The 55980-nt window shown below is 74.1% G+C and carries 52 protein-coding genes and 3 riboswitches (2 of these 55 cut by a window edge); of the genes, 33 read left to right on the forward strand and 19 right to left on the reverse strand.

Features of this window, described 5'->3' with window-relative positions; translation table 11 throughout:
* Positions 1–926: the 3' portion of a hypothetical protein gene (locus FXF65_RS07865; RefSeq protein ID WP_148349063.1), read on the forward strand. 400 nt of this gene lie to the left of the window's left edge; the window shows 926 of its 1326 coding nt (coding positions 401–1326); the start codon falls outside the window, past its left edge; it ends in the stop codon at positions 924–926.
* A gap of 98 nt (positions 927–1024) precedes the next feature.
* Positions 1025–2143, forward strand: coding sequence for a carbohydrate kinase family protein (locus FXF65_RS07870; RefSeq protein ID WP_246198412.1), 1119 nt, complete (start codon positions 1025–1027; stop codon positions 2141–2143).
* Between the two features lie 3 nt (positions 2144–2146).
* On the opposite strand, the gene FXF65_RS07875 is transcribed toward FXF65_RS07870, so the two are convergent.
* The gene (locus FXF65_RS07875; protein WP_148349064.1) at positions 2147–3088 is read right to left on the reverse strand and encodes an AraC family transcriptional regulator; all 942 of its coding nucleotides are present in this window, start codon (positions 3086–3088) and stop codon (positions 2147–2149) included.
* Between the two features lie 81 nt (positions 3089–3169).
* Here FXF65_RS07875 and FXF65_RS07880 point away from each other — a divergent pair, with 81 nt between their 5' ends.
* Positions 3170–4021, forward strand: coding sequence for an NAD(P)H-binding protein (locus FXF65_RS07880; protein ID WP_148349065.1), 852 nt, complete (start codon positions 3170–3172; stop codon positions 4019–4021).
* A 33-nt stretch (positions 4022–4054) separates the two neighbouring features.
* Positions 4055–4558 (forward strand): anthrone oxygenase family protein, encoded by a 504-nt coding sequence (locus FXF65_RS07885; RefSeq protein ID WP_148349066.1) that lies wholly within the window; start codon positions 4055–4057, stop codon positions 4556–4558.
* Between the two features lie 64 nt (positions 4559–4622).
* Here the strand turns inward: FXF65_RS07885 and FXF65_RS07890 are convergent, their stop codons facing one another.
* A complete protein-coding gene (locus tag FXF65_RS07890; RefSeq protein WP_148349067.1) occupies positions 4623–6065 on the reverse strand; it encodes an alpha/beta hydrolase family protein in 1443 nt (480 codons plus the stop codon).
* 79 nt (positions 6066–6144) lie between these two features.
* On the opposite strand from FXF65_RS07890, the gene FXF65_RS07895 reads away from it, so the two are divergent.
* Both FXF65_RS07895 and FXF65_RS07900 read left to right on the forward strand, forming a co-directional pair.
* Complete coding sequence (locus FXF65_RS07895; RefSeq protein ID WP_148349068.1) at positions 6145–6711, forward strand: winged helix-turn-helix domain-containing protein; 567 nt, start codon at positions 6145–6147, stop codon at positions 6709–6711.
* Between the two features lie 30 nt (positions 6712–6741).
* Positions 6742–7581: a metallophosphoesterase family protein gene (locus FXF65_RS07900; protein ID WP_148349069.1), complete on the forward strand. Its 840-nt coding sequence runs from the start codon at positions 6742–6744 to the stop codon at positions 7579–7581.
* Between the two features lie 38 nt (positions 7582–7619).
* On the opposite strand, the gene FXF65_RS07905 is transcribed toward FXF65_RS07900, so the two are convergent.
* The 3 genes from FXF65_RS07905 to FXF65_RS07915 all read right to left on the reverse strand — a co-directional run bounded on the left by FXF65_RS07905 (position 7620) and on the right by FXF65_RS07915 (position 11239).
* Entirely contained in the window at positions 7620–8210 is a 591-nt protein-coding gene (locus FXF65_RS07905; protein WP_246198413.1) for a TetR/AcrR family transcriptional regulator, read from the reverse strand.
* Positions 8211–8301: 91 nt separating this feature from the next.
* A complete protein-coding gene (gene thiC / locus FXF65_RS07910; protein ID WP_148349070.1) occupies positions 8302–10050 on the reverse strand; it encodes a phosphomethylpyrimidine synthase ThiC in 1749 nt (582 codons plus the stop codon).
* Positions 10046–10159, reverse strand: a riboswitch (TPP riboswitch). Its footprint overlaps the gene before it by 5 nt.
* Positions 10160–10222: 63 nt before the next feature.
* Positions 10223–11239, reverse strand: a complete 1017-nt coding sequence (locus tag FXF65_RS07915; RefSeq protein WP_148349071.1) for a hypothetical protein — start codon at positions 11237–11239, stop codon at positions 10223–10225.
* A gap of 177 nt (positions 11240–11416) precedes the next feature.
* Here FXF65_RS07915 and FXF65_RS07920 point away from each other — a divergent pair, with 177 nt between their 5' ends.
* From FXF65_RS07920 to FXF65_RS07930, 3 genes are all read left to right on the forward strand, one after another.
* The gene (locus tag FXF65_RS07920; protein WP_148349072.1) at positions 11417–12577 is read left to right on the forward strand and encodes a sensor histidine kinase; all 1161 of its coding nucleotides are present in this window, start codon (positions 11417–11419) and stop codon (positions 12575–12577) included.
* A gap of 124 nt (positions 12578–12701) precedes the next feature.
* Positions 12702–13361: a cardiolipin synthase ClsA gene (clsA, locus tag FXF65_RS07925; protein WP_148349073.1), complete on the forward strand. Its 660-nt coding sequence runs from the start codon at positions 12702–12704 to the stop codon at positions 13359–13361.
* Positions 13358–15856 (forward strand): mannose-1-phosphate guanyltransferase, encoded by a 2499-nt coding sequence (locus FXF65_RS07930; RefSeq protein ID WP_148349074.1) that lies wholly within the window; start codon positions 13358–13360, stop codon positions 15854–15856. Before clsA ends, FXF65_RS07930 begins: the two co-directional genes overlap by 4 nt.
* A 7-nt stretch (positions 15857–15863) precedes the next feature.
* Here FXF65_RS07930 and FXF65_RS07935 read toward each other — a convergent pair whose 3' ends face one another.
* A complete protein-coding gene (locus tag FXF65_RS07935; RefSeq protein WP_148349075.1) occupies positions 15864–17288 on the reverse strand; it encodes an aminotransferase class V-fold PLP-dependent enzyme in 1425 nt (474 codons plus the stop codon).
* A 126-nt stretch (positions 17289–17414) separates the two neighbouring features.
* Positions 17415–19016: an ABC transporter ATP-binding protein/permease gene (locus FXF65_RS07940; protein WP_148349076.1), complete on the reverse strand. Its 1602-nt coding sequence runs from the start codon at positions 19014–19016 to the stop codon at positions 17415–17417.
* 195 nt (positions 19017–19211) lie between these two features.
* Between FXF65_RS07940 and FXF65_RS07945 the strand changes: the two genes are divergently transcribed.
* From FXF65_RS07945 to FXF65_RS07975, 7 genes are all read left to right on the forward strand, one after another.
* A complete protein-coding gene (locus tag FXF65_RS07945) occupies positions 19212–20108 on the forward strand; it encodes a DUF881 domain-containing protein (protein WP_148349077.1) in 897 nt (298 codons plus the stop codon).
* Between the two features lie 22 nt (positions 20109–20130).
* Positions 20131–20463: a small basic family protein gene (locus FXF65_RS07950; RefSeq protein WP_148349078.1), complete on the forward strand. Its 333-nt coding sequence runs from the start codon at positions 20131–20133 to the stop codon at positions 20461–20463.
* Positions 20464–20570: 107 nt separating this feature from the next.
* On the forward strand, positions 20571–21203 hold the full coding sequence (locus tag FXF65_RS07955; RefSeq protein ID WP_187412171.1) for a DUF881 domain-containing protein: 633 nt from the start codon (positions 20571–20573) through the stop codon (positions 21201–21203).
* A gap of 307 nt (positions 21204–21510) precedes the next feature.
* The gene (locus FXF65_RS07960; protein ID WP_148349080.1) at positions 21511–22041 is read left to right on the forward strand and encodes an FHA domain-containing protein; all 531 of its coding nucleotides are present in this window, start codon (positions 21511–21513) and stop codon (positions 22039–22041) included.
* Between the two features lie 52 nt (positions 22042–22093).
* Positions 22094–22819, forward strand: coding sequence for a transcriptional regulator FtsR (gene ftsR / locus FXF65_RS07965; RefSeq protein WP_148349081.1), 726 nt, complete (start codon positions 22094–22096; stop codon positions 22817–22819).
* A gap of 142 nt (positions 22820–22961) precedes the next feature.
* On the forward strand, positions 22962–23432 hold the full coding sequence (locus FXF65_RS07970; protein ID WP_067886188.1) for a bifunctional nuclease family protein: 471 nt from the start codon (positions 22962–22964) through the stop codon (positions 23430–23432).
* Positions 23433–23909: 477 nt separating this feature from the next.
* Positions 23910–24515: a MerR family transcriptional regulator gene (locus FXF65_RS07975; protein ID WP_148349082.1), complete on the forward strand. Its 606-nt coding sequence runs from the start codon at positions 23910–23912 to the stop codon at positions 24513–24515.
* 326 nt (positions 24516–24841) lie between these two features.
* On the opposite strand, the gene FXF65_RS07980 is transcribed toward FXF65_RS07975, so the two are convergent.
* Positions 24842–27271, reverse strand: coding sequence for a lysylphosphatidylglycerol synthase transmembrane domain-containing protein (locus tag FXF65_RS07980; RefSeq protein WP_222868431.1), 2430 nt, complete (start codon positions 27269–27271; stop codon positions 24842–24844).
* Positions 27272–27520: 249 nt separating this feature from the next.
* A riboswitch (glycine riboswitch) is annotated at positions 27521–27615 on the forward strand.
* A riboswitch (glycine riboswitch) is annotated at positions 27616–27727 on the forward strand. It begins immediately after the preceding riboswitch.
* Between the two features lie 68 nt (positions 27728–27795).
* On the opposite strand from FXF65_RS07980, the gene gcvP reads away from it, so the two are divergent.
* A complete protein-coding gene (gene gcvP / locus FXF65_RS07985; RefSeq protein WP_148349084.1) occupies positions 27796–30744 on the forward strand; it encodes an aminomethyl-transferring glycine dehydrogenase in 2949 nt (982 codons plus the stop codon).
* Positions 30745–30864: 120 nt separating this feature from the next.
* A complete protein-coding gene (locus tag FXF65_RS07990; RefSeq protein WP_148349085.1) occupies positions 30865–31992 on the forward strand; it encodes a tetratricopeptide repeat protein in 1128 nt (375 codons plus the stop codon).
* A gap of 34 nt (positions 31993–32026) precedes the next feature.
* Here FXF65_RS07990 and FXF65_RS07995 read toward each other — a convergent pair whose 3' ends face one another.
* Positions 32027–32452, reverse strand: a complete 426-nt coding sequence (locus tag FXF65_RS07995) for a PPOX class F420-dependent oxidoreductase (RefSeq protein ID WP_148349086.1) — start codon at positions 32450–32452, stop codon at positions 32027–32029.
* A 50-nt stretch (positions 32453–32502) separates the two neighbouring features.
* Between FXF65_RS07995 and FXF65_RS08000 the strand changes: the two genes are divergently transcribed.
* On the forward strand, positions 32503–33156 hold the full coding sequence (locus FXF65_RS08000) for an alpha/beta hydrolase family protein (RefSeq protein WP_148349087.1): 654 nt from the start codon (positions 32503–32505) through the stop codon (positions 33154–33156).
* A gap of 114 nt (positions 33157–33270) precedes the next feature.
* Here FXF65_RS08000 and FXF65_RS08005 read toward each other — a convergent pair whose 3' ends face one another.
* Complete coding sequence (locus FXF65_RS08005; RefSeq protein WP_148349088.1) at positions 33271–33474, reverse strand: DUF5999 family protein; 204 nt, start codon at positions 33472–33474, stop codon at positions 33271–33273.
* Positions 33475–33752: 278 nt separating this feature from the next.
* Here FXF65_RS08005 and FXF65_RS08010 point away from each other — a divergent pair, with 278 nt between their 5' ends.
* The 3 genes from FXF65_RS08010 to FXF65_RS08020 are packed head-to-tail and all read left to right on the forward strand — an operon-like array spanning position 33753 to position 36647.
* Positions 33753–34481: a (Fe-S)-binding protein gene (locus tag FXF65_RS08010; protein WP_148349089.1), complete on the forward strand. Its 729-nt coding sequence runs from the start codon at positions 33753–33755 to the stop codon at positions 34479–34481.
* Entirely contained in the window at positions 34478–35959 is a 1482-nt protein-coding gene (locus FXF65_RS08015) for a lactate utilization protein B (RefSeq protein ID WP_378233465.1), read from the forward strand. Before FXF65_RS08010 ends, FXF65_RS08015 begins: the two co-directional genes overlap by 4 nt.
* 37 nt (positions 35960–35996) lie before the next feature.
* On the forward strand, positions 35997–36647 hold the full coding sequence (locus FXF65_RS08020; RefSeq protein WP_148349090.1) for a LutC/YkgG family protein: 651 nt from the start codon (positions 35997–35999) through the stop codon (positions 36645–36647).
* A gap of 9 nt (positions 36648–36656) precedes the next feature.
* On the opposite strand, the gene FXF65_RS08025 is transcribed toward FXF65_RS08020, so the two are convergent.
* The gene (locus FXF65_RS08025) at positions 36657–37232 is read right to left on the reverse strand and encodes a TetR/AcrR family transcriptional regulator C-terminal domain-containing protein (RefSeq protein WP_148349091.1); all 576 of its coding nucleotides are present in this window, start codon (positions 37230–37232) and stop codon (positions 36657–36659) included.
* A 150-nt stretch (positions 37233–37382) separates the two neighbouring features.
* On the opposite strand from FXF65_RS08025, the gene FXF65_RS08030 reads away from it, so the two are divergent.
* From FXF65_RS08030 to FXF65_RS08040, 3 genes are all read left to right on the forward strand, one after another.
* Positions 37383–37799 (forward strand): plectin, encoded by a 417-nt coding sequence (locus FXF65_RS08030; RefSeq protein WP_148349092.1) that lies wholly within the window; start codon positions 37383–37385, stop codon positions 37797–37799.
* Between the two features lie 281 nt (positions 37800–38080).
* Entirely contained in the window at positions 38081–38803 is a 723-nt protein-coding gene (locus FXF65_RS08035) for a maleylpyruvate isomerase N-terminal domain-containing protein (RefSeq protein ID WP_148349093.1), read from the forward strand.
* Between the two features lie 69 nt (positions 38804–38872).
* Entirely contained in the window at positions 38873–39121 is a 249-nt protein-coding gene (locus FXF65_RS08040) for a hypothetical protein (RefSeq protein ID WP_067886218.1), read from the forward strand.
* 80 nt (positions 39122–39201) lie between these two features.
* Here the strand turns inward: FXF65_RS08040 and FXF65_RS08045 are convergent, their stop codons facing one another.
* Positions 39202–39723: an NUDIX domain-containing protein gene (locus tag FXF65_RS08045; protein ID WP_148349094.1), complete on the reverse strand. Its 522-nt coding sequence runs from the start codon at positions 39721–39723 to the stop codon at positions 39202–39204.
* A 248-nt stretch (positions 39724–39971) separates the two neighbouring features.
* The gene (locus FXF65_RS08050; RefSeq protein ID WP_148349095.1) at positions 39972–40487 is read right to left on the reverse strand and encodes a MarR family winged helix-turn-helix transcriptional regulator; all 516 of its coding nucleotides are present in this window, start codon (positions 40485–40487) and stop codon (positions 39972–39974) included.
* A gap of 117 nt (positions 40488–40604) precedes the next feature.
* Here FXF65_RS08050 and FXF65_RS08055 point away from each other — a divergent pair, with 117 nt between their 5' ends.
* From FXF65_RS08055 to FXF65_RS08065, 3 genes are all read left to right on the forward strand, one after another.
* Positions 40605–41588 (forward strand): ATP-binding cassette domain-containing protein, encoded by a 984-nt coding sequence (locus FXF65_RS08055; RefSeq protein WP_148349096.1) that lies wholly within the window; start codon positions 40605–40607, stop codon positions 41586–41588.
* Positions 41589–41626: 38 nt separating this feature from the next.
* The gene (locus tag FXF65_RS08060) at positions 41627–42517 is read left to right on the forward strand and encodes an ABC transporter permease (protein ID WP_148349097.1); all 891 of its coding nucleotides are present in this window, start codon (positions 41627–41629) and stop codon (positions 42515–42517) included.
* 95 nt (positions 42518–42612) lie between these two features.
* A complete protein-coding gene (locus FXF65_RS08065; protein WP_246198414.1) occupies positions 42613–43812 on the forward strand; it encodes an esterase-like activity of phytase family protein in 1200 nt (399 codons plus the stop codon).
* A gap of 91 nt (positions 43813–43903) precedes the next feature.
* Here the strand turns inward: FXF65_RS08065 and FXF65_RS08070 are convergent, their stop codons facing one another.
* The 3 genes from FXF65_RS08070 to FXF65_RS08080 all read right to left on the reverse strand — a co-directional run bounded on the left by FXF65_RS08070 (position 43904) and on the right by FXF65_RS08080 (position 47787).
* A complete protein-coding gene (locus tag FXF65_RS08070) occupies positions 43904–45274 on the reverse strand; it encodes an RNA polymerase sigma factor (RefSeq protein WP_148349098.1) in 1371 nt (456 codons plus the stop codon).
* 265 nt (positions 45275–45539) lie between these two features.
* On the reverse strand, positions 45540–46553 hold the full coding sequence (locus FXF65_RS08075; RefSeq protein ID WP_148349099.1) for a cation diffusion facilitator family transporter: 1014 nt from the start codon (positions 46551–46553) through the stop codon (positions 45540–45542).
* A 67-nt stretch (positions 46554–46620) separates the two neighbouring features.
* Positions 46621–47787, reverse strand: a complete 1167-nt coding sequence (locus FXF65_RS08080) for an AMP-binding protein (RefSeq protein ID WP_148349100.1) — start codon at positions 47785–47787, stop codon at positions 46621–46623.
* A gap of 126 nt (positions 47788–47913) precedes the next feature.
* Between FXF65_RS08080 and FXF65_RS08085 the strand changes: the two genes are divergently transcribed.
* The 3 genes from FXF65_RS08085 to menD all read left to right on the forward strand — a co-directional run bounded on the left by FXF65_RS08085 (position 47914) and on the right by menD (position 51595).
* Positions 47914–48813 (forward strand): 1,4-dihydroxy-2-naphthoyl-CoA synthase, encoded by a 900-nt coding sequence (locus FXF65_RS08085; RefSeq protein ID WP_148349101.1) that lies wholly within the window; start codon positions 47914–47916, stop codon positions 48811–48813.
* Between the two features lie 87 nt (positions 48814–48900).
* Positions 48901–49854, forward strand: coding sequence for an o-succinylbenzoate synthase (locus FXF65_RS08090; protein WP_148349102.1), 954 nt, complete (start codon positions 48901–48903; stop codon positions 49852–49854).
* 73 nt (positions 49855–49927) lie between these two features.
* Complete coding sequence (gene menD / locus FXF65_RS08095) at positions 49928–51595, forward strand: 2-succinyl-5-enolpyruvyl-6-hydroxy-3-cyclohexene-1-carboxylic-acid synthase (protein ID WP_148349103.1); 1668 nt, start codon at positions 49928–49930, stop codon at positions 51593–51595.
* 104 nt (positions 51596–51699) lie between these two features.
* Here menD and FXF65_RS08100 read toward each other — a convergent pair whose 3' ends face one another.
* Positions 51700–52524, reverse strand: coding sequence for a tyrosine-protein phosphatase (locus tag FXF65_RS08100; RefSeq protein ID WP_148349104.1), 825 nt, complete (start codon positions 52522–52524; stop codon positions 51700–51702).
* Positions 52525–52774: 250 nt separating this feature from the next.
* Between FXF65_RS08100 and FXF65_RS08105 the strand changes: the two genes are divergently transcribed.
* Entirely contained in the window at positions 52775–53821 is a 1047-nt protein-coding gene (locus FXF65_RS08105) for a fatty acid desaturase family protein (protein ID WP_148349105.1), read from the forward strand.
* A gap of 38 nt (positions 53822–53859) precedes the next feature.
* Positions 53860–54675, forward strand: a complete 816-nt coding sequence (locus FXF65_RS08110) for an Fpg/Nei family DNA glycosylase (RefSeq protein WP_148349106.1) — start codon at positions 53860–53862, stop codon at positions 54673–54675.
* Between the two features lie 23 nt (positions 54676–54698).
* Here FXF65_RS08110 and FXF65_RS08115 read toward each other — a convergent pair whose 3' ends face one another.
* The gene (locus FXF65_RS08115; protein WP_148349107.1) at positions 54699–55973 is read right to left on the reverse strand and encodes a cation:proton antiporter; all 1275 of its coding nucleotides are present in this window, start codon (positions 55971–55973) and stop codon (positions 54699–54701) included.
* Positions 55974–55979: 6 nt separating this feature from the next.
* A protein-coding gene (locus tag FXF65_RS08120) for a cation:proton antiporter regulatory subunit (RefSeq protein ID WP_148349108.1) crosses the window boundary here: on the reverse strand, position 55980 shows a 1-nt sliver of it. Its footprint extends 482 nt past the window's final position; a 1-nt sliver of its 483-nt coding sequence is all that appears in the window; its start codon lies off the right edge, out of view — the gene reads right to left on this strand; its stop codon straddles the right edge of the window (only 1 of its three bases is visible, at position 55980).

Here is a 55980-nt window from a genome sequence, read left to right on the forward strand (position 1 = left end):
ACGGCGTCGCGCGCCTGGACGAGCCCGCCCACCAGGCGGGCGTCGTGATCCGCTCGACCCGCGACCTGCCCGCCGAGTACCGGGTCGAGATGACGCTGCGCGGCCTCGACTTCGGCGGGCGGCGCGACGGCTCCTGGGACTACCCGGACGGCCGGATCAACGGTTACTCGCCGAAGGGCTGCAAGACGAACTTCCCGTGGGCGTCCGGCGGCGACTTCGCACGCCCGGAGTGCGAGTGGGCGGACGTCCGCACCGACTCCAACGGCTTCTACTACATGTCGATCATGGACTACCGGCAGGTCGCGCCCCACAACAACGTCTTCGTCCACGGCCACCGGAAAGTGGCCATGGACGGTTACAACCGTTACAAGTACGCCGGTTCGGGTCTGCTCTACTGCAACCCGGTCACCAAGCAGTACGAGCCGTACTCCGCCGGGACGGGCAACGGCGTCAACGCGATCTTCATGACCGACGACCGCCGGTATCCGGCGATGCCCGGCACCGAGTACCTGATGCAGAGCGAGTGCGGGTACCGCAAGGGCGGCGCGATCGTCTCGACCGTCGACCTCAAGCCCGAGCTCCTGCCCGACGAGCCCTACACGTTCGCGGTGGAGCGGCGCGGCGGCGCCTACACGATGGAGATGTCCGGCGTGTTCGCGCACGCGGGGCGCGCCACGTTCCGGTACACGCGGTCGTTCGTCCAGGACGGCGAGCCCATCTGGCACTACAACCAGCGCCCGGACGAGTACGACGGCCGCTTCGACGCCGACTGGACCTGGACGGGCCCGGGCGGCACGCTCGTCGACCGCGACACGTGGCCCGCCGGGTCCGCCTACCCCGACAGGTTCATGATCGGTGACCCGCACATGAACTTCTACGAAGGGACCGCGCGGGTGGACGACATCCGCATGTACGTTCCGGAGTAGATGTCGGTGGCGCGGTCTAGTGTCCGTTAGAACGTGCCAACGAACGTTCCCGAGCCTCCCCACGGGGTCTGGGGGTCCCAGAAAGGCAGGGCCGCCTCGTGACCGAGCAGACCGTCCCGGGCCGGCCGCCGGAGCCGTCCCTCGCCGACCCCTGCGCCGAGCGGCGGCCGGCGGGGGAGCGGCTGCGCGGCGACTGGGCGGAGCCGTCGCCCGCCCTCGACGTGTTCCTGTCCGGCCGCGTCTTCATGGACATGATCTTCACCGGGCTGCCCGGGCTGCCGCCGCCCGGCACCGAGATCGTCACCGACGGGCTCGGCTCCGCGCCCGGCGGCGTCGCCAACATCGCCGTCGCGATGAGCAGGCTCGGCCTGCGGGTCGGTCTGGCGGCGGCGTTCGGCGACGACATGTTCGGCGCCTACCTGTGGCGGACGCTCGCCGAGCAGGAGGGCGTCGACCTCGGGGCGTCCCGCCGGGTCCCCGGCTGGCCGACGCCGGTGACGGTGTCGATGGCCTACGACTCCGACCGCAGCATGGTCACCTACGCGCGTCCCGCGCCGGACCCGGTCGGCGACCTGGCGGGCGCGGAGCCGCCGTCCGCGCGGGCCTGCTTCGTCGACGTCGACCGCCCGGTCCCGGCGTGGGCGGCGGCGATGCGGCGGCGCGGCGCGCTGGTCTTCGGCGACCTCGGCTGGGACCAGACCGGCGCCTGGTCCGCCGAGGTCCTCGACCGGCTGGAGCACGTGGACGCGTTCCTCCCGAACGCCGCCGAGGCGATGGCCTACACCCGCACCCGCACGCCCGAGGACGCCGCCGAGGCGCTGGCCGGGCGCGTCCCGGTCGTCGTCGTCAAGCGCGGCGGCGACGGCGCGATCGCGATCGACTCCGCGACGGGGGAGCGGGCCGAGGTCAGCGCGCTGCCGGTGGAGGCGCTCGACCCGACCGGCGCGGGCGACGTGTTCGCCGCCGGGTTCGTGTTCGCCACGCTCGCCGGGCTCCCGCTCACCGAGCGGCTGCGGTTCGCCAACCTGTGCGCCGGGCTGTCGGTCCGGCACCGCAGCGGCTCGCTCGGCTCGCCCTGCTGGGGCGAGATCGCTGCGTTCGGCGAGTCCGGCGAAGTCCCCGAGCGGATCCTCGCCGACTACGCGTTCGTGATCCCCTTCATCCCCGACGCCGCCGAAGACGAGGTCATACGCGCCGAACCCACCCTGCGCGGGTGAGCGCTAGGCGGTGGCGAGGGTGGTGCGGTACTCCTGGGGGCTTACGCCGTGTTCGCGTTTGAAGGCGGTGCTCAGCGCGAACGCGTTGCCGTAGCCGACCTGGCGGGCTACCGCGTCCAGTGTGGCGTCGCTCTCCCGCAGCAGGTCGGCGGCCTGCGCCAGCCGGGCGCCCGTCAGGTACGACATGGGCGGCTCGCCGATCAGCTTCGTGAACCGCTGCGCGAGGGCCGCGCGGGACGCGCCGACCTCGGCGGCCAGGGCGGCGACCGTCCAGGGATGGGACAGGTCGTCGTGCAGCAGCCGCAGCGCCGGGCCGACGACCGGGTCGCCGTGCGCGCGGTACCAGCCGGGCGCGGCCGCCTCCGGCCGGGAGAACCAGGCCCGCAGTGTGGCGATGAGTAGCAGGTCCAGCAGCCGGTCGAGGACGACGTCCTGCCCCGGCTCGTCCTTGCCGATCTCGTCGGCGAGCACGTCGACCAGCGGTGACCGCCACGTGTCGCCGCGGACGACCGCGATCGGCGGCAGCGCGGACAGCAGCCGCTGCGTCACCGCCCCGCGCATCTGGTAGGTGCCGACCAGCATGACGGTGGTGCCGTCGGGGTCGTTGCCCCAGGCGCGGACGCCGAGGTCCATGGCCTCGGACAGGCTCGTCCCGTCCGGGGTGGTGCACACCTGGCCGGGGTGGATGACGATCTGCGGCGCGGTCGCCGGGTCGTCCGCGACGGTGTACGGCTCGGGCCCCCGGAAGATCACCATGTCGCCGGGGGAGACGCGGACCGGCTCGGCGCCGGCCGAGACGAGCCAGGCGTCGTCGCGCACCATCGACAGCAGCGTGAGGGGGGCCTCGTCCTGGATCCGCATCGACCACGGCGGCGAGAGGGACGCGCGGAGCATGAACGCGCCCCGCGCGCGCGGCCCGTCCAGGAGATCGGTGAGGGCGTCCATGCGGCCAGCGTAGACGCTCGCGTATGCGGGCGAGCTTCTCGACGATGGTGGCCGGGGCGGCCCGCCGGTTGACTCAAGGGCATGACGAACAAGGCGCTCAACAGCGAAGACGGCAACACCCTCACCCTCGTCCTCGGCGGGACGGGCAAGACCGGCCGCCGCGTGGTCGAGCGGCTGGAGGCCCTGGACGTCCCGGTCCGGATGGGCTCGCGGTCGGCGTCCCCGGCCTTCGACTGGCAGGACGAGGACACCTGGGCGCCCGTCCTCCAGGACGTGGCGAAGGTCTACCTCTCCTACTACCCCGACCTGTGCGCGCCGGGCGCGCCCGAGGCGATCCGGAACTTCACCGGGACGGCGCGGGACGCGGGCGTCCGGCACGTGGTCCTCCTGTCGGGACGCGGCGAGGAGGAGGCGCGCGAGTGCGAGCGGATCGTCCAGGACTCGGGCCTTGCCTGGACGGTCGTCCGAGCGAGCTGGTTCGCGCAGAACTTCAGCGAGGACTACCTCCTCGACCCGGTCCGGGAGGGCGAGGTCGTCCTCCCGGCGGGCGACGTGCCCGAGCCGTTCGCGGACGCCGACGACATCGCGGACGTGGCCGTCGCCGCGCTCACCGACCCCGCGCACGCGGGCGAGGTCTACGAGGTGACCGGGCCGCGCGCGCTGACCTTCGCCGAGGCCGTCGCCGAGATCGGCCGCGCGGCCGGACGGGAGATCGCGTTCGTTCCGGTCCCGGTGGACGACTACGCCGCGGCTCTCGCGCGGCACGGCCTCCCCGACGAGGTCGTCGGCCTGCTGACGTACCTGTTCGGTACCGTCCTGGACGGCCGGAACTCCAAGCCCGCCGACGGCGTCCGGCGCGCCCTGGGCCGCGGGCCGCGGGACTTCGCCGACTACGCGCGGGCCACCGCCGCCAGCGGCATCTGGAACATCTGAGACCCCCACCACTGAACACGGATTGGAACGACGATGAAGTTCTCGCTCGCGGGCGTCTCGGCGACGCTGTCGATCATCATGGCGGCCGGTATGGCCGGAACGTTCTTCGGGTTCTCCACCGGCGTCATGCCGGGTCTGAACGCGGCGCGGCCCGGCTCGGCGATCGACGCCATGCAGGGCATCAACCAGAAGATCCAGAACCCGCTGTTCGTCGCGATGTTCATGCTGGTCCCGGTGGCGGCGGCCGCCGCGGGCGTCCTCCTGCTGACGCTGGACCAGAAGGCCGCGGCCATCCTGTTCTTCGTCGCGGCGGGCGTGTACCTGCTGGGCGCGCTCTTCCCGAGCTTCGCGGTGAACATCCCGATGAACAACGACCTGGACGCCGTGAAGATCCCGGGCAGCGCGTCCGAGGCGGCGAAGATCTGGTCGGACTACTCCGGACGCTGGACGGCCTGGAACAACGTCCGCGCCGTGTTCAGCTGGGTGAGCGTCCTCGCGATGTCCCTCGGCGTCTACGTCTGGGGCAAGAACCACTGACCGGCCGCGCGGACGCGGCCCGCCCTCCCTCGGGGAGCGCGGGCCGCGTCCGCGTTGCGCCGGGTCACGGGAGGAGCAGCCCCCAGTACACCGCCCACGGGATGAACACCGCGCCCGCCGTCACCAGCAGCCCGAGCCGGACGCGCTCGCCCACCGGCACCGCCCCGGCGGCCCGCCGCCACGCCACCGCCGTGCCCGCGGCCGCCGCGACGGCCGCCACCGCGAGCCCCTGGACCGCCAGCCAGGGCAGCGGCCTGCCCGCGAGGGCGGGCCCCGGGTCCGGCGCCCGGCCGGCGGCCATCAGGTAGAAGAGGTAGAAGGGCAGGCCGAGCGCGGCGGCGAGCCCGGCGCCGGAGAGCAGCCGGGGCGCCCACCGGCTCACCGGCCGGACCGTCCGCCCGCGCACCCGCCGGACCAGCGCGACCAGCGGATACGCGGCGAACGCGACGACGAACAGCATGAAGGCCGCGAGCTGCGCCCACGCCGACGTCCACCACGGCGACGGCGAGACCTCGACGCTGCGGTACTCCTGGCGGGGCGGCGCCGGGGCGTCGGCGACGGGCGCCTTCCCGCTCGTCGCGTCGCGGACCCAGGAGCCCACCAGGTCGGCGTAACCGGGGGCCAGCGCCTCGCCCCGGGTGACGCCGCCGTCCGGGGTCGTGTGCGCGCCGTGGTCCGCGCCCGGGAAGAAGCGGAACGTGTAGTGGACGTTGCCGCCGCGCCGCAGCGCCCGCGCGAACAGCGGCGGGTTGTCTCCCGGCGGCGTCTGGAGGTCGTGCTCGCCCCACACCCCGAGCAGCGGCTGCCGGACCCGGCCGAGGACGTCCTCCGCGGGGAAGAACGCCTCGGCGAACAGGCCCGCGTCCGCGCCGAGCCGGGCGAAGTTCCGCTTGCCGTGGTCGATCAGCGAACCGGACGCGCCCGCCCTGCGCAGCGCGGACGTCTCGTTCCACAGCTGCTGCCGGATCGGCGGCATGGCGTTGCCGCCGACCACGATCACGAACGCGACGTCCGCGGACCGGGACGCGGCGAGCGGCGCGACCCAGCCGCCCTCGCTCAGCCCCCACAGCCCCACCTTCGCCGGGTCGACGCCCGGCCGCGCGCGCAGGGCGCGCACGCCGCCGAGCGCGTCGTCCGCCAGCTCGGAGTAGGAGCGGCGGAAGTCGCCGTACCCGACGGACCGCTTGTCGTAGATCAGCACGGCGAGCCCCCGCCGCGCGAACTCGACGGCCTCGGTGAGCAGGTGGTCGCGCGGCACGCCGGCGCCCGAGCCGGTGACGAGCACGACGCCCGGCAGCGGCCCGGACGTCTTCCGCGGCGCGACGACGGAGCCGTGCAGGGCCAGTCCGCCGTACCCGGTGAAGCTCACGTCGTCGGCGGTCAGCTCGGACGGCACGGGAACCCGCCCGGACGCCGGGGTGCGCGCGGCCCGCACCGGGGGAGAGCCCGCGACGCCGAGCAACGCGGCTGTGAGGAGGGCCGCCACGGTGATCAGGACTGTTTTCATGGCGGCGACGCTAGACCACAGAGAACTCTCTGCAAAGGATTCTCTGCAAAGATACCTCTGTAGTATTAGACTACTCCTCATGAAGGACGACCTGGAGCCCGTGATCCTGGACGACCCGGGACGGATCAAGGCGCTGAGCCATCCGCTCCGCCGCCGGATCCTGCACCGGCTGCGCGCGCACGGCCCCGCGACGTCCACGACGATCGGGGAGGTGCTCGGCGCCAACACCGGCACGACGAGCTACCACCTGCGGCAGTTGGAGAAGTACGGGTTCATCGAGGAGATCCCCGAGCGGTCCGCCGGGCGGGAGCGCTGGTGGCGGCCCGCCGACACCCCGCGCGACCTACGGCTGCCCGCCCCGGACACCGTCGCCCCCGAGGACCGGTCCGTCCTCGACGAGCTGGTGCGCGTCGCGCACGCCGAGGACCTGGAGCTCTTCCGCAGGCTGCCCGCCGAATACACGCGCGACCGGGCCTGGGCGCTGCTGTCGCGCGGCTTCGCCCACATGACCGAGGAGGGCCTCGCCGAGTTCTTCGAGGCGTACATCCGCCTGCTGCACGAGCACTCGCACCGCCGCGAGGACGCGCCGCCCGGCGCGCGCCCCGTGCACATCCGGCTCTTCACCCTCCCCGCCGACGAGGAGTGAAAGCCGCCTTCGGCCCTTACGATCTATGGGATGAGCGGTGTGCACGCGATCAGCGACCTGCACGTGGGATTCCCCGAGAACCGGGCCTTCGTCGAGGGGCTGCGACCCGAGTCCGGCGACGACTGGCTGATCGTGGCCGGCGACGTCGCCGAGCGGTTCTCCGACGTCGAATGGACCCTCCGCACCCTGCGCGAACGGTTCGCGACCGTGATCTGGACGCCCGGCAACCACGAGCTGTGGACCATCAAGGACGACCCGGTCCAACTACGCGGCGAGGCGCGCTACCAGGCGCTCGTCGAGATGTGCCGGTCGCTGGGCGTCCTGACCCCCGAGGACCCGTACCCCGTGTGGGACGGCGAGGGCGGCCCCGTCACCATCGCGCCCCTCTTCCTCCTGTACGACTACACGTTCCGGCCGGAGGGGACGTCCACGAAGGAGGAGGCGCTCGCCGTCGCGCATGAGGCGGGCGTCGTGTGCACCGACGAGGTCTACCTCCACCCCGACCCGTACCCGACGCGGGACGCCTGGTGCGACGCCCGCGTCGCCTACAGCGAGAAGCGCCTCGCCGCCCTGGAGCCGGGCACGCGCACCGTGCTGATCAACCACTGGCCGCTCGTCCGCGAACCGACCCGCATTCTCTGGTACCCGGAGTTCGCGCAGTGGTGCGGGACGGAGCGCACCGCCGACTGGCACCGCCGGTTCGGCGCGGTGTCGGTCGTGTACGGCCACCTGCACATCCCTCGGACGATCCGGACGGACGGCGTCCCGCACGTCGAGGTGTCGGTCGGCTACCCGCGCGAATGGCGCAAGCGCGGCGAGGCGCCCCGCGGGCCGCGCCGTGTCCTCCCGCCCACCCCGGAGACGGCCTGACTCAGACGCGGCCTGACCCGCCGCGCTGACCCGACGCGCTAGCCCGCCTTGCCGGAGAGCACGCCGCGCGAGGCGAGCGCGAGGAGCCGTCCGGCGGCGTTCGGTTCCCGCTCGGTGACGGTCGCGATCCCGGCCGCGAGGCGGAGCGCGTCGGTGAACGCGGCGTCCGGGGGGACGTCCCCGGCGTCCCGCGCGCGGGCGAAGAGGGCCGAACCCGCCTCGCGCATCGCGCGGCACGCCGCGGACGACTCCGGCGGGTCGTCGCGCAGCGCCACCGCCGCCGACGCCGCGAGCCCCGGGAACGCCGTCACGCCGGAGACGTACGCGCGCAGCCACGCCGCCAGCGCCGCCCCCGGATCGGGGGCGGCGAGCAGCTCGCGCGCGGTCGCCGCCAGCCCGTCGTAGGCGTCGGCGAGCACCGCCTCCAGGAGGTCCTGCCGGGTCGGGAAGTGGCGGTAGAGCGTTCCGATGCCGACGCCCGCGAGCCGCGCGATGCCCTCCAGCGAGGCGTCCGCCCCGTCCCGGCCGAAGGTCTCCCGCGCCGCGGCGAGCAGCCGGGCCCGGTTGCGGCGCACGTCCGCGCGCACCGCCCTCACCGCCACCGCCGGTGGCATGTCGTCGCTGGTCACGTGGTCGTCGGTCCTTCCGGCGAGTGGACGGGCCGGCGGCGATCCGGAGGGCTCCGCGGCGTTTGGAACGGTCCCTCGATAGTAGCCCGAGCTATCCGGGCGGCGGCCCACCGGGGGAGACCGGCAGGTAGACGCGGCCGCCGCCGTCCCGGAACTCACCGGCCTTGGCCCGCATCCCGGCCGCGAGCGCATCGTCGTCGGCGAGGCCGTGCTCGGCCGCGTACCGGCGGACGTCCCGGGTGATCTTCATCGAGCAGAAGTGCGGCCCGCACATCGAGCAGAAGTGCGCCGTCTTCGCCGGGGCGGCGGGCAGCGTCGCGTCGTGGAACGCGCGCGCCGTGTCCGGGTCGAGGGACAGGTTGAACTGGTCCTCCCAGCGGAAGTCGAACCGCGCGTCGGACAGGGCGTCGTCCCACGCCTGCGCGCCCGGATGCCCCTTCGCGAGGTCCGCCGCGTGCGCCGCGATCTTGTAGGCGATCACGCCCGCCTTGACGTCGTCGCGGTCCGGCAGCCCGAGGTGCTCCTTCGGGGTGACGTAGCAGAGCATCGCGGTGCCGTACCAGCCGATCATCGCCGCGCCGATCGCCGAGGTGATGTGGTCGTAGCCGGGCGCGATGTCGGTGGTCAGCGGCCCGAGCGTGTAGAACGGGGCGCCGTCGCACCACTCCTGCTGCAGGTCGACGTTCTCCTTGATCTTGTGCATCGGGACGTGGCCGGGCCCCTCGTTCATCACCTGATTGCCGAACCCTGCGGCGATCTTCGTCAGCTCGCCCTGGGTGCGCAGCTCGGCGAACTGCGCCTCGTCGTTGGCGTCCGCGATGGAGCCGGGGCGCAGCCCGTCCCCGAGCGACCAGGTGATGTCGTACGCGGCGAAGATCTCGCACAGGTCGCGGAAGTTCGTGTAGAGGAAGTTCTCCTCGTGGTGCGCCAGGCACCACGCCGCCATGATCGATCCGCCCCGGGACACGATCCCCGTCTTGCGCCCGGCCGTCAGCGGCACGTACCTCAGCAGCACCCCGGCGTGGACGGTCATGTAGTCCACGCCCTGCTCGGCCTGCTCGATCACCGTGTCGCGGAAGACCTCGTAGGTCAGCTCGGCCGGGTCGCCGCCGACCTTCTCCACCGCCTGGTACAGCGGGACGGTCCCCACCGGCACCGGCGAGTTCCGCAGGATCCACTCCCGCGTCGTGTGGATGTCCCGCCCGGTCGACAGGTCCATGATCGTGTCGGCGCCCCAGCGGGTCGCCCAGGTCATCTTCTCGACCTCGTCCTCGACGGACGACGCGACCGCCGAGTTGCCGATGTTGGCGTTCACCTTCACGAGGAAGTTCCGGCCGATGACCATCGGCTCGATCTCGGGGTGGTTGACGTTGGCGGGCAGCACGGCGCGGCCCGCGGCCAGCTCGGCCCGGACGAACTCCGGCTCGACGCCCTCGCGCAGCGCCGCGAACTCCATCTCCGGGGTGATCTCCCCGCGCCGCGCGTACGCGCGCTGCGTCACCGCGCCGCCGGCGGCGCGGCGCGGCCTGCGCGGCAGGCCCTCCCCGACGGGGCCGGGGCGCCCGTCCGGCTTGCGGCCGTCGTCCTCGGGACGGACGGCCCGCCCCTCGTACGCCTCGGTGTCGCCGCGCTCGGCGATCCACGCCTCGCGGAGCGCGGGCAGCCCTTCGCGGACGTCCGTGCGGTGCTCGGGATCGGTGTACGGCCCGGAGGTGTCGTACAGGACGACGGCCCCGCCGCCGGTCAGCGGCACCTCACGCATCGGGACACGCAGGTCCGGGCGGGAGCCCTGGAGGTAGGTCTTGCGCGCGGCTGGAACTGGAACCACAGGTTCGGTCATGACGACTCGATCTCTCCCTACGCCGGCATTACCCGGTCAGGTTCATGCGGTCAGCGGCCGTCTCAGCCGCTATCTCAGCCCGGTTCGCCGGACCCCCGCGATCTGTCGCCACCGACGCTAACCCGGCCCACCCCGGTTGCCGCAACCGCCGGTCTTGGGATAGACGCGCGCGTCAGGACGGCCGGGACGCCACCCCGACCAGCAGGGGCAGGGCCAGGGTGAGCGCGCGGAGCGCGGCGGGCGCCGACGGGGACCGGTGAAGCCGCCACCGGCCCTCGTCGTCGGCCCCGCCCTGCGCCCGGCGGAGGGAGGCGGACTCGCGGCCGTCCACGCCGGTGACGACGTAGCGCCCGCCGTCGCCGCGGGTGGCGCCGAGGAGCATGCCGTCGGCCGCGTGGAAGGACGGCTCGCGCGAGCCCCTGATCCGGCCGATGAGGCGGCCGTCCGCGTCGAGGACGCGCATCCGGTCGCGGCCCAGCGGCGGGCGCTTGAACACGAGCAGCCGCGCGGTGTGCGGGTCGCGGAGCACGACCGTCCGGCGGCCTCCGCAGGCGACGGCGAGCAGGGCGCCGCCGCGCTCGCTCCGGTAGCGGCCCCGGTCGTCCACGGTGACGCGGTCGGCCCTGGTCAGCGCGTTCGGGGTCGGCGGCTGGACCTCCTCGCCCGCGTCGTCGACGACGCGCCACGGCACCCCGAGCGTCCCGGTCGCGGCGTCCCGGACGGCGTCGAGCCGCCCCGGGGGCAGGAGGCGGCTGGCCAGCAGGGGCGCGACACCGCTCTCGGCCTTGGTGACGGCGGCGATGCCGGGGGCCGCTGCCGGGTCGAACCAGACCGTCCAGACGGGGTCGGCGACCGGCCAGGCGATGCCGATCGCGTCCAGCGCGCTCACCGGCACGGCCGCCCGCGCCCCGCCCCGGCGCAGGACGAGCCCCTTCGCGTCGATCGTCACGACCAGCCGGGTCCGGAAGATCACGGCGGCCCACGCGACGGCGGCCGACGCGCCGGCCACGAGGAGGACCACGATCTGGCGCGCGCCATCGGCGTCCCGGAGGCCGGTCCGCGCGGCCAGTACGGTGAGCGCCGCGAGAGCGAGCGCCGCGAGGCCGATCCTGAGCGGCCACCGGTAGGCACTCCGGCCCGGCGCGACCCGGAGCTCCTGCGGGGGGACGGACGGCGGGGGCACGGACACTGTCAGCCCTTCGTGATCGAGTCCGCAGAACTATAGGGGCGGAACCCCCGTTCCACCGGAAAGCGCACGACAGCGATCATCCTGCCCGTCCGGCCCGTGGAAGGGAACGACCGCCGCGTGGCCGGGTTCGGAGCGGGGCGGTGTGGCGCGGCCGGGGGCGTCGGTGAGAATGGACGGGTGGTGATCGTGCGTCGGGCCGGTGTGACGGTGAAGGACGCCCTGCTCGCGGCGGTGCTGGCGGCCGTCGCGGTGGCGGTGGCGGTGGCGTGGCCCGGCGTCCGCGGGCTGGACGCCGTCGGCGTGCTGCTGCTCGTCGGGGCGCACGTCCCGCTCGCGGTGATCAGGAGGTGGCCGACGCCGGGGCTCGTGGCCCTGGGCGCCATGGTGGTGCCGTACCACCTGGCGCAGTACCAGCACCACGCGCTGGTGCCCGCCGAGGTGCTCACGCTGTTCGCGTACGCGTGGTTCGGACGGCGGGTCAAGGTCGTCCTCACCGTCGTCGGGGCCCTGCTGCTCGTCTGCGTGGTCGCGATGGCGGTGCGCGGCGGCGGCGGCCTGGTCCGCGAGCAGATCGCGATGATCGAGGCCATGGTGTCGGTGGTGATCGCCGTCCAGGTGTGGCGGGTGCACCGGGCCCGGCTCGCGGCGATCAGCGAGGAGGCCGCGCGGGCGGAGCGGGCCCGCGAGGAGGAGGCGCGGCGCCGGGTCGCCGAGGAGCGCCTGCGGATCGCCCGCGACCTGCACGACCTGCTCGCGCACAGCATCACGGTGATCGGCGTCCAGGCGGGCGCGGCGGCGCACCTCGTCCGCGGTGACCGGCCGCTCGACCGGGAGGAGCTGGCCGAGGCGCTCGGCGCGATCGCCGACACCTGCCGGGACGCCCGCACCGAGCTGCGCGGCACGCTGCAGGTGCTGCGCGGAACCGATGCGGCGCCGTCCGGGACGCTGCCCGGCGCGCACGGCATCGCCGACCTCGTCCAGACCGCGCGGGCCGCCGGGATCGAGGTCGACCTCGACGACGCGGACGCCGGGACGCCGCCCCCGGAGGTCGGTGTCGCCGCGTACCGGATCGTCCAGGAGGCCCTGACCAACGTTGTCAAGCACGCGGCGGCGACCCATGTCGTGGTGAGCCTCACACGCGCGGACGGCGGGCTCGTCGTGCGGGTCGCCGACGACGGTCGCGGGCCGGTCGGCGGGACGCCCGGCGGCTTCGGCGTCCTCGGCATGATCGAGCGGGCGCGCAGCGTCGGCGGGACCCTCGACGCGGGTCCGCGCGACGGCGGCGGATTCGCCGTCACCGCCGTGTTCCCCGCCGCGGACGTCGCGGCTCCCCGGTGACCGCGCGCGGGGCGGACCGCGGCCCGGACCGCGGCCCGGCGCCGCGACGATCTACGCGCGGGGGCTTTCAAACCCTTACCGGTAGGGTCAGGATCAAGGGGGACCAGGGGAGGCGAACGCGTCGGTGAGCACGCAGAGCGAGCAGCGGGAAGCCCCGCAGGACCGGATCTTCACGGTGCCGAACAGCCTGAGCCTCGCCAGGCTCGTCGGCGTCCCGCTGTTCCTGTGGCTCGTCCTGGTCGAGGCGGACTGGTGGGCGCTCGGCCTGCTGGTGTTCGCGGGCCTGTCCGACTGGCTGGACGGCAAGCTCGCGCGGGTGCTGAACCAGACCAGCAAGCTCGGCGCGATGCTCGACCCGGCCGCCGACCGGCTCTACATCCTCGCGACGCTGGTCGGGCTGACGATCCGCGACATCATCCCGCTGTGGCTGGTGGTGCTGCTCGTCGCCCGCGAGCTGGCGATCGTGCCGATCGCGCCGATCGTCCGGCGGCTCGGGTACAGCGGCACGCTGCCCGTCCACTTCATCGGGAAGGCGGGCACGCTCTGCCTGCTGTACGCCTTCCCGCTGCTGCTGCTCGGCGACCACGACGGGACGGCCGCGACCGTCGCGAAGGTGATCGGCTGGTCGTTCGCGATCTGGGGGGCGGGCCTGTACTGGTGGGCCGCCGTCCTGTACTGGGAGCAGACGCGGCAGCTCGTGGTGGCCGGCCGCGGCGGGCCGCCGCCGGCCGCGCCCGCCCCGGACCCCGAGGGTGAGCAGGAGGGAGCGGAGACCCCCCGATGAAGGCCGTCGTGATGGCGGGAGGCGAGGGGACGCGGCTGCGCCCCATGACCGCCAACCAGCCGAAGCCGCTGCTCCCGCTCGTCAACCGGCCGATCATGGAGCACGTGCTGCGGCTGCTGAAACGGCACGGGTTCGGGGAGACCGTCGTCACCGTCCAGTTCCTCGCGGCGCTCGTCCGCAACTACTTCGGGGACGGCGAGGAGCTCGGCATGGCGCTGAGCTACGCGACGGAGGAGGTCCCGCTCGGCACCGCGGGGAGCGTGAAGAACGCCGAGGAGGCGCTGCGCGACGACCGCTTCCTGGTGATCTCCGGGGACGCCCTCACCGACATCGACCTGACCGACATGGTGCGGTTCCACGAGGAGAAGGGCGCGCTCGTCACGATCGGGTTGAAGCGCGTCCCGAACCCGCTCGAATTCGGGATCATCATCGTCGACGACGAGGGCCGCGTGCGGCGCTTCCTGGAGAAGCCGACCTGGGGCCAGGTGTTCTCCGACACCGTCAACACCGGCATCTACGTCATGGAGCCGGAGGTCCTGGAGCACGTCGCGGCGGGGGAGCCGGTCGACTGGTCCGGGGACGTGTTCCCCGCGCTGCTGGCGGCGGGCGCCCCACTCTACGGATACGTCGCCGACTGCTACTGGGAGGACGTCGGCACCCACGAGAGCTACCTCAAGGCGCAGGCAGACATGCTGTCCGGGCAGGTCGGCGTCGACCTGGACGGCTTCGAGGTTTCGCCCGGCGTGTGGGTCGCCGAAGGCGCGGAGGTGGACGCCGAGGCCGTCCTCAAGGGCCCGCTCTACATCGGCGACTACGCCAAGGTCGAAGCGGGCGTGGAGCTGCGGGAGTACACCGTCCTCGGCAGCAACGTCGTCGTGAAGGAGGGCGCGTTCCTGCACCGGGCGGTCGTCCACGACAACGTGTTCGTCGCGCCGTCCACGAACCTGCGCGGCTGTGTCGTCGGCAAGAACACCGACATCATGACGGGCGCCCGCGTCGAGGAGGGCGCCGTCATCGGGGACGAGTGCGTCATCGAGGCGGAGGCGTACGTCTCGTCCGGCGTGAAGGTCTACCCGTTCAAGACGATCGAGGCGGGCGCGGTCGTCAACACGAGCGTCATCTGGGAGTCGCGGGGGCAGCGCAACCTGTTCGGGCCGCGCGGCGTGTCCGGGCTGGTCAACGTCGAGATCACGCCGGAGCTGGCGGTGCGGCTCGCGAGCGCGTACGCGACCACGCTGAAGAAGGGCTCGACGGTCGTCACCGGACGGGACGTCTCCCGCGCCGCGCGGACGCTGAAGCGCGCGGTGAACAGCGCGCTGACCGCGAGCGCGATCGACGTCCGCGACCTGGAGGCGACGCCGCTGACCGTCGCCCGGTTCGAGACCGGCCGGGAGGACGCCGTCGGCGGCATCTACCTCCGCACCACGCTCGGCGACCCGCAGGGCGTCGACATCCTGTTCTTCGACCCGGACGGCGCCGACCTGTCCCAGGCGGCGCAGCGCAAGCTGGAGCGGGTGTTCGGGCGGCAGGAGTACCGGCGCGCGTTCCCCGGCGAGATCGCGGAGCTGACCTACCCGCCGCGCGTCGTCGAGACCTACACCCGCGACCTGCTGCGCCGGGTCGACATCGGCGGGGTCCGGGAGGCCGGGCTGAAGATCGTCCTGGACTGCGCGGGCGGGGTCGCCTCGCTCGTCCTGCCGAGCCTGCTCGGCAAGATCGGGGTGGAGGTCCTCACCCGCAACGCCGGGCTGGACGAGGCGAACCCGACCGAGACGCTCGCCGAGCGGATGCGCGACCTGGAGCGGCTCGGCGAGCTGGTGTCGTCGTCGCGCGCCGCGTTCGGCGTCCGGTTCGACCCGGTGGGGGAGCGGATCTCCCTGGTCGACGAGAACGGCGAGCTGGTCGGGGACGACCGCGCCCTGCTCGTCATGCTCGACCTCGTCGCCGCGGAGCGCCGCGACGGGCGGGTGGCGCTGCCGGTGACGACGACGCGGGTCGCCGAGCAGGTGTGCCGGTTCCACGGCGTGCGGGTCGAGTGGACGTCCACGTCGCAGGACGTGCTGACCAAGGCCGCCGCGCGGCCCGGCGTGATCTTCGCGGGGGACGGCCGGGGCGGGTTCCTGATGCCCGAGTTCGGCGGCACCGTCGACGGGATCGCGGCGTTCGCCCGGCTGGTCGGGCTCGTCGCGCGGACGCGCCTCACGCTGTCGCAGATCGACCGCCGGATCCCGGACGCGCACCTGCTGCGCCGGTCCGTCCCGACGCCGTGGGCGGCGAAGGGCGGCGTGATGCGGCACGTCGTGGAGGCCGCCGGGACCCGGACGGTCGACACGACCGACGGCGTCCGCGTGGTCGAGGACGACGGCCGCTGGGTCCTCGTCCTGCCCGACCCGGCGGAGGCGGTCACGCACCTGTGGGCCGAGGGCCCGGACGCCGACGCCGCCCAGGCGCTGCTGGAGGACTGGGCCGCCGTGGTCGAGCGCGCCGGGTCCTGAGCCGCGCTCAGCAGCGCTCGCGGGGCTTCAGGCCGGTCGCGTCCGGCTCGCGGCTCCCGTAGGCGGCGTCGAGGAAGCCGGTGAGGCGGTCGACGTCGGCCGCGTTGGACACGAGGCCGAGCGACGCGCGCACCGCCCCGCCGCTCGGCAGGCCGAGCACGCCGAGGTAGTCGTCGAGCGTCCGCATCCGCCGGTGCGCGGTGAGCCGCAGCGCCCGCTCCGGGATCTCGAACGCGCCCTCCCCGGCGCCGGGGTTGCAGAAGCAGCCGGTGCGGACGGAGATCCCCGCGGCGGCGGTGTCACGGGCCACGATCCGCTCGTCGACGACCCCGCCGTGCGCGTCGAGGACGTTGAACGCGACCGTGCCGCCGCGCCGGTCGGTGCCGTCCGGGCCGTAGATCCTCACCAGCGGGGAGCCGTCCGGGCGGCGGAGCGCGGCGAGGCGGCGCAGCAGCCGGGCCGTCAGGCCCGTGACGCGGCGGTGGATGAGGTCCATGCCGATGTCCTCGATCCAGCGGATGCCGAACTCCACGTCCGGGATGGACAGGAAGTTGAGGGTGCCGTCCTCGAACGCCGTCTCGTCCGGGGCGAGGACGTGCCAGCCGCCGAGCGCGCTGACGGCCTGGATCGTCCCGCCCGCGAACCACGGGCGGCGCAGCCGGGAAAGGGCCTCGCGCCGCGCGACCAGCGCGCCCACGCCGGTCGGGTACCCGAACACCTTGTACCAGCTCACCGGGACGAAGTCGGGCCGCACGAGGGAGAGGTCCAGGCGGTTGGCGGGGACGAACGCCGCCGCGTCCAGCAGGACGTCGTAGCCGTGGGCCCGCGCCAGCTCGATCCAGCTCAGCGGGTGCTGCACGCCGCTGAAGTTGCTCTGCGCCGGGAAGACGAACAGGCCGCGGCGGCCGGTGAGCGCGGCGGCGACCTCCTCGTCCGGGACGCGCAGCTCGGGCCCGCGGACGGGGACGTGCACCGTCGCCGCGCCGCGCGCCCGCGCGAACTCGCGCAGCCCGTTCACCGAGTTGTGGTTGTCGCCGGTGAGGACGAGCCGGTCGCCCGGCTCGAACGGGTACGCCTCGCCGACGAGGCGGCACGCGCCGCTCGCGTTCGGCGTGAACACCACCGCGTACTCGTCCGGGGAGGCGTTGAAGAACCCCAGGATCGCCTCCCGCGTCCGCTCGACCAGCGCGGTGGACGCGCTGGACGTCGGGTTCTCCGAGTGCGGGTTGCCGTAACAGTGGCCCGCGAGCCGCTCGCAGTGGGCGCGTATCTGCGCGTCCGCGGCGACGCCGGAGCCGGTGTAGTCGAGGTAGGTCTGGCCGCGCTCGTCCAGGTAGCGGTACTCGGTGGCGCGCAGCTCGTCGAGCCGCCGCGTTCCCGCGAAGCCCCCGCCGCAGCCGGGCAGGTCGTCAGAGCCGGATGAAGGGCCCATGGTGCACCCCCGCGTGCATGTAAGCCACACCCTTATAGAAACGGTCCGAAATTCGGGTGTGACACGCAAGGGGGTGTCCTGACCTTTTTTGGTCCGCCTGAGGACGTTTGTCAGGTAGACCGGATGTCAGGTACGCCGGACGATCACCAGCCACGTCCCGGCGAGGAACAGCGCCGCGAACCCGCCGAGGACCGCCCAGTCGACGGCGACCGCGCGGGAGAACGTGTCCCCGTAGGAGTCGAGCAGCGGCGGGCCGAGCGGGGAGCGCCCGGTGGCCCAGAGCCGCTCGACGCCGAGGCTGTGGCCGAGCCCCTCGAACGCCCACCGGTTGGACATGGCGTAGCTCAGCCACCGTCCCGGCGCCGCCATCACCGGCACGGGCAGGATCGCACCCACGAACAGCACCTGCGGGAAGCACAGCATCGGCAGCGCCATCGTCGCCTGCGCCGGGTCGGTCACGGCCGCGGACACGAGCAGGCCCAGCGCCAGCGCCGCGAGCGAGCACAGGAGCAGCGTCGTGAACAGCTCCCCATAGGCGCCCCAGCCCGCCGCGGGCAGCCGGTCCAGGGCGCGCAGGACGCCGAGGGTCAGCGCGTCCACGACGGCCAGCAGCGGCAGCAGCACGGCGACCTTCGCCAGCACGTACGGCCCGGCGCGCAGCCCGGTGAGCCGCTCCCGCCGCACCACGGGCAGCTCCGAGCACACCTGGAGCAGGCCGTAGGTGAGGCCGAAGAAGAACCCGCCGAACGCGATCCAGAACAGGATCATCACCGTCGCGCTCGGGCTGGGCGCGGCGGGGGAGAACGCGCCCGGACGGAACAGGACGGCGAACATCGCCAGCACCATCAACGGCGAGCCCGCGAGGACGGCGACCGTCAGCCGGTTCCGGGTCAGCAGGTCGGCGTTGCGGCGGCTGAGCAGGGCCCACTGCCGCCACGCCCCGACCGGCGGCCCGCCCGGCGAGGGCCGGTCGGCCGGGCGCGGCACGGGCTTCGGCGCGGGGGCCTCCCCGATCTCCGCGCGGCCGCTGGACAGGCGGAGGTAGACGTCGTCGAACCCGTCGGCCTGGAAGTGCGCGAGCGCCTCGCGGGGCGGGCCGTAGAACGCGAGCGTCCCGTCCATGGCGAGGACGGCGACCTTGTCGCACACGGCCGCGTCCGGCGGGTGGTGGGTCGTGAGGACGACGGTCGTCCCGGTGGCGGCGAGGCCGCGCAGGGTCCGCATCAGATCGGCCGCCGACGCCGGGTCGAGGCCGGACGTCGGCTCGTCCAGGAAGAACACGCACGGCCGGGTCAGCAGCTCGACGGCGATGCTGGCGCGCTTGCGCTCGCCGCCGCTCAGCGACCCGACCCGCTGCCCGGCGCGGCCGGTGAGCGCCAGCGCCGCGAGCGCCCCGTCGACCGCGCTCTCCGCGTCCTCCGGCGGCGTCCCGGCGGGCAGCCGCAGGCCCGCCGCGTAGCGGAGGGTGCGCCGCAGCGGCAGGTCCCGGTGGACGATGTCGTCCTGCGGGACGTACCCGAGCGACCCGTCGCCGCCCGCGTGCCGGACGTGGCCCTCGGCGGGCGGGCGGACGCCCGCGAGCGCGTCCAGCAGCGTGGTCTTGCCCGCGCCGCTGCCGCCGATGATCGCGACCAGCTCCCCGGTCCCGATCGTCAGCGACACGTCGCGCAGCGTGCGGCGGCCCCCGTCCACGCGCTGGCCCACGTCCCGGACCTCGATCATCGGCATCGCCTCCCCTTCGGGCGCCCGGCACCGCGCCCCCGTATGTAACGCCGTGCGGAAACGCCCGTGTGGAAACGATGGACGATCGGACCCGGCCCGTCCAGGAAGGTCAGGCCACCGTGGCGTCGCGGGACGCGCCCGCGGGCCGCGTTACGGACGGGGTTCGCGCGTTGATTTGGACGTCCTTGCCATGATGGGGCGGTGATCACACGACGGGACGACGGCCCGGACGGCTGGCGGCGGCGGCCCGACGCCTCCATGTCGCTGCTCGCCGACCTGTTCGCCGGGAAGCTCCTCGACCACGGCTACGCCGAGGCGGCGGCCCGGCGCGCCGCGGCGGGCGACGGCGGCTCCCGGCGGGGGCGGCTGCGCGGCGGCGGCGTCCTGCTCGTCCTCGCGCTCGCCGGGACGCTGATCGCGGTCGCCGGGGCCGAGGTGCGGCGCGGCGAGCCCGTCGCGGCCGAGCGCCGGTCCCGGCTCGTCGGCGAGATCCACGCCCGCACCGCCGAGACCGACGACCTCCAGCGCCGCCTCGGCCGCCTCCGGGACGAGACCGAGCGCCGCCGCGCCGCCGCCCTCGCCCGCAGCGCGCAGGGCCGCCGCGCCCGGCAGGCGCTCGCCCGCGCGAGCGCCGCCGCGGCCGCGACGCCCGCGTCCGGCGACGGCCTGGTCGTCACGGTCGACGACGCGCCCGGCGACGACCCGGACGCCCGGCCCGGCCGCGGACCCGCCGCGACCGACGGCCGGGTCTATGATCAGGACCTCCAGGTCCTGGTCAACGGGCTCTGGGCGGCCGGGGCCGAGGCGATCGGGATCAACGGGCAGCGGCTCACCCCGACCACCGCGATCCGCGCCGCGGGCGAGGCGATCCTGGTCGACTACCGCCCGCTCGGCGCGCCCTACGCGGTGACGGCGGTCGGCGACCCGGACCGGCTCCGCGCCGCCTTCGCCGGTTCGGCCGCCGACCGGCGGCTGCGGACGCTGAGCGAGCGCTACCGGATCAGGTACGGGACGCGCCGCGCGTCGGACGTCCGGCTGCCCGCCGCCGGAGCCGTCCGGCTGCGGTACGCCGTTCCCCACGAGGGGGACGGCCGGTGAGCGGAGGAGGGGTGACCCGGACGTGATCGCGCTGATCGGGCTCGTGATCGGCGTGACGCTCGGGCTCGTCCTCCAGCCGGACGTGCCGCTCTGGGCGGAGCCGTACCTTCCGATCGCCGTCGTCGCGGCGCTCGACGCCATGTTCGGCGGGATCCGGGCCCGGCTGGAGGGCATCTTCGACGAGAAGGTGTTCGTCGTCTCCTTCCTCAGCAACACCGTCATCGCCGCGCTGATCGTGTTCCTCGGCGACAAGCTCGGCGTGGGGTCGCAGCTCTCGACCGGCGTGGTGGTCGTCCTCGGCATCCGGATCTTCTCCAACGCGGCGGGCATCCGGCGCAGGCTGTTCGGCGCATGACGGGCCCCGAACCCAGGCCGGGCCGCGAACCCAGACCGGGCCGCGACGCCGAGGCGCGCCCGGAGGGCCTCCGCGCGGTCGCCGATCTGTTGAGACCGCGAGTCAGCATGGGCCAGCTGATCGGCGGTCTGCTGTGCCTCGTGCTCGGGTTCGCGGTCGTCGCGCAGATCCGCTCGAACGAGAGGGACACCACGTTCGCGACCGCGCGGCAGGACGAGCTCGTCGGCGTCCTGTCCGATCTGGGCCAGCGCTCCGAGCGGCTGCGCGGCGACCTGCGCGACCTGGAGGACACCAAGGCCCGGCTCGAACGGGACGCGCAGGGCGGAACCGCCCTGGAGGAGGCCCGCAAGCGGGCGGCCACCTACGGCCTGCTCGCGGGCACCGTCCCGGCCGAGGGCCCCGGCATCGAGCTGACGGTCGGCGACCCGCGGCGCGGCGTGCGGGCCGTCAACCTGCTCGACGCGCTGGAGGAGCTGCGCGACGCGGGCGCCGAGGTCGTGCAGGTCAACGACGTCCGCGCCGGGGTCGACAGCTACTTCCTGGACGACCGCGACGGCGTCCGGGCCGACGGCCGCGCGCTCGTCCCGCCGTACCGGTTCCGCGCCATCGGCGACCCCCATACGATGACGACGGCGCTGAACATCCCCGGCGGGCTGGTGCGGACGCTCCAGGCCGCGGGCGCCGAGGTCTCGATCACCCCGCGCGCGAAAGTCGTCGTCGACGCGGTACGGTCTCCGTAGAGGGAGACGGGGGGAGCGGTAAACCGGACGGCCCGCTCGAACGTCGTCATCGGGGCGGTCCGCGCGGCGGCGTAGACCTGCGATCATCGACGAATGTAGTTTGGTCCGGTCGGCTCACCGTTCCAGTTGACCCCTCGGGTAATACCCGCGTAAGTTGCGGCGACCGTCGTCTGAGCGGGCGGTGGGTCGACCGTGGTCGGGGGCGGGTCCCCGGCGTGGGTTGGTTGATGGATGCGCGTGGCGCAGGCGGCTCCCGTTGCGGCGGGGCGCCCGGCGCCGCGCCGATGGTAGGAGGCCGAGCCGATCGATGCCGAGCGTCTACTGCACGCAGTGCGGTCACGCCAACCCGGATGATGCCCGCTTCTGCTCGAACTGCGGTACTCCGCTCACCCGGAGTCCGCTGCCTCCCCGGGAGTCGCCCGGCGAGTCCACGTCCACCATCTCCATCGGCGGGTTCGAGGCCCTCGACACCGACGCCGGAACCGAGGAGCCCTCGCTCGGTCCCGACCAGATGGCCATGGAGGCGCTCCCCCCGGGGACGGCGCTGCTCGTGGTCAAGCGGGGCCCGAACGCGGGGAGCCGGTTCCTGCTCGACAAGGACCGCACCTCCGCCGGACGGCACCCCGAGAGCGACATCTTCCTGGACGACGTCACCGTCTCGCGCCGCCACGCCGAGTTCGCCCGGCAGGGCGCCGTGTTCTCCGTCCGCGACGTGGGCAGCCTCAACGGCACCTACGTCAACCGGCAGCGGATCGACCAGGCCGGGCTGTCCGGCGGCGACGAGGTGCAGATCGGCAAGTTCCGGCTGGTGTTCCTGACCAATCCGGCGCACGGCTGACGCGCGGCCTGCACCGGCGGAGCACGAGGCCGCGGCGACGATGGGAGGGGCCATGAACGCGCAGTCAGCCCGGTCCCTGATGACGATCGGGGACGTCCTCGGACTGCTCAGGCCCGACTTCCCCGACATCACCATCTCCAAGATCAGGTTCCTGGAGTCCGAGGGCCTCGTCGAGCCGCAGCGCAGCCCGTCCGGGTACCGCAAGTTCAGCGCGGCCGACGTGGAGCGGCTGCGGTTCGTCCTCGCGGCGCAGCGCGACCACTACCTCCCGCTCCGCGTCATCCGCCAGCACCTGGAGGCGCGCGACCGGGGCGAGAACCCGCCGCCGCTCGGGCCGCGCCGGCCCGGCGCGCCCGAGCCGCGCCGTCCCCGCACGCTCGTCGCGGCCGACACCACCGCCGCCGACCCGCCCGTCCGGCTGACCCGCCGCCAGCTCCTCGACGGCGCCGGGATCGACGAGGGCCTGCTCGCCCGGCTGGAGGAGTACGGCCTCGTCCGGCGTGCCGGGACCCACTACGAGGGCGACGCGCTGAGCGTCGCCCGCGCCGCCGCCGCGCTCGGCGAGTTCGGTTTCGAGGTCCGCCACCTGCGCGCGGTGAAGGCCGCCGCCGACCGGCAGGTCGGGCTGATCGAGCAGATGGTCGCGCCGCAGCTGCGCCGCCGCGGCCAGGGCGCCCACGAGCAGGCGGCCGAGACCGCGCGGGAGATCGCCGCGCTGTCGGTGCGGCTGCACGCCGCCCTGGTCGACGCCGGGCTCCGCGAAAGCCTCGACCGCTGATCATGTGCGCCGCGGAGGATTTTGCCGGAGCCGCGGCAACACGAGCTGTCCGGAGCGGGGTGTACGTTGGCTACAGGGTTCGGTCACGAACTGATCCGCTGCACGTGGTGATCGAGACGGCGAGAACCAGCAGGGAGCCGCAGTGAAGCAGATGGAGGTCGTCGGCGTCCGGGTCGAGATGCCCTCCAATCAGCCCATCGTCCTGTTGAAGGAGACGGAGGGCGACCGCTACCTGCCCATCTGGATCGGGGCGGTCGAAGCGACCGCGATCGCCTTCGCCCAGCAGGGCGTGCTGCCCGCCCGCCCGCTCACCCACGACCTGTTCCGCGACGTCCTGGACGCCCTCAGCGTCCAGCTCCGCACCGTCAACATCACCGCGCTGCGCGAGGGCATCTTCTTCGCCGACCTCGTGTTCTCCAACGGCGTCGAGGTGAGCGCCCGCCCGTCCGACTCCATCGCCCTCGCCCTGCGCACCGGCGCCACGATCTTCGCCAGCGAGGACGTCCTCGAAGAGGCCGGGGTCGCTATCCCGGACGAGCAGGAGGACGAGGTCGAGAAGTTCCGCGAGTTCCTCGACACCATCTCCCCGGAGGACTTCGGCCGCGCGGGCTGACACGCGCGCGCCGACAAGCCGGGCGAGCCGCGGGCGCACGGGGATCACCAAGAGGTACTCTCGTTTCAGCAACCTCAGCCACCACCCCGGCCACGCACGCACCTGAACCGTCGCGATCGCGGGCGAAGCCAGGTTCGAGCGAAGCGAGAACCTGATCGCGAAGCGAGCCGCAAGGCGAGCCGGAGCGATGCGGCGATCGCACAGCCTCGCGCGACGATGGAGGGCGCCCAGCGCCCGAAAGAGGAGCGCAAGGCAATGAACACGAGTGCGGGGCGATAAACACGGGTAGGAGTGGGGTTGGCTCGGAAGGTGCGAGGTTTGCCCACGTGAAGCCGGTTCATCCGGGCATGCGACGCGCCGACGATGAACGTTGACCACACCCTGACCGGCACCTACCGTGCTGGTGGAACACCCGTGGTGTAAGTCGTCAAACCCCCTTGACGAAGCGGCACGGGATGATAGAAGCCGGAGGTCCGCGTGGCGGTGAGCAGCGGCGAGGGCAAGGCGACCCCCGAGCGGCGGATGGCGTCCCAGCGCGCCGGGGAGCAGGGGCTGCTCTTCGACACGCAGGTGTCCGCGCCACCGGAGGATGTCGGCTACCGCGGCCCGACGGCGTGCGCCGCGGCGGGGATCACCTACCGGCAGCTCGACTACTGGGCCCGGACGAAGCTGGTCGAGCCGAGCGTCCGGTCGGCGCAGGGGTCGGGCAGCCAGCGGCTCTACAGCTTCCGCGACATCCTCGTCCTGAAGGTCGTGAAGCGGCTTCTCGACACCGGGGTGTCGCTGCAGCAGATCCGGACGGCGGTGTCGCACCTGCGCGACCGCGGCGTCCGCGACCTGGCGCAGATCACCCTGATGAGCGACGGCGTCAGCGTCTACGAGTGCACCTCGGCCGACGAGGTCGTCGATCTGCTGCAGGGCGGGCAGGGCGTGTTCGGCATAGCGCTCGGCCGCGTCTGGCAGGAGGTCGAGGGCAGCCTCGCCGAACTGCCCGGCGAACGCGCCGAGGCCGTCGGCGACGACTCGTCCGAGCATCCGCACGACGAGCTCGCGAACCGCCGCCGCGCCCGCCGCACCGGCTGACCCTCCACCACCTGTCTCACCCTCCCGGCTCACCCCCCCCGCACTGGCTGAGCCCCCCGGGCACCGACCGAAGCCCCGCCGCACCGGCTGACACGCACTCCGCCGGAATCCGCGCACCTGGTTGAAGCCCCGCCGCACCGGCCGGATCACACTTCACCTGAACTCGCGTATCGGTTGAAGCCCCGTCGTAGGGCCCGTCGCACCCGCATTCCGCGTCCGCTCGGCCCTCGGACACAGGCGGGTCCACGCCCGCGCCTCATGGCCCTCGCATCGGGATCAGGCCCTGCACCGGGCGGAGGCTCGCCGATCCGCGGCTGAGCGCTCGCTCAGAGGGCTTCCTTGCGTTGGAGATAGGCGAAGGCCGCCCAGCCGGGGAGCACCGGCAGCCACAGCGTCAGCAGCCGGTACAGCAGCACCGCCGACGTCGCGGTCTCCGCGGACAGGCCGGAGATCGTCAGCGCCAGCGTCAGCGCGCCCTCCACGGCCCCGAGCCCGCCGGGCGTCGGCGCGGCCGAGCCCAGCGCGTTCGCGGTGAGGAACACCACGACCACCGACGTGACCGGCAGTGAACCGCCGAACGCGCGGATCGATGCGTCCAGGCACAGGACGAACCCGACCGTCAGCAGCAGCGTTCCGCCCATCCCGGTGGTGAGCTTCTTCGGCGACTGCAGGACGTCCACGAGCCGCGGCACCACGCCGGAGAACATGCTCCGCAGCCGGGACGTCGCCTCCCGCCTGACCCGCGGCACGGTCAGCGCGAGCCCGGCGACCAGTCCCGTCGCCAGGACGGCGATGACGATCGTCCGGGACGGCGCGAGGTCCTGCGTGGCCTTGCCGCTCGACCCGGTGAGGAACCCGAACAGGACGAGCAGCAGCAGGTGCGTGACCAGCCCGACGAGCTGGGACGCGCCGACGCTCGCCACCGCGGGCCCCGGCCGCACCCCGGACCGCTGCAGGTAGCGGGTGTTGACCGCGACGCCGCCGACCGCCGCCGGGGCGACGAGCTTCACGAACGACGCGGCGAGCTGGGCGAGGACGGTCCGGCCGAGCGGCAGCCGTTCCGGGACGAACCCCATCAGCATGAGCGCCGCCGCCAGGTAGGTGAGCGCGGCACCGCCCAGCGCGGCGACCACCCAGTGCCAGCTCGCCGTGGCCGCCATGGTGCGCAGGTCGAGGCTCGCCACCTGCGGGATGACGATGTACGCCGCGATCGACAGCGCGACGATGCTGATGACCGTCCGGGGCCGGAACCGCTCCAGCCGGATCGGCGCGACCTCCGTCTCCGGCTTCAGCCGGACGATCTGCTCCCTGATCCGGGTCAGCAGCTCCCGGTCGTCCCGCAGCGCCGCCCGCGTCTCCCTCGACAGCGCGACCCGCTGCAGCAGCGGCACGGCGGCGGCGAGGGCCTCCTCGCCGAGCACCCCGGCGGCGGTGCGGACGGCGCGCTCGGCGTCCGTCCGGAGCGCGAGGGTGGTGAGGAGCTGGGCCAGGTCGAGGCGCAGCGCGAGGTCGCCCGCCGCGATCTCCCCGGCGCGCAGGTCGGTGACGTAGGCGCGGCCGTCCTCGCCGACGAGGACGGCGCCGTCCTGCAGCCGCCGGTGCGCGAGCCGCGCCGCCTGGAGGGCGCGGAACTGCCGCCACACGTCGGCGAGGAGGGCGTCGGTGATCTCCTTGTCGGGGACGTCCGCGAGCCGCCGTCCCGGCACGTGCTCGTAGGCCAGCAGGGCCGCCTCGGTGCCGACCTCGGACGTGCCGAGCAGGCGCGGGGTGCGGACGCCCGCCGCGTCCACCGCGTACGCCATCAGCGACTCCTGCTCCAGGGAGCGGCGCAGCGACCGCAGCGCCCGGCCGGTCGTCGCCGAGCGCAGCCGCAGCAGCCGCCACACCCGGTAGAGCAGCCCGGCGGTCTGCTGGTCGCGGTCCAGGACGTGGACCTCCACGTCCCAGCCGCCGTGCCGCGCCGGGGGGCGGACGCCGTGCCCGGCCGCCGGGCCGGAGCCGAGGACGACGCCGTACCGGCGGGCCTCCTCGGCGCCCTCGGCGGGCTCGTCCAGCCGCGCCGCCTTCGCCGCGCGGAGCCCGAGCCGGTCCAGCGTCGCCATGACGGCGGCGCCGGACGGCCGCGGGTTCGGGGTGCCGACCGCGTAGAGCGTCCCGTGGCCGATGGCGGTGCCGAGGAAGTAGGTGGCGGCGAGCGCGGCGACCGAGGCGTAGGAGGCGGTGAGCCCGGTCAGCGCGGCGACCCCGATCAGCGTCCAGGTCGCGGCCTGCCAGCGGAGGCGGCCCGCCATCCCGACCGCGCTGACGAACGCGATCACGGGCGCGATGTCGGTGTGCACGGGCGCGGTGGCGCTGCCGCCCCAGATCAGCGAGTCGAGGACGCCGCCCGGCGCGGCCCGCACGACGAGGTCGTCCAGGCCCACCGTGATCCCGAACGCGATCACGGCGGCGAGCAGGGCGATCGCGACGCGCGTCCCGTCCTTGCGGAGCAGCCGCTCGATCGCGAACGCGACCGGCACGGCCAGCACGCCGAAGCTGGACACGAGCGTCGCGAGGGACAGCAGCAGCCGCGGCGCGTGCGCGGTGCCCTGCGCGATGTCGGTCTGCAGGCCGTGCGTCGTCTGCTGCGCGATCGACACGAGCAGCATCACCGCGGCGAGCCCGACCACGGACGCGGCGAACCGGATGGCGTCGGACGAGCGGCGGATCCGGTCCGGCTGGGCGGGCTCGTCGACGGGCACGGCTGCCGGGGTCACGGCCGCGCCCGCCCGCGCGCCCGCCCGTGCGTCGCGCCGCGCGCCCGCCCGCGCGCCGCGCCGTCGCCCGTGTGCGTCACGCCGTACCGCCGCCCTGATCGTCCATCGTCGTGATCAGTGTCCCAGGCCCGGTCCCCCTGGTGGACGTGCACATCGTACTCGCGGGTAGAGGCGCCGAGACGCACGTCGGAGGGGGCGGGACGATCGTCGCGACCGATCTTTGGGTAGGGTTTGTCCAGGACATGCCGTCGACCCTGTGCGGGAGAGACCCCACGCGGCCAGCGTGGGGCGCCGAAGGGGCAACCTCCCCGGAACCTCTCAGGCAAAAGGACCGCTCGGGCGAGGCACCTCTGGAAAGCAGGCGCCGGTCCCCGCGGGAGGGGACGGGCGGCTCACCGAAGGGGAAACCCCGCCGCGCGGGTGAAGCTCTCAGGTGCCGATGACAGAGGGGGAGAACCGGCCGCCGGCCAGTCCCGGCGGTTCACCTGAGCGACCAGCGACCCGCAGCAGCCAGGAGGCTCTCCATGACGGCCCAGTTCTTCGCGCCCGTCGCCGCGCCGCAGCACCCGCGCGCCGCGTTCGCCGACCGGCACATCGGCCCGTCCCCGGACGACCAGGCGAGGATGCTGGCGGCCGTCGGCTACTCGGGCGTCGACGCCCTGATCGCCGACGCCGTGCCCGCCGCGATCCGCACCGGCCGGCCGCTGGACCTGCCGCCCGCGCTGAGCGAGAGCGCCGCGCTGGACCGGCTCCGCGAGCTCGCCGCCCGCAACACGGTCCTCACCTCGATGATCGGGCTCGGCTACCACGGCACGACCACGCCGGGCGTGATCATGCGGAACGTGCTGGAGAACCCGGGCTGGTACACCGCCTACACCCCCTACCAGCCGGAGATCTCGCAGGGCCGGCTCGAGGCCCTGCTGAACTTCCAGACCGTCGTCAGCGACCTGACGGGCCTGCCGGTGGCGAACGCGTCCATGCTGGACGAGGCCACCGCCGCCGCCGAGGGCATGGCCCTCGCGCACCGGGTGTCCAAGCGCGGGTCAGGCGATCGCAGCGAAGCAAGGAAGCCTGACCCGCACTCCGGGGGTCTGGGGGGCGCCACCCAGAAGGACACGGAGCCTGGCACGTTCCTGGTGGACGCCGACGCGCTGCCGCAGACGGTCGAGGTCGTGCGGACGCGGGCCGTTCCGCTCGGCATCGAGGTCGTCGTCGCGGACCTGTCCGGCGGGCTGCCGGACGGCGACTTCTTCGGCGTGCTGCTGCAGTACCCGGGCGCGTCCGGGGCCGTCCGCGACCTGGAGCCGGTGATCGCGCAGGCGCACGAGCGCGGTGCGCAGGCGGTCGTCGCCGCCGACCTGCTCGCGCTGACGCTGCTGCGCCCGCCGGGGGAGTCCGGCGCCGACATCGCGGTGGGCTCGGCCCAGCGGTTCGGCGTCCCGTACGGGTTCGGCGGCCCGCACGCCGGATACATGGCGGTCCGCGACGGCATCCAGCGGCAGCTCCCCGGCCGCCTCGTCGGCGTGTCCGTCGACGCGGACGGCGCGCCCGCGCACCGGCTCGCGCTGCAGACCCGCGAGCAGCACATCCGGCGGGAGAAGGCCACCAGCAACATCTGCACCGCGCAGGTCCTGCTCGCGGTGATGGCGAGCATGTACGCCGTCTACCACGGCCCGGACGGGCTCGCCGCGATCGCGCAGCGCACGCACCGCCGCGCCGCCGAGATCGCGGCCGGGCTCCGCGCCGGGGGAGTGGACGTCGTGCACGGCGCGTTCTTCGACACCGTCCTCGCCCGCGTCCCCGGCCGCGCGGCGGAGGTCGTCGCGGCCGCCCGCGAGCGCCGCGTCAACCTCCGCCCGGTGGACGCCGACCACGTCGCCGTCGCCTGCGACGAGACGACGCTGCCCGTGCACGTCACCGCCGTCCTGGAGGCGTTCGGCGCCGCGCCCGCCGCCGAGACCCCCGTCGAGGCGATCCCGGACGACCTGCGCCGCGAGAGCCCCTACCTGACCCACCCGGTGTTCCACGCGCACCGCTCCGAGACCGCGATGCTGCGCTACCTGCGCCGCCTCCAGGACCGCGACGTCGCGCTCGACCGGTCCATGATCCCGCTCGGGTCCTGCACGATGAAGCTGAACGCCACCGCCGAGATGGAGCCGGTCACCTGGCCGGAGTTCGCGAACATCCACCCGTTCGCGCCGGTCGACCAGGCCGCCGGGTACGTCGAGCTGATCGGCGAGCTGGAGGACGCGCTCGCCGAGATCACCGGGTACGCGAAGGTGTCCGTCCAGCCGAACGCCGGGTCGCAGGGCGAGCTGGCCGGGCTGCTCGCCATCCGCGGCTACCACGCCTCGCGCGGCGACGAGCGCCGGGACGTGTGCCTGATCCCGTCGTCCGCGCACGGCACCAACGCCGCCAGCGCCGTCATGGCCGGGATGCGCGTCGTCGTCGTGAAGTGCGACGAGGGCGGCAACGTCGACCTCGACGACCTGCACGCCAAGATCGGGCGGCACGGCGACCGGCTCGCCGCGATCATGGTGACGTACCCGTCCACGCACGGGGTGTTCGAGGAGACGATCACCGACGTGTGCGCGGCCGTGCACGACGCGGGCGGCCAGGTCTACGTCGACGGCGCCAACCTCAACGCGCTCGTCGGGCTGGCCCGTCCCGGCGAGTTCGGGTCGGACGTGTCGCACCTCAACCTGCACAAGACGTTCTGCATCCCGCACGGCGGCGGCGGGCCGGGCGTCGGCCCGATCGGCGTCCGCGAGCACCTGGCCCCGTTCCTGCCGAACCACCCGCTGCGCGCCGAGGCGGGCCCGGACACCGGCGTCGGCCCGATCTCCGCCGCGCCCTGGGGCTCGGCGGGCATCCTGCCGATCTCCTGGGCCTACATCGCCATGATGGGACCGGACGGCCTCCGCGCCGCCACCGAGGGCGCGATCGTCGCGGCCAACTACCTCGCCGCCCGGCTCGGCCCGCACTACCCGATCCTCTACACCGGGCGGAACGGGCTCGTCGCGCACGAGTGCATCGCCGACCTCCGCAAGATCACCAAGGAGACCGGGATCACCGCCGAGGACGTCGCGAAGCGCCTCATCGACTACGGCTTCCACGCCCCGACCCTGTCGTTCCCGGTGGCCGGGACGCTGATGATCGAGCCGACCGAGTCGGAGGACCTCACCGAGCTCGACCGGTTCTGCGACGCGATGATCGAGATCCGCCGCGAGATCCAGCGCGTCGCCGACGGCGGCTACGACCGCGCGGACAACCCCCTCAAGAACGCCCCGCACACCGCCGCCTGCCTGCTCTCCGACGACTGGAAGCACGCCTACACCCGCGAGGAGGCCGCCTACCCGCTGCCCGCCCTCCGCGAGGACAAGTACTGGCCGCCCGTCCGCCGCGTCGACCAGGCACACGGCGACCGCAACCTGGTCTGCTCCTGCCCGCCCCCCGAGGCGTTCGAGGACTGAGGACCGGGGACGCGGGATCGAGGGCTGAGGGTCGCCCCTCGGGGGCGGCGCACCCGCTAGGCTCGGGCGCGACCCGACCCCCGTGAGGGCAGCGCGTCCCCGACCCCAGAGGGCAGATCGATGAGCGAGTCCCCGGAGCCGGACCTCGACCCCGCACAGGTGTGCGAGGAGGCTCGGAAGCTGGCCGAGAACGGCGAGGCCGAGCGGGCGGCGGCGTTGTTCGGGAAGGTGCTCGCGCTCGGCGACACGCCGTGCCGGGCGCGGGCGGCGCTCGGGCTCGCGGTCGTCCTCGACGACGCCGGGGACGTGGCCGGGGCCCGCGAGGCCGACCGGGCGGCGATCGCCACCGGCGACCCCGAGTACGGGCCGCGCGCCGCCTACCACCTGGCGCTCACGCACGAGCGGGCCGGCGAGCAGGCGGAGGCGGCGCCCGCGTGGCGGGTCGTGGTCGACTTCGGCAACCCGGCCTACCTGCCGCCCGCCCACCTGGCCCTCGCCCGGATCGCCGACGACGCCGGCGACTTCGAGGAGGCGCGCGGCCACTGGGAGGCCGTGCTCGGCACGGGCGACGCCGAGTACGGCCCGCCCGCCGCGCACGACCTCGCCGAGCGGCTGCTGGAGCGCGGCGAGCCCGCGCGGGCGCAGCGCGTCCTGACCGCCGGGCTCCGGCTGGTCGACCGCGCCGCCGCGCCGTACGCGTACGCGCGGCTCGCGGTCGCGCTCGGCATCGCCTGCCTCGACCAGGCGATCGGCGCGTTCGACGCGGCCCTCGGGCAGGACCCGTCCGACCCGGAGGTCGGGCCGCTCGCCACCGAGCTGCTCGCCCGGACGCTGCCGCTGCGCGGGCGCGGCGGCGAGGCGTCCGAGGTGTGGCGGCGCGGCCTCGCCGACCCGGGGACGGCCGCGCAGGTCCGGGCCCGGCTCCGCCGCGACTTCGGCGGCGAGGAGGACGACGCCGACCCCGCCGACCTGTGGTGGGAGCCCGTCGTCGAGCAGGCCGTCGCGGACGGGACGCTGCCCGCCCTCGCGGGCGACGCGTTCGGCGCGCTCGACCACATGTACGCGCTGCTCGCCGTCCGGGACGCGGGCGGCGCCGACGCCGGGGAGCGGCCGAAGGGCGACGCGGACGAGGCGCTCGGCCGGGCGGTGCGCGTCCCGGGCGGCTACGCCTGGGGCCCCCTGCTGCAGGAGAGCTTCGCCGAACGCCTCCGCCTCGCCATGGACGCCCCCGACCGCACCGACACCTGACCGGCGCCCTCGCGGTCGTGCCGGACGGCGGGGATCAGTCGGTGATGCCGCGTTCGGCGACGACCTTCGTGACGCGGGCGCGGACGAGGTACTCGGTCGGGACGGCGTTGCGCGCCCCGAACTCCTCGGCGCGGTCGGCGCCCATGTAGCGGCCGCCGATGACGGTGGCCCAGCGGCGCATCTCGTCCAGGTCCTCGACGAGGGACGCCTCGGCCCGCATCATCACGTACGAGTAGGGCGGGGTCTGGTCGTCCACGCAGATGGACACGCGCGGGTCGCGCGCCAGGGCGCGGCCCTTGACGGTCGCGCGGGCGGTGTTGAACAGCACGTCGTCGCCGTCGAGGACGAACCAGACCGGCGTGACGTGCGGCGTCCCGTCCGCGGCGGTGACGGCCGCCTTGCCGGTGCGGGTGCCCGCCATGACGAACGCGCGCCATTCGGCGTCTGTCATTCGCTCCATCCGCCCAGTCTGCCGCAAAGATCATCTGGGCGGCCCGCTACCGTGGGCGGATGGGCAGGCGGACGAAGCTGGTGACGGCGCACGGCCCGGCCGAGGCGGCCGTGGACGCCGTGGACGACCCGGCGTTCCTGCTGGTCCTCACGCACGGCTCGAACGGCGGCGTGGACGCGGCCGACCTGCTCGCCGTCCGGGAGGCGGCGCTCGGCCTCGGCGGCGCGGTCGCGCGGGTGACGCAGCCGTTCCGGCTCGCCGGGCGGCGCGCGCCGGGCTCGGCGGTGAAGCAGGACGAGGCGTGGCTGCAGGTCGTCGCGAAGCTGCGGCGGCGGTTCCGGGACGTCCCGCTCGTCCAGGGCGGGCGGAGCAACGGTGCGCGGGTCGCGTGCCGGACGGCGTCGGCCGCGGGCGCCGTCGGCGTGGTCGCGCTGGCGTTCCCGCTGCACCCGCCGGGCCGTCCCGAGAAGACGCGGGTGGACGAGCTGCGCGGCGCGGGCGTGGAGGTGCTCGTCGTCAACGGCGACCGGGACCCGTTCGGGGTGCCGGACACGGCGGACGCCGCGGAGGTCGTCGTGCTGGCGGGGGAGCGGCACGACTTGAACCGCGACCCCGCCGCTGTCGGACGGGCGGCGGAGCCGTGGCTGCGGCGATGGGCGGGACCCGCAGCGGGGTTGGGGGCGGCCCGTCCGGTGCGGACGGGCGGCCGGTGAGGGTCTTCGGCCCGGGCCCGGTAGGGGCCCGGAGTCCTGGGACGGATGGGCGGGACAGGTGGGCGTTGCCCCCGAGGATGATCACCCGTTTGAACTAGTCCCCCGTGGACGTGTTCAAGCGGCGGACGGAGTCAGTGGATCCGTCGGCCGGTGCGGTGCGATGACTTCCCCGTCGGGCAGCAGCTCACCGGTGTCCTCGAAGAGCACGACGCCGTTGCACAGCAGGCTCCACCCCTGCTCGGGGTGGGAGGCCAGCGTCCGTGCGGCGTCGCGGTCGGGCTCGTCGTGCGAGGGACATGGCGGCTGGTGCGGGCACATCGTGTGCCTCCGGTCTCATGCAACTGGTAGGTCGCGTACTTCCTTGTCTGACGCACCCCAGTGTGGAACGGTTCGTACCCGTCGGCTATAGCCCGTTGGGACGGTTGTCCGTTGGTACCGGAGTACCGGAGGCTGTGACCCGCCTCACCCCGAAGTGCCGGTAACCTCAGCGTCCCCGCCGCGCGACAACGGACGGAGAACGACACGCCGTCGCCGGGTGAAACCCCTACGATGTTCCGTGGGAACGGGCTTTGCGAGGCGCGGGGGGAGTGAGGCCGGTGCGGGTCGCCCTGTCCGTCGCCTGCTTCGACGACGCGCTGTTCCCCGACACCGGGAAGGCCGTGACCGCCCTGCTGGAGCGGCTCGGGCACGAGGTCGAGTACCCGCCGGGCCAGACGTGCTGCGGGCAGGTCCACTGGACGACCGGCTACCACCGCGAGGCCGCGGCGCTCGCCCGCGCGTACGCGGCGCTGTTCGAGGGCGCGGCGGCGGTGGTGGCGCCGTCGGCGTCGTGCGCGGCGGCCGTCCGCGACTCCTATCCGCGGTTGGCCCGCGCCGCCCGCGACCCGGCCCTCGCCCGCGCCGCCGAGGGCCTCGCCGTCTACGAGCTGACCGAGTTCCTGGTGGACGTCCTCGGCGTGACCGACGTCGGCGCGTACTTCCCGCACCGGGTGACCTACCACCCGTCCTGCCAGGCCGCGCGGGTGCTCGGCGTCGGCGACCGCCCGCTGCGGCTGCTGCGCGCGGTGCGCGGCCTCGACCTGGTCGAGCTGCCCGCGGCGGGGGAGTGCTGCGGGTTCGGCGGCGCGTTCGCGATGAAGAACTCCGACGTGTCGGTCGCGATGGTGGCCGACAAGGTCCGGCACGTCCGCGACACGGGCGCCGACGTGGTGTGCGCGGTCGACAACTCGTGCCTGGCGCACATCGGGGGCGCGTTGTCGCGGCTGCGCGGCGGCGTCCGGACGATGCACCTGGCCGAGATCCTCGCCGCGACGGGGCCGGCGTGACGGCCTCCTCCCGGCGGACGACCGAGTCCTCCGCCGGGACGAGGCCCGGCGGCGGTCCGGTGCCGCTGCCGACGCCGAAGTTCGCGAGCGCCGCGCGGTCCGCGCTGGCCGACACTGGTCTGCGCCGCAACCTGCGCGGCGCGACCGCCGAGGCGCGGGCGCGGACGTCCGCCGCCACCGCCGAGGCCGCCGACTGGGACGCCCTCCGCGAGGCGGGCCGCGCGATCGGGGACGCGACGCTCCTCAACCTCGACGTCCACCTGGAGGAGCTGGAGCGCGGGGTGACCGGGGCGGGCGGCGTCGTCCACTGGGCGGTCGACGCGGCCGAGGCGCGCGAGGTCGTCACCGGCCTGGTGCGGGCGTCCGGCGCGAAGGAGGTCGTGAAGGCGTCGTCGGCGACGCTCCGGGAGATCGGGCTGGACGCCGCGCTGGCCCGCGCCGGGGTGACCGCGTACGAGACGGCGATCGCCGACCTCGTCGTCGGGGTCGGCGGGGACGAGCCGTCCCACCTGCTGTCGCCCGCGCTGCACCGCGACCGCGCGGAGATCGCCGAGCTGTTCCGGCGGACGCTGCCCGCCGCCGCCGACCTCGGCGACGACCCGGCCGGGCTGGCCGCCGCCGCCCGCGCCCACCTGCGCGACCGGCTGCTGCGCGCCCGCGTCGCGGTGACCGGCGCGAACTTCCTCGTCGCCGAGACCGGGACGCCGGTGGTGCTGGAGTCCGAGGGCAACGCGCGGATGTGCCTGTCCCTGCCGGACACGCTGATCACCGTCGCGGGCATCGACAAGGTCGTCCCGGCGTGGGCCGACCTGGAGGTGTTCCTGCAGCTGCTGCCGCGGGCGGCGGGCGCGGGTCCGATGACCCCGTACGCCGCGTCGTGGCCGGGCGTGACGCCGGGCGACGGGCCACGCGCGTTCCATCTCGTCCTGGTCGACAACGGGCGCACGCGGGCCCTCGCCGACGAGGTCGGGCGCGCCGCGCTGCGCTGCGTCCGCTGCTCGGCCTGCGTGAACGTGTGCCCCGTCTACGAGCGGACGGGCGGCCGCGCGTACGGGCCGGTGTACCCGGGGCCGATCGGCGCGATCCTCACCCCGCAGCTGCGCGGCGTGGAGAGCGCGGCCGACGCCTCGCTGCCGTACGCGTCGACGCTGTGCGGCGCGTGCGCCGACGTCTGCCCGGTGAAGATCGACATTCCGGGGGTGCTGGTGCACCTGCGGGGCGCGGTGGTGGAGTCGCGGCGGCGGCGGCCCGTCCCGACGCCGGAGCTGGCGCTGATGCGCGGGCTCGCCTGGACGATGGGCGACGCCCGCCGCTACGAGACCGCGCTGCGCCGGAGCACCCGGTGGGCGCGGCTGCTGTCGCGCGGCGGCCGGATCCGCCGGCTGCCCGGCCTGCTCGGCAAGTGGACGGAGGCCCGCGACCTGCCCGCGCCGCCCGCCGAGAGCTTCCGCGCCTGGTGGGCCCGGAGGCGGCCGTGACGGCGCGCGTGCCCGCGAGTGCGCTGGCGGGGCGGTCGTGACCGGGGGCGGTTCGCGCGCCGAGGTGCTGCGCCGGGTGCGGGAGGCGCTCGGCGGGTCGCGCGGCACGAGCCCGCCCGTCCCGCGCGGCTACGACCGGACGCTGCCCGAGGCCGAGGCGGCGACCAGGGCGGACGTCGTCGCGCTGTTCAGCGAACGGGTCGCCGCCAACCGGGCGGCGGTGCGGCACGTCAGCGCGGACGAACTCGGCACCGCCGTCGCCGCCGCGCTGTGGGGGCGCGAGGTGAAGCAGATCGTCGTCCCCGCCGATCTGCCGTACGGGTGGCTGGCGGAGCTGGAGGGCGTCCGCGCGCTGGCCGACGCGCCCGCGCTCGACGCCGAGGCGCTCGGCGCGGTGGACGGCGTGGTCACCGGCTGCGCGGCGGCCGTCGCGCGGACCGGCACCGTGATCCTTGACGGCGGCCGCGCGCAGGGCAGGCGGGCGCTCACCGCCGTCCCCGGCTACCACCTGTGCGTGGTGCACGCCGACCAGATCGTCGGGACGGTGCCGGAGGCGGTGCGGCGGCTCGACCCGTCCCGGCCGCTGACGTGGATCAGCGGCCCGTCGGCGACGCACGCGATCGAGATGGTCCGGGTGGAGGGCGGGCACGGCCCCCTGCACCTGGAGATCCTCGTCGTCGAGGACTGAGCCGCCGGGCTACTGGACGCTCCTCAGGACGAGTTCGAGCCCGGCGTCGAAGCGGTCGTCCCAGTTCACGGCGCGGTCGGCGCCGTCCTCGGCGGTGCCGCGGACCTCCAGGGCGGCGTGCCCGATGACGTAGCCGAGGAGGGTGTGCGCGGCGACGGCGGCGGTCTCCTCGCGGACGCCGCCGCGGCGCAGCACCTCGCGCAGCGACGTGACCGTGGTGACGAGCGCGGCGGGGTTGCGGCGGGTGACGACGAGCGGGAGGACGCCCGCGTGCGCGAGCAGGCGCGTCCGGTAGCCGCGGGCCCAGCCGCGCAGGACGTCCTGCCAGCCGGCCTGCAGCGCGACGGCGCCGGTGTCGGCGGGCGCGGACGCGACGTGCGCGACGAGCCCGTCCAGGAGCTGCTCCTTGCCGCGGGGGAGGTGGTGGTAGATCGCCATCGCCTCCACCTCCAGGGCGTCGCCGAGGCGGCGCATGGTGAGCCGGGCGAGGCCCTGGCCGTCGACGATGCGCAGCGCCGCGTCGATGATCCGCTCGGTGGACAGCGGCGCGCGGTGCTGGGCGTTGATGCTCGGTTGCCTGACCATAGTGAGCATGGACCTTACTACGTAAAGGGCCGGGGCGGGGTGTCCGCCGTCACGACACGCCGCGCCGCCGCGTACCCTTTCCTCGTCCGGACGATTTCGCCGACCACAACGCCGACCGACCGCAAGGCCGACCGCCGAAGGAGTACCGCCATGCCGCTGGGCCGCCGGGTGAGCAAGGACGTCGCCGAGCCGTACGAGGCCGACCGGCGACTCGCCGCCGAGTACGACGAGCGGCTCGCGGCGGCCGGGGACGCCGAGCGGGAGCTGCGGGAGGCGCAGGGCGCGCAGACGCCCGAGCCGCGCCTGCGGGAGCTGACCGCGGCGTTCGACCAGGCGCTCACCGCGGTGCTCGCCGCCGCCGAGGCGGCCGAGCGGGTCGAGATGGGCCCGAAGGCGTACGCCACGGACGAGCAGGACGCGAAGGCCCGCCGCGCCGCGGAGATCGCCGCCCGCAAGGCCAGGGCGCGCCCGGCCGTCCGCCCGTGGACGGACGAGGTCGACCGCCTGCGCACCGCCCGCGAGGCGCACCGGCTCAGCTTCCGCACGCAGCCGACCGTCGTCATCTGACCCAGGCCGTTCCGGGGGGCGTGCGGGGCCGTCCCCCGCGGTGTGACGGGCATTTCCGGGAGATGCGGGGGGTCGTCCTCCCACGGTGAGCCGTGACCGGTCCGGTCCGCCGACCTGTGCCGACACAGCGTCGCCGGGTGGCACCGGGCACGGAACTTTGAGAGTCTGCCCTCTCGGGGGAGCGTCGGGGGGCGCCGCGCCGCGTGCCGCAGGAGCGCGCCGCGCGCGGCCGCGTCCCGGCGGAGGGGGCACATCGTGCTCTGGACGCGGGGGGAAGTCACGTGGAGCGCACGCCGCCGGATCGTGGCCGGGTGATCGAGTCCTACCAGGACGGGGTGGGGGCGATCCGGGCGCTGGCGGAGCAGGCCGGCGACTGGGACGCGCCGACGCCCTGCGCGGACTGGCGGCTGATCGACCTCGCCGGGCATCTGCGGTGCGTCGCGGAGAACTTCCTGGAGTACCTGCAGGACGCGCCCGACAGCCGGCTGGCGAAGCTGTTCGCGCAGGACGCCGCGTCCGCGGTGCTGATCAGGCAGCAGGCCAGGCAGAACGCGGCGGAGCTCGCGGTGCTGCCGGCGGAGCCGGGTCCGGCCCGGATCATGGCGTTCGGGGTGTCGGCGGGCGCGTACGCCGACCTGATGGCGGACATGTGGGACCGGACGCACCTGATCTACAAGGGCACGAAGTACACGGTCGGCGACCACGCGGGCGCGGCGTGCGTGGAGTGGCACCTGCACGCCTGGGACATGGCCCGCGCGATCGGCACGCGGTACCGCCCGCGCGACCCCGACCTGCTGGTGTCGGCGTGGCACTGGGGCGTCCCGCACCTGCCGCTGGAGTCGGGGGACTCGTGGGAGGCGGTGCTGCGATCCTCGGGCCGCTCGCCGCGCTGGCCCGACCCGGGCGAGAACGCGGGCCGGACGCGGGGACGCCGCGCGGGCCGCGCCGCGGCCAGGGGCTCGGCGACCATTCCGGGTGGTTCCGCGGGCAAGCCGGTCAGATGAGGGTGGTGGGACGCGGCGGACGGGGTAGGGGAGTGTTCGCGACGCGGCGGGGGAACGGAGATCGGATCGATGGCGACCTGCGAGGTCTGCGGCAACGACTACGACATGACCTTCGAGGTGCACGCGCAGGGTCAGGTGCACACGTTCGACTCGTTCGAGTGCGCGGTCACGCGGATGGCGCCGGTGTGCGAGAACTGCGGGTGCCGCATCATGGGGCACGGCGTGGACGTGAACGGGCACTGGTACTGCTGCGCGCACTGCGCCCGGATGGTCGATCCCGAGCGGGGGCGGCAGGCCAAGGACGCCGTTCTCGCCTGACCGTCGAGCGGCCCTGAGCGTCTAGCGGGCCTGGCCGTCGAACGGCTCGACCGTGCCGTCGGCCCGGTCGTTCGCGCGGGTCAGGGGACGTCGCGGTACGCGAGCGCGGCGGACAGGTCGGCGCCGAAGGGCTGCGCCGCGCCGTCCTCCAGGTAGACGGCGCGTCCGGTGGCCATGGCGTGCAGGCTCGGCCCCATCCGCCGGGACACGTGCGGCGGCGCCAGCTCGGGGATCTTCTCCGGCGCGACGAGGATGTGGTCGGACAGCTCGTCGGGCGGCAGCCGGATCGCGGCGATCTCCTCGCCGGTGATCGTCCCGCCGAACACGAAGACGTTGACGGCGTCGACGCCGTCGTCGCGCGGAGGGCCCCAGTCGACGCAGGCGAGGCCGTCCAGGCGGGGGACGAGGCCGAGCTCCTCGGTGCACTCGCGCACGCATGCCGCCAGCGGGGACTCGTCGGTCTCGATGACCCCGCCGGGCAGGTACCAGCCCTCGCTGTAGGTGGGCTTGACCAGCAGGACCCGCCCGAGGTCGTCCAGCAGCAGGGCCGCCGCGGCGCCGCGGGAGCGCGGCAGTGAGGCGTAGTAAGCAAGGTCGGGCATGTACCGAGGTTAGGCGCGATCATGGGCGTCCGAGCCGGGCGGGGTGGGGGTGTGGGCCGCATCCTTCCAAGAGATCGACAAGGCACCGCGAATCCGTTCGGAGATCCGGGCAATGGTGACGAAAGGTCCCTAACGCAGATCGACAACGCTTGACACGCGATCGTCAATGCGGAAGGGACGAAACGTGCTTTATCTTCGGGCCGCATCGGGGAGGCGGCGAAGTGCCAGGTCCGGGGCGTAGTAGCGGGCTATCGGCCGGCGTGCGAGCCGCGTCCGCCGGTCTCGGCGCGGGTGTCATGGCCCGGCGGGCACGGTCCGGGCGCGCCGAACCTCGTGTCGTGGTGGGCGAGGACCCGCAGGATCAGGTCCTTGAACAGGCGGACCTCGTCCGGGGACAGCGGCTCGAACAGGACCTCGTTGAGCTGCTCGCGGTCGGCGAGGGCCTCGCCGAGCGCGAGCCTGCCGTCCTCGGTGGCGTCCAGGGCGTAGCGGCGGCGGTCCTCGGGGTCCCGGCGGCGCGAGACGTGCCCGGCCTCCTCCAGCGCGTCGACGATGCCGACCAGGTCGCCGGGGTCCATCCGCAGCTCGGCGGCGACCTCGCGCTGCGACATCGGCCCGAGCCGGGCGACGCACGCGAGGACGAGCATGTGCGGCAGCCGCAGCCGTCCGGGGAACATGCGGACCGAGGTGCGCCGGGCGAGTCGCATCAGCTCGAACATCAGATAGGTGGCCGAGTCGCGCATCGGGTCGGGCCGGTCGTCCACGTCCCCCTCCCTCGGGATTCGGTTGGCATGTCCTTTTTCTCTTGACCTGAGAGATAGGCTATCCCTACCGTTGGTTAGTCCACAAATGTGGGCCGGTGCGACCCGGAGGGAGACCGGATGCCGGACGGGGGACCGGCCGTCGAGGTCGACGGCCTGATCAAGCGCTTCGGGGACGTGGAGGCCGTGCGCGGCATCGGCTTCACCGTCCGTCCCGGGGAGATCTTCGGCTTCCTGGGCCCGAACGGCGCCGGCAAGTCCACCACGATCAACATGCTGTGCACGCTGCTGAAGCCGTCCGGCGGGCGGGCGCTGGTCGGCGGGTACGACGTGGTGTCCGAGCGCGACGCGGTGCGCCGCAACATCGGCCTGGTGTTCCAGGACACGACGCTCGACGGCTACCTGTCCGGCGAGCAGAACCTACGTTTCCACGCCGAGCTGTACGGCGTGCCGAGGGGGGTCACCGCCGACCGGATCCGGCAGGTGCTGGAGATGGTCGGCCTGTGGGACCGGCGCTCCGACCTGGTGCAGACCTACTCCGGCGGGATGAAGCGGCGCCTGGAGATCGCGCGCGGCCTGCTGCACTCCCCGCGGGTGCTGTTCCTGGACGAGCCGACCGTCGGCCTCGACCCGCAGACCCGCGCGTCCATCTGGGACTACATCCGCCAGCTCAAGGACGCCGAAGAGATCACGATCTTCATGACGACCCACTACATGGACGAGGCCGAGTTCTGCGACCGCATCGCGATCATGGAGTCGGGGCGGATCGTCGCGCTGGACACCCCCGAGGCGCTCAAGGCGGGCGTCGGCGAGGACCGGGTCCGCATCCAGACCGCCGACGACGAGGCCGCGATCGCCGCGATCAAGGAGCGGTTCGACCTGGAGGCGGTCGTGTCGGAGGGCGCGGTGGCGTTCTCGGTGGCGTCGGGGGAGGCGTTCGTGCCGCGGCTGTTCGCTGAGCTCGGCGTGCCGATCCGGTCGGTGAGCGTGTCCCGGCCCTCCCTGGACGACGTGTTCATGTCCTTCACCGGTTCGACGATCCGCGACGCCGAGGCCGGTGCGGGCGACCGCATGCGCAGCGCGATGCGCGCGATGCGGCGCTAGGCCCAGACAGGCTCAGACAGGCGAGGAGAAGAGAGACGATGGCGAGTTCGGTCAAGACCGCCGCTCCGGTCGCCGACGTGGTCCGCGTCCGGGTGCCGGAGCCGGGGCTGCGGCAGGACGTGCGCGCGGTGCGGATCGTCCTGCACCGGGAGCTGATCCGGTTCTGGCGCGACAAGCTGCGGATGGTGTCGGGGCTGGTCCAGCCGGTGCTGTGGCTGCTGGTCATGGGCACCGGGCTGTCGAACCTGATGGCGAGCGGCGGCGGTGCGCACGGCGACATCGATCTGAAGACGTTCATCTTCCCGGGCGTGTGCGCGATGTCGGTGATGTTCACCGCGATGTTCTCCGCCGGGTCGATCGTGTGGGACCGCGAGTTCGGGTTCCTGCGCGAGATGCTGGTCGCGCCGGTCAGCCGCAGCGCGATCGTCATCGGGAAGTGCATCGGCGGCGCGCTCGTCGCGACGCTGCAGGGCGCGGTGATCGTGTCGCTGGCGGGGCTGGCGGGCGTCCCCTACGACCCGGTGCTGCTGGTGGAGCTGCTCGGCCTGATGTTCATCGGCGCGTTCGCGCTGACCGGGTTCGGCGTGATGATGGCCGCGCGGATCAAGCAGATGCAGTCGTTCTTCGGCCTGATGCAGATGGCCATGATGCCGATGATGTTCCTGTCCGGGGCGCTGTACCCGCTGAACGGGCTGCCGACGTGGCTGACCGTCCTGACCCGGTTCAATCCGCTCACCTACGCCGTCGACCCGCTGCGCCAGGCGGTGTTCCGCCACCTGGACCTGACGCCCGCGCTCCAGCGGACGTTCAACCCGGGCGTGACGTGGAACGGCTGGGTCGTCCCGGTGTGGCTGGAGATCGTCATCGTGCTGTGCATGGGCTTCGGGCTGATGGGCGTCGCCATCATCGAGTTCCGCCACGCCGACTGACACTCTGTGAGATCCGCCCGTCACCGCTCGTGATGCTGAATACTGGGCTGGCTACTTTCGGCGTCGGCTCGGATTCGAAGGGTGATGGTATCCAGGTGAACGGGTATCGGGCGATGTGGCGTGGGACGGCGGCCGTGGCGGCGGTCGTCGCGGCGATGACCGTCCCCGCGACGGCGGACGGACGGGCGGCCCACGCCGCCCCCGCGGCGCGGGCGGCGGACGCGGGGCCGGGGCTGCGGATCACGCGGTTCCTGGGGGAGCGGACCCTCCCGCACATGATGAAGTTCGAGGGCACGACCGTCGGCGGCCTGTCGGGCATCGACCGCGACCCCCGCACCGGGACGTGGTACATGATCTCCGACGACCGCTGGCGCTACGATCCGGCCCGCTTCTACACCGGGAGCGTCGACATCGATCCGCGCACCGGCGCGTTCTCCGGCGTCCGGATCAGCGGCGTCTCGACGCTGCGGCGCGCGGACGGCACCCCCTACCCGGCGTTCGGGCAGCCCGAGTCCGCCGACCCGGAGAGCATCCGCTACGACCCGGGATCGGAACGGGTCGTGTGGGGCAACGAGGGCGACCGTCCGGACGAGACCCACGCGGGCATTCCGGTGTCCGACCTGTCGGTGCGGTGGGCGGGGCGCGACGGCGCCTATCACGGTGAGCTGACCGTCCCGCCGAACCTGAAGCAGACCGGCGAGCATCGCGGGCCCCGCCGCAACTTCGGGTTCGAGGGCGTCACCCTCACCCGTGACGGCGTCGCCGCGATGGCCGAGGGCCCGCGCTACGAGGACGGCGACCCGCCGTCCGCCCGGCACGGCGCGCTCGCCCGGCTCACGCTGTGGGACCGGTCGGGGCGGGCGCGGGCGCAGTACGCCTACCCGGTCGACCGGCTCGCGGCGGCGCCCGTCCCGGCGGACGGCGGCGCCGACAGCGGCGTGTCGGAGATCCTCGCCGCGGGGCGCCACCGGTTCCTGGCGCTGGAGCGGTCGTGGATCGAGGGCGTCGGCTACAAGGCGAGGCTGTACGAGTTCGACACGCGCGGCGCGTCCGACGTCCTCGGCCGCGACTCGCTCGCCCGCGGTGCCGGGTACCGGGCGGTCTCCAAGCGGCTCGTCGCCGACCTCGGCCGCTTCGGCGGGACGACCCAGAACCTGGAGTCGATGAGCTGGGGGCCGCGGCTGCGCTCGGGTGAGTGCACGCTGGTGGTCGGGTCGGACGACAACTTCGACTCGCGGGAGGTCACGCAGTTCCTGGCGTTCGCCGTGGACGGCTGCCGCTCCGCGCCCCGCTGAACCTGCCCGCTGCTGACCCGCGGACCGCAGATGGGAAAGGCCCGCTGGACCGGTACCGGTCCAGCGGGCCTTTCCGCGGTTCAGGCGCGTGTCAGACGGCGAAGTCGAGCAGCGGGCTCGCGTTGCTCGGGTGCCGCAGCTTGGACAGCGACTCCTTCTCCAGCTGCCGGATCCGCTCGCGGGTCAGCCCGAGCGCCTTGCCGATCTCGTCGAGGGTGCGGGGCGTCCCGTCGTACAGCCCGAACCGCATCGCCATGATCTTGGCCTCGCGCGGCGACAGGATGTCGAGGGTGCGGCGCAGCTGGTCGGCCATGAGCTGCCGGTCGACCAGCTCGGACGCCTCGGGGGAGTCGGTGTCCTCGATGAGGTCGCCGATCCGGGTCTCGCCGTCCTCGCCGATGGTGGAGTCCAGGCTGATCGGCTGGCGGCTGGTGCGCAGCAGCTCGCGGACCTGCTCGGGGCTCTTGTCGAGCTCGGCGGCCAGCTCCTCGGGGGTGGGCTCGCGGCCGAGGCGCTGGTGCATGTCGCGCTCGACGCGGCTGAGCTTGCTCAGCATCTCCAGGACGTGGACGGGCAGCCGGATCGTCCGCGCCGAGTCGGCGAACCCGCGCTGGATCGCCTGCCGGATCCACCACATCGCGTAGGTGGAGAACTTGTAGCCCTTGGAGTAGTCGAACTTCTCCACGGCGCGGATCAGGCCGAGGTTGCCCTCCTGGACGACGTCCAGCAGCGACAGGCCCCGGTCGGAGTACTTCTTGGCGACCGACACCACGAGCCGGAGGTTGGCCTCCAGCATGTGCGCCTTGGCGCGGCGGCCGTCGGCGGCGACCCATTCCAGGTCGAGGCGGGCGCCGGGGGAGAGGTCGTCGCTCTCCAGCTTGTGCTCGGCGTACAGGCCGGCCTCGATGCGCTTGGCGAGGTCGACCTCCTGCTCGGCGGTGAGGAGCTGGCGGCGTCCGATGGCCTTGAGGTAGGTGTGGACGGAGTCGCCCATGGCGGTGGACTGGTCGTCCAGGTCGGCCACGGTGTCGGCGGCCTCGACCTCGGTGACCTCGAACCCGTCGTCGTCGGGGGACGCGTCGTCCTCGTCGCGGCTCCTCGCCGGGGGCTTCTCGGCGGCGGACCTGCCCGTCGTCTTGCCCGCGCTCTTGCGGGTCTTGGCGCTCTTGGCGGGGGTGCGCCGGGCGGTGCCGGGCGTCGCCTGGGCGGTGTCGCCGCCGTCGTGCTCGGCGGCCGCGGCCATCTTGCGGACGGTGTCGGCCTCCCCGGCCAGGCTGATCCCCGCCTCGGACAGCTCGCGTAGGATGGAGCGGCCCTGCGCCGGGCTGAGGCCGGCCGATTCGAAGGCCCCCCGCACCTCGTCGAGCGAGAGGCGCCCTTGGGCGCGGCCACGCTTCAGGAGGTCGTCGAGCGCGGGGCCCGGCGACTCCGTGAGCGGGGTCTCTACGGCGCTTCGCGGCATGGGGACACCCCCCTCCCTTCGGTGGTGTGAGTGCGGCGCGGATTGTGTTCGCTCGTGGCGCACGCACTTAACGGAACGTCGCAGAGCCGGTCTGTTGTTCCCGGCGCCGGGGGATCGGCGTCCCGATGGGGATCGCGGAGGAGCGATCCAGTGGATCGTGGTGCCCGAGTCGGGGCGTTTCACACCGCCGTCTCACACGCCGTCCCGGACAGGACTCACCTTACTGCGTAAAGGCCGTGGGCGTTGGCGATTCTCCCGAGAGAACCTACGATTCCGAGCGCTTGGGACGCAGCGTCCCGCCGTACCGGGCGATGACACGTTCGCGCAGTTCAGGGTCGTCGCGGGGGACGGGTTCGAGGAAGACCTCGTCGATCTCGTCGTGCGCGTCGCGCAGGTCGTGCGCCATCCGGACGCAGGCGCGCTCGACGTCTCCGGCGGTGAGGGAGTCGCGGAAGTCCAGCCGGGCGCAGACGAGGACGCGGTCGGCGCCGAACGTCACGGTGACGATGTCGACGACCCAGTCGATCTCGGGCTCGTCGCCGAGCCGGGCGCGGACGTCCGCGACGAGCCGCGGGTCGGCCTGCGTGCCGATCAGCAGGTTGAGGTTGATCCGGCCGAGGACGAGCGCGACGGCGGTGAGCAGCACGCCGATGAGGAGCGACCCCACGGCGTCCCAGACGGCGGAGCCGGTGAGCTGGTGCAGGCCGAGGCCGCCGAAGGCGAGCAGGACGCCGATCAGGGCGGCGGAGTCCTCCAGCAGGACGCTGATGGAGGCGGGCTCGTCGGTGCGGCGGATGTAGGCGCGCAGCGGCAGGTCCGCGGCGCGGGCGGCGTCGCGGACCTGCCGGATCGCCTGCTGCCACGACGTCGCCTCCAGGACGAACGCGATGCCGAGGACGGCGAAGCCGACGGCCGCGCCGCCCTCTTCGCCCGTCCGGTGCCCGAGGAGGGTCTGGACGCCCTGGTAGTAGGAGAACAGGGCGCCCATCCCGAAGATGGCGACGGCGACGAGGAGCGTCCAGATGTAGCGCTCCTTGCCGTAGCCGAGGGGGTGGCGGCGGTCGGCGGGGCGCCCGCTGCGCCGCAGGCCGACCATGAGCAGGACCTCGTTGAAGGTGTCGGCGACCGAGTGCGCGGCCTCGGCGGCCATGGACGCCGACCCGGTGATCAGCGCGGCGACGATCTTCGCGACCGCGATGCCGAAGTTGGCGGCGAGGGCGAGCGCGACGGTGAGGGTGCTCTCGTCGCGGGCTTCGTGGTCGGTCTCGTCCGGAGGCATGCTCGTGCATCTCCCCGGGAGACGGGCCCGCCATGCGCGGGCGCCGGTGCCGGGGTCGGGGGCGCGGTCAGGGGCGGGGGGTTCGCAGCCGGGCGCGGTCGGGCTTGCCGGACGCGAGCAGCGGGATGGCGTCGACGAGTTCCAGCTCCTGGGGCGCGGCGTGGGCGGGCATGGTCTCGCGGACGAGGGCGCGCAGTTCGGGCAGGCCGGGCGGCTCGGCCGGGCCGGGCACGACGACGGCGGTGACGCGCTCGCCCCAGTCGGGGTCGGGGCGTCCGACGACGACGACGTCGCGGACGCCGGGGTGCCGGGCGAGCGCGGCGGCGACCTCACCGGCGACGACCTTCTCGCCGCCGGTGTTGATCACGTCGTCGACGCGGCCGCGGACGCGGAGCAGGCCGTCCTCCAGGGCGCCGAGGTCCTGGGTGACGAACCAGTCGCCGTCGCGGGCGGCGGCGGTCTGGTCGGGGCGCAGCCGGTAGCCGGTGAACAGGGACGGCCCGGCGAGGCGGATGCGGCCGTCCGGGGCGAGGCCCGCGCGCATGCCGGGCAGGGGCGTCCCGTCGTAGACGCAGCCGCCGCAGGTCTCGCTCATGCCGTAGGTGGTGTGGACGCGGGCGCCGCGGTCGCGGGCCTCGGCGAGCAGGGCGGGCGGGGCGGCGGCGCCGCCGAGGACGATGGCGCCGAGCCGGGCGAGGTCGGCGCCGGCGTCCAGGAGGCGGCGCAGCTGGGTGGGGACGAGGGACACGTGCGTGCCGGGCGGCGCGGCGGCGATGGCGGCGGGGTCGAAGCGGGGCGTGATGATCGGTTCGGTGCCGGCGACGAGGGCGCGGACGAGGACCTGGACGCCGGAGATGTGGCTGGTCGGGACGCAGCACAGCCACCGGTCGCCCGGGGCGGCGCCGATGCGTTCGAGGGTGCCCGCGGCGGAGTGCCGCAGCGCGGCGGCGGACAGCTCGGCGATCTTGGGCGTGCCGGTGGAGCCGGACGTGGCGATCAGCACGGCGGTGCCGGGCGCGACGGGCACGCGCCTGGCCGGCGACGCGCGGGGCCGCGGCCCGTCGCAGGTCTCGACGGCGTCCGGCGCGAGGGCGTCCAGGAGGGCGCGGAGGGCGGGCTCGGGCGTCGCCGGGGAGACCGGGCAGATCGCGGGACCGCCGTCGAGCGCGGCCGCGAGGGCGCGCAGCAGCGGCGGGCCCGGCGGCAGCACGACGGCGTGCAGTGGACGATCCATGGCGCCATCAGCGTAGACGACCCCGCTGAACGCGTTCAAACGGGGAGGCGGTTGAATGGACGCGAGCGCCGCCATCCCCGGGGCGGGCGCGGGTCGCCCGGCCGGATCGCCGACGGAGAGGAAGCCATGGTCTCGGAGCTGTTCGACGCGGACGCCTGGAAAGAGGTCGAGGGGTTCGGGTTCACCGACATCACCTATCACCGGGCGGTGGACCACGGGACGGTCCGGGTGGCGTTCAACCGTCCGGAGGTGCGCAACGCGTTCCGCCCGCACACGGTCGACGAGCTGTACCGGGCGCTGGACCACGCGCGGATGTCCAGCGACGTCGGCTGCGTCCTGCTGACGGGCAACGGCCCGTCGCCGCGCGACGGCGGCTGGGCGTTCTGCTCGGGCGGCGACCAGCGCATCCGGGGCAAGGACGGCTACAGGTACGCCGACGGGGACACCTCCGACACGATCGACCCGGCGCGGGCGGGGCGGCTGCACATCCTGGAGGTGCAGCGGCTGATCCGGTTCATGGGCAAGGTCGTGATCTGCGTGGTGCCGGGCTGGGCGGCGGGCGGCGGGCACAGCCTGCACGTGGTGTGCGACCTGACCCTGGCGAGCCGGGAGCACGCGCGGTTCAAGCAGACCGACGCGGACGTGGCGAGCTTCGACGGCGGGTTCGGGTCGGCGTACCTGGCGCGGCAGGTCGGCCAGAAGTTCGCCCGGGAGATCTTCTTCCTCGGCGACGCCTACGACGCGGAGGCGGCGCACCGGATGGGGATGGTGAACGCGGTCGTCCCGCACGCCGAGCTGGAGGCGACGGCGCTGGAGTGGGCGCGGAAGGTCAACGGGAAGAGCCCGACGGCGCAGCGGATGCTGAAGTACGCGTTCAACCTGATCGACGACGGGCTCGTCGGGCAGCAGGTGTTCGCGGGGGAGGCGACGCGGCTGGCCTACGGCACCGACGAGGCGGCCGAGGGCCGGGACTCGTTCCTGGAGAAGCGGGCCCCCGACTGGTCGCGTTACCCGTGGTATTACTAGGCATCTAACGCACGGTGTGATCTGGAATGCCGTGATAGTGACGTGATGGTCCACTGATTCGGCGGGCGAGGTCTGGGGGTCTGGCGGGTGCGGGTGTACTCCATCCCGATGCGGACGCGGTTCCGCGGTGTGACGCGGCGGGACGGCGTCCTCGTGCGCGGCCCGGCCGGGTGGGGGGAGTTCTCGCCGTTCGCCGAGTACGGTCCGGCGGAGTGCGCGCGGTGGCTGGCGGCGGCGCGGGAGGCGGCGTTCGAGGGGTGGCCGGCGCCGGTCCGCGACCGGGTCCCGGTGAACGCGACGATCCCGGCGGTCGGTCCGGAGCGGGCGTTCGAGCTGGCCAAGGAGTCGGGGTGCCGGACGGCGAAGGTGAAGGTCGCCGAGCGGGGCCAGTCCGACGCCGACGACCTGGCGCGGGTGGAGGCGGTCCGTGACGCGCTCGGCCCCGACGGCCTGGTCCGGATCGACGTGAACGGGGCGTGGGACGTCGACCACGCGGCCCGGATGATCCGGTCGCTGGACCGGTGGGGCCTGGAGTACGTGGAGCAGCCGTGCGCGACGCTCGCCGAGCTCGCGGCGGTGCGGCGGCGGGTGGACGTGCCGGTCGCCGCGGACGAGTCGATCCGCCGCGCCGAGGACCCGCTGAAGGTGCGGGCGGCGGAGGCCGCCGACGTCGCGGTGCTGAAGGTGCAGCCGCTCGGCGGGGTCGCGGCGGCGCTGCGGGTGGCCGAGGCGTGCGGGCTGCCGGTGGTGGTGTCGAGCGCGGTGGAGACGTCGGTGGGCCTCGCGGCCGGGGTGGCGCTGGCCGCCGCGCTGCCGGAGCTGCCGTACGCGTGCGGGCTGGCGACGCTGTCGCTGCTGGCGGGCGACGTGGTCGCCGATCCGCTGTGGCCGGTGGCGGGTGAGATCGCGGTGCGGCGTCCCGCGGTGGACGAGGCGTCCCTCGCCCGGTGGGAGGCGTCCGACGCCTCCGGCTGGCGGGCCAGGGCGCTGGCGGCGCAGGAGCATCTGGACGGCCCGGACGTGATCGAGGCGGCCGGATGACCGCGGCGAAGCGAGGATCTTCGGAACGCCTTCGCGGCGGTCTGAGTGTCGCCTCCGGGATGGGCGGGGCGTCGTGAACCCGGCGACCGCGCTGGCCACGGTCCTGGTGGACGAGCTGCTGCGGTGCGGGATGACGGACGCGGTGCTGGCGCCGGGGTCGCGGTCGGCGCCGCTGGCGCTGGCGCTGCACGCGGCCGAGGAGGCGGGGCGGCTGCGGCTGCACGTCCGGATCGACGAGCGGTCCGCGTCGTTCCTCGGTCTCGGGCTGGCGAAGCGGTCGGGGCGGCCGGTGGCGCTGGTGTGCACGTCGGGGACGGCTGCGGCGAACTTCCATCCGGCGGTGGTCGAGGCGCACGAGTCGGGCGTCCCGCTGGTGGTGCTCACGGCGGACCGTCCGCCCGAGCTGCGGGACACGGGCGCGAACCAGACGATCGACCAGGTGAAGCTGTACGGGACGGCGGTGCGGTGGTCCACCGAGGTGGGCGTGCCGGAGAACCGTCCGGGGATGGTGGCGTACTGGCGGTCGCTGGTGAGCCGGGCGTGGGGGCTGGCGCAGGCGCCGGCGGCGGGCCCGGTGCATCTGAACGCGGCGTTCCGGGAGCCGCTGATCCCGGACGGCGACGAGTCGTGGTGCGAGCCCCTCGACGGCGACGCGACCGGCGCGTGGACGAAGGTGCGCGCGGCGACGCCGGGGTCGGTGCTGCACGTTCCGCCGACCCGCCGGGGCGTGCTGGTGGTGGGGGACGGGGCGGTCAACGTCAAGCGGTACGTGGCGGCGGCGTCGATGGCGGGGTGGCCGGTGCTGGCGGAGCCGAACGGCAACGCCCGCTACGGCGACCACGCGCTGTCGTCGCACCATTTCCTGCTGGGGGTGGGGGAGTTCGTGGAGCGGCACCGCCCGGAGGTGGTGGTGACGCTCGGCAAGCCGGGGCTGTCGCGTCCGCTGCTGTCGCTGCTGCGGCGGGCGGAGGAGCACATCGTCCTGTCGCCGGACCTGGCGCGGTGGCCGGACCCGGTGCGGTCGGCGACGCAGGTCGCGCAGGAGGTCGAGATCCCGGTGGTGTCCGGGGACGACATGTGGCTGAAGTCGTGGCGGACCGCCGACCTGGCCGCCGCGGCGGCGGTGGACGAGGTGCTGGACGCGGTGCCCGGGGTGAGCGAGCCGCGGCTGGCCCGCGACCTGGTGGCGGGGCTGCCGGGCGGGTCGCTGCTGTTCACGGCGGCGAGCATGCCGATCCGTGATCTGGACCAGGTGATGCGGCCGCGGCGCGGGATCCGGGTCATGGCGAACCGGGGCGCGAGCGGGATCGACGGGCTGGTGTCCACGGCGATCGGCGCGGCGCTGGCGCACAGCGGCCGGTCGTACGCGCTGCTGGGCGACCTGGCGTTCCTGCACGACCAGAACGGGCTGATCATCGGGCCGCGCGACGAGCGCCCCGACCTGGCGATCGTGGTGGTGAACAACCAGGGCGGCGGGATCTTCTCGCTGCTGCCGCAGGCGGCGCTGGCGGGCCCGTTCGAGCGGGTCTTCGGCACGCCGCACCAGGTGGACCTGGCGGGGGTGGCGGCGGCGCACGGCGTCCCGTACCGGCGGCTGGACGCGGCGGGGGACCTGCCGAAGGCGATCGCGGGGGAGGGCCTGCGGATCGTGGAGGCCCGCACCGACAGGGAAGCGAACGCGGTCCTGCACGCCGAGATGCGCAAGGCGGCCCACACCGCCGTCCGAGCCGTCCTGTCCTGAGCCCGCACCGGGAGACGTCCTCGGTACTTCAACCTTCAATTTACAACGTAAAGGCACCGGGTGGGTTGCCTATCAACCAGCCTCAAACCTCAAAAGACAATCAACTAGCTCAGCAGCCGGGCGCGGAGGGCGTCGGTGTCGTCGGGCGTCCAGCCGTGGCCGGACAGCCAGCCGGTCGTGCCGCCGAACTCCTCGTCCACGCGGGTGAGGAGCTTGGCCATGACGGTCGGGTCGAGCCGGTGCGCGTCCGGGGGACGGGAGTCCAGGTCGTCGGCGTAGGTGTCACTGGTGCGCAGCCGCTCCACGACGGCGTCGATGCGCTCGCCGCTCAGGGCGTAGTCGGTGATGATCGCCTCGCGGGTGACGCCGGCGACGTCGAGGGCGACGGCGCAGACCACGCCGGTGCGGTCCTTGCCCGCGGCGCAGTGGACGAGCGAGGCGCCGTCGGTGCGGGTCATCACGCGGAGGGCGGCGACGATGGAGTCGCCGCGGTCGGCGAGGTAGCCGAGGTAGAGGCCGATGGTGCGGTCCTGCTCGGGAGCGCCGGGCGGGCTGGGCGGGCCGCCTGGCCGGTCCTGCCAGGGCAGCGCCTTGTCGACGTCGACCTCCGGGGCGGGCGAGGTGGCGGCGGCGTCGGTGTGGCGTCCGCGTTCGGGGAACAGCGACAGCTGGTGGACGGTCACCGACGGCACCCGGGTCAGCGGCCCGGGCCCTTCGAGTTCGACCTCGGCGTCGCTCCGCAGGTCGATGACGTTCTTCAGCTCGTAGTCGTCGAGGAGGACGCGGACGTCGGCGACCGTGAGGTCCTGGAGGTTGTCGGAGCGGAGCACCCGGGCGCGGCGTGTGAGGTGTCCGTCGGTGGTGGGGAGGCCGCCCAGGTCGCGGGCGTTGGCGGCGCCGTGCAGGTCGATCCACCGGGTGTCGTCCATGAATTGTGACCCTATATGGCCGTCGTGTGCGGTCTTTTGCTCAGGGTCCGGTTCGCACGGGGACGTGCGTCCGGGCGGCGCGGTGGTACGGCTCGGCGGGTGCGGTGGTCCGGGGGAGCGAGGGGCGGTGGGCGCGACCGGGACCTGGGAGCCAGTCCGGGGATGGCTCCACAGCGTGGCGACGTCCCGGTCTTACGCTCCGTAGTTTTTCGGGCAGTCGCTTTCCCCTGTTCCGTGAGATGGAGGCTTCATGCCCGCGACCCTGCACGCTCCGCCCGCCTCGCCCGTCCCGTCCGTCGCGCCGGGTAGGGCCGGAAGCGATTTCGCTCCGTTGGCGCGGCGGGTCCGCGAGAGCGGCCTGCTGGATCGGCGGCGCGGCTACTACGCGCGGGCGATCGGGCTGAACCTGGCGGCGACGGCGGCGGTGTGGGCGGCGATCGCGTGGGCGGGGGACGGGTGGTGGACGGTCCTGCTGGGGATTCCGCTGGCGGTGCTGGCGGCGCGGACGGGGTTCCTCGGCCATGACGCGGGGCACCGGCAGATCGCGCGGAGCGCCCGCGCGAACCGGGTGCTGGGCCTGGTGCTGGGGAATCTGCTGCTGGGGATGGGGCACGGCTGGTGGAGTGACAAGCACAACCGGCATCACGCGAATCCGAACCATGTCGGGAAGGACCCGGACGTGGGGGAGGGGATCCTGGCGTGGACGCAGGAGCAGGCCGGGCGGCAGCGCGGGGTGCTGCGGTGGGTGGCGCGGCATCAGGCGGCGCTGTTCTTCCCGCTGCTGACGCTGGAGGGGCTGAACCTGAAGGTGGGGAGCGTGCTGTTCCTGCGGGGGCGGTCGCGGCGTGATCAGCTGGTGGAGGGCGGGTTGCTGCTCGCTCACGCGGTGGGGTACCTGGCGTTGGCGTTCACGTTGCTGCCGCCGGCGCAGGCGGTGGCGTTGATGGCGGTGCAGCACGCGCTGTTCGGTGTGCATCTGGGTGCGGTGTTCGCGCCGAACCACAAGGGGATGGCGATGCCGGCGCCGGGGGAGAAGTGGGATCATCTGCGGCGGCAGGTGCTGACGTCGCGGAACGTGCGGGGCGGCGCGGTGGTGGACTGGTTGATGGGCGGGTTGAACTACCAGATCGAGCACCATCTGTTCCCGGGGGTGCCGCGGTGCAGTCTGCGGCGGTTGCGTCCGCTGGTGCGGGAGCACTGCGCGGCGGTGGGCGTTCCGTATGCGGAGACGGGTCTGGTGGCGTCGTACCGGTTGGCGCTGGGGCACATGCGTGAGGTCGGGGAGCCGTTGCGGTAGGGGCCCGCGGGGGTGCGGCCGGGGGTTATGCTCCGGCCATGCCGGAGGGACATACCGTTCATCGTCTGGCCGCCGAGCATCAGCGGATGTTCGGCGGCCGCCGTGTCGAGGCGTCGAGTCCGCAGGGTCGTTTCGCTGAGGGTGCGGCGCGGTTGGACGGGCGGGTGATGGTGGACGCGGACGCGCATGGGAAGCATCTGCTGCTGGGTTTCGATGATGATCGGACGTTGCACGTCCATCTGGGGATCTACGGCAAGTGGGCGTTCGGTGAGGGCGCGGCGCCGGTTCCGGTGGGTGCGGTGCGGTTGCGGTTGGTGGGCGGGTCGGGGTGGGCGGATCTGCGGGGTCCGAACGCGTGCGAGCTGCTGGAGCCGGGTGATGTGAAGATGCTGCGTGACCGGTTGGGTCCTGATCCGTTGCGGGCGGACGGTGATCCGGAGGTGGCGTGGCGGCGGGTGGGGCGGTCGCGGACGCCGGTCGCGGTGTTGTTGATGGATCAGTCGGTGGTGGCGGGTCCGGGGAACATCTACCGGGCTGAGGTGCTGTTCCGGCAGGGGATCGATCCGCGGTTGCCGGGGCGCGGGTTGTCGCGGGGGCAGTGGCAGGGGATCTGGGACGATCTGGCGGTGTTGATGGCGGCGGGTGTGCGGGCGGGGCGGATCGACACGGTGCGTCCCGAGCACATGCCGGAGGCGATGGGGCGTCCGCCGCGGGTGGACGGTCATGGCGGTGAGGTGTACGTGTACCGGCGTGCGGGGTCGCCGTGCCTGGTGTGCGGGTCGGTGGTGGCGACGGTGGAGTTGGCGGGCCGGAACCTGTTCTGGTGTCCGGGCTGCCAGGCCCCGAGGGCGTAGGGGTCAGGCGGGTCGCGTAGGGGTCAGGCGGGTTCGGCGGCGTCGTGGTGCCCGGCGGTGGTGTCAGGTGCGGGCCGGGCGGTGGGGAGGGGCACGTCGTCGTCGGTCTGCGGGGCGGGTCGGCGGGTGCGCAGTCGTGCGGCGCGGCGGGTCCGGAGGCGGGCGGCGAGGGGTTCGGCGCCGCGTGCGAGGACGGGTCCGGCGACGGCGAGGATGAGGACGTAGGCGGCGGCGAGGGGGCCGAGGCGGGGGTTGGTGCCGGCGCTGACGGCGAGTCCGGCGATGACGATGTTGAATTCGCCGCGGGGGACGAGGGCGGTTCCGGCGCGGAGGCGTCCGGTGGGGGCGATTCCGGCGCGGCGGGCGGCGATCCAGCCGGTGGCGAGTTTGGTGAGGATTCCGGCGGCGGCGAGGAGCGCGGCGACGGCGAGGACGGGTGGGAGGTCGCCGGGGTCGGTGTGGAGTCCGAAGAAGACGAAGAACACGGCGGCGAACAGGTCGCGGAGCGGGGTGAGGAGTTTCTGGGCGGTGTGGGCGAGGCTGCCGGACAGGGCGATCCCGACGAGGAACGCGCCGACCGCCGCCGACACCTGGAGTTGTTGCGCGATGCCGGCGACGAGGAGTGTCAGGCCGAGGACTTTGAGGAGCAGGACTTCTTCGCTGGGTGAGGCGACGAACCGTTCGACGAGGGCGCCGTGGCGGAGGGCGACGTAGAGGATCGCGGTGATGGTGGCGGCGGCGATGGCGAGTGCGGCGGCGCCGCCGAGGAGTCCGGCTCCGGCGAGGAGTGCGGTGAGGATGGGCAGGTAGGCGGCCATCGTGAGGTCTTCGAACACGAGGATCGACAGGACGGCGGGTGTTTCGCGGTTGCCGAGCCAGCCGAGGTCGCCGATGACCTTGGCGGTGATGCCGGAGGAGGTGACGTAGGTGACGCCGGCCATGGCGACGGCGGCGACGGGTCCCCAGCCGAGGAGGAGCGCGGCGATGGCGCCGGGGGCGGCGTTGAGGGCGAGGTCGGCGAGGCCGACGGGTGCGGAGGTGCGGAGGGTGCCGACGAGTTCGTCGGCGGTGTATTCGAGGCCGAGGGTGAACAAGAGCAGGATGACGCCGACCTCGGCGCCGATGGAGACGAAGTCTTCGCTGGTGGTGAGGGGGAGGATGCCGCCGGAGCCGAAGGCGAGCCCGGCGATGAGGTAGAGGGGGATGGGGGAGATGGAGAAGCGGACGGACACGGCGCCGAGGAGTCCGAGGGCGAGGATGATGGCGCCGAGTTCGATGAGTTGGACGGCTGATTCCATGCGGGGT

It is taken from the genome of Actinomadura syzygii, assembly GCF_008085905.1.
GTDB lineage: Bacteria > Actinomycetota > Actinomycetes > Streptosporangiales > Streptosporangiaceae > Spirillospora > Spirillospora syzygii.

Bases quoted from the DNA above. Each gene is read 5' to 3' on its own strand.
- FXF65_RS07875 (WP_148349064.1), bottom strand. From the start codon at position 3,088: ATGGACGCCCTCACCGATCTCCTGGACGGGCCGCGCGCGCGGGGCGCG.
- FXF65_RS07880 (WP_148349065.1), top strand. From the start codon at position 3,170: ATGACGAACAAGGCGCTCAACAGCGAAGACGGCAACACCCTCACCCTC.
- FXF65_RS07885 (WP_148349066.1), top strand. From the start codon at position 4,055: ATGAAGTTCTCGCTCGCGGGCGTCTCGGCGACGCTGTCGATCATCATG.
- FXF65_RS07890 (WP_148349067.1), bottom strand. From the start codon at position 6,065: ATGAAAACAGTCCTGATCACCGTGGCGGCCCTCCTCACAGCCGCGTTG.
- FXF65_RS07895 (WP_148349068.1), top strand. From the start codon at position 6,145: ATGAAGGACGACCTGGAGCCCGTGATCCTGGACGACCCGGGACGGATC.
- FXF65_RS07900 (WP_148349069.1), top strand. From the start codon at position 6,742: ATGAGCGGTGTGCACGCGATCAGCGACCTGCACGTGGGATTCCCCGAG.
- thiC (WP_148349070.1), bottom strand. From the start codon at position 10,050: ATGACCGAACCTGTGGTTCCAGTTCCAGCCGCGCGCAAGACCTACCTC.
- FXF65_RS07930 (WP_148349074.1), top strand. From the start codon at position 13,358: ATGAAGGCCGTCGTGATGGCGGGAGGCGAGGGGACGCGGCTGCGCCCC.
- FXF65_RS07935 (WP_148349075.1), bottom strand. From the start codon at position 17,288: ATGGGCCCTTCATCCGGCTCTGACGACCTGCCCGGCTGCGGCGGGGGC.
- FXF65_RS07940 (WP_148349076.1), bottom strand. From the start codon at position 19,016: ATGCCGATGATCGAGGTCCGGGACGTGGGCCAGCGCGTGGACGGGGGC.
- FXF65_RS07955 (WP_187412171.1), top strand. From the start codon at position 20,571: ATGGGCCAGCTGATCGGCGGTCTGCTGTGCCTCGTGCTCGGGTTCGCG.
- FXF65_RS07960 (WP_148349080.1), top strand. From the start codon at position 21,511: ATGCCGAGCGTCTACTGCACGCAGTGCGGTCACGCCAACCCGGATGAT.
- ftsR (WP_148349081.1), top strand. From the start codon at position 22,094: ATGAACGCGCAGTCAGCCCGGTCCCTGATGACGATCGGGGACGTCCTC.
- gcvP (WP_148349084.1), top strand. From the start codon at position 27,796: ATGACGGCCCAGTTCTTCGCGCCCGTCGCCGCGCCGCAGCACCCGCGC.
- FXF65_RS07990 (WP_148349085.1), top strand. From the start codon at position 30,865: ATGAGCGAGTCCCCGGAGCCGGACCTCGACCCCGCACAGGTGTGCGAG.
- FXF65_RS07995 (WP_148349086.1), bottom strand. From the start codon at position 32,452: ATGGAGCGAATGACAGACGCCGAATGGCGCGCGTTCGTCATGGCGGGC.
- FXF65_RS08000 (WP_148349087.1), top strand. From the start codon at position 32,503: ATGGGCAGGCGGACGAAGCTGGTGACGGCGCACGGCCCGGCCGAGGCG.
- FXF65_RS08005 (WP_148349088.1), bottom strand. From the start codon at position 33,474: ATGTGCCCGCACCAGCCGCCATGTCCCTCGCACGACGAGCCCGACCGC.
- FXF65_RS08025 (WP_148349091.1), bottom strand. From the start codon at position 37,232: ATGGTCAGGCAACCGAGCATCAACGCCCAGCACCGCGCGCCGCTGTCC.
- FXF65_RS08030 (WP_148349092.1), top strand. From the start codon at position 37,383: ATGCCGCTGGGCCGCCGGGTGAGCAAGGACGTCGCCGAGCCGTACGAG.
- FXF65_RS08040 (WP_067886218.1), top strand. From the start codon at position 38,873: ATGGCGACCTGCGAGGTCTGCGGCAACGACTACGACATGACCTTCGAG.
- FXF65_RS08045 (WP_148349094.1), bottom strand. From the start codon at position 39,723: ATGCCCGACCTTGCTTACTACGCCTCACTGCCGCGCTCCCGCGGCGCC.
- FXF65_RS08055 (WP_148349096.1), top strand. From the start codon at position 40,605: ATGCCGGACGGGGGACCGGCCGTCGAGGTCGACGGCCTGATCAAGCGC.
- FXF65_RS08060 (WP_148349097.1), top strand. From the start codon at position 41,627: ATGGCGAGTTCGGTCAAGACCGCCGCTCCGGTCGCCGACGTGGTCCGC.
- FXF65_RS08070 (WP_148349098.1), bottom strand. From the start codon at position 45,274: ATGCCGCGAAGCGCCGTAGAGACCCCGCTCACGGAGTCGCCGGGCCCC.
- FXF65_RS08075 (WP_148349099.1), bottom strand. From the start codon at position 46,553: ATGCCTCCGGACGAGACCGACCACGAAGCCCGCGACGAGAGCACCCTC.
- FXF65_RS08080 (WP_148349100.1), bottom strand. From the start codon at position 47,787: ATGGATCGTCCACTGCACGCCGTCGTGCTGCCGCCGGGCCCGCCGCTG.
- FXF65_RS08085 (WP_148349101.1), top strand. From the start codon at position 47,914: ATGGTCTCGGAGCTGTTCGACGCGGACGCCTGGAAAGAGGTCGAGGGG.
- FXF65_RS08100 (WP_148349104.1), bottom strand. From the start codon at position 52,524: ATGGACGACACCCGGTGGATCGACCTGCACGGCGCCGCCAACGCCCGC.
- FXF65_RS08105 (WP_148349105.1), top strand. From the start codon at position 52,775: ATGCCCGCGACCCTGCACGCTCCGCCCGCCTCGCCCGTCCCGTCCGTC.
- FXF65_RS08110 (WP_148349106.1), top strand. From the start codon at position 53,860: ATGCCGGAGGGACATACCGTTCATCGTCTGGCCGCCGAGCATCAGCGG.
- FXF65_RS08115 (WP_148349107.1), bottom strand. From the start codon at position 55,973: ATGGAATCAGCCGTCCAACTCATCGAACTCGGCGCCATCATCCTCGCC.